The 57671-nt window shown below is 68.3% G+C and carries 46 protein-coding genes and 2 pseudogenes (2 of these 48 cut by a window edge); 31 read left to right on the forward strand and 17 right to left on the reverse strand.

All coding sequences use genetic code 11. The annotated features are described in order from the left end of the window. From hutU to KO481_RS26050, 7 genes are all read left to right on the forward strand, one after another. Positions 1 to 1236, forward strand: partial view of a urocanate hydratase gene (gene hutU, locus KO481_RS26020; protein ID WP_215920670.1) — the 3' portion only. Its footprint begins 444 nt before the window's first position; the window shows 1236 of its 1680 coding nt (coding positions 445-1680); the start codon falls outside the window, past its left edge; the stop codon is at positions 1234 to 1236. Positions 1237 to 1245: 9 nt separating this feature from the next. Then, positions 1246 to 2346, forward strand: coding sequence for an S-methyl thiohydantoin desulfurase domain-containing protein (locus tag KO481_RS26025; RefSeq protein WP_215920672.1), 1101 nt, complete (start codon positions 1246 to 1248; stop codon positions 2344 to 2346). Continuing rightward, entirely contained in the window at positions 2343 to 3611 is a 1269-nt protein-coding gene (locus KO481_RS26030; RefSeq protein ID WP_215920674.1) for a M20 family metallo-hydrolase, read from the forward strand. The genes KO481_RS26025 and KO481_RS26030 overlap by 4 nt, the downstream gene beginning before the upstream one ends. Positions 3612 to 3773: 162 nt before the next feature. Beyond that, positions 3774 to 5645 carry an HAL/PAL/TAL family ammonia-lyase gene (locus KO481_RS26035; RefSeq protein ID WP_215920676.1) on the forward strand — a complete coding sequence of 624 codons (1872 nt, stop codon included), beginning with the start codon at positions 3774 to 3776 and terminating at the stop codon, positions 5643 to 5645. A 146-nt stretch (positions 5646 to 5791) separates the two neighbouring features. Next, positions 5792 to 6217, forward strand: a complete 426-nt coding sequence (locus tag KO481_RS26040; protein ID WP_215920678.1) for a hypothetical protein — start codon at positions 5792 to 5794, stop codon at positions 6215 to 6217. A gap of 80 nt (positions 6218 to 6297) precedes the next feature. After that, positions 6298 to 6972 (forward strand): class II aldolase/adducin family protein, encoded by a 675-nt coding sequence (locus KO481_RS26045; RefSeq protein ID WP_215920680.1) that lies wholly within the window; start codon positions 6298 to 6300, stop codon positions 6970 to 6972. 120 nt (positions 6973 to 7092) lie between these two features. Then, positions 7093 to 8673, forward strand: a complete 1581-nt coding sequence (locus KO481_RS26050; RefSeq protein WP_215920681.1) for an acyl-CoA synthetase — start codon at positions 7093 to 7095, stop codon at positions 8671 to 8673. A 36-nt stretch (positions 8674 to 8709) separates the two neighbouring features. On the opposite strand, the gene KO481_RS26055 is transcribed toward KO481_RS26050, so the two are convergent. Next, complete coding sequence (locus tag KO481_RS26055) at positions 8710 to 10806, reverse strand: leucine-rich repeat domain-containing protein (RefSeq protein WP_215920682.1); 2097 nt, start codon at positions 10804 to 10806, stop codon at positions 8710 to 8712. Positions 10807 to 10904: 98 nt separating this feature from the next. After that, on the reverse strand, positions 10905 to 11417 hold the full coding sequence (locus KO481_RS26060; RefSeq protein ID WP_215920683.1) for a DMP19 family protein: 513 nt from the start codon (positions 11415 to 11417) through the stop codon (positions 10905 to 10907). A 166-nt stretch (positions 11418 to 11583) separates the two neighbouring features. Between KO481_RS26060 and KO481_RS26065 the strand changes: the two genes are divergently transcribed. Next, positions 11584 to 12066, forward strand: a complete 483-nt coding sequence (locus KO481_RS26065; protein WP_215920684.1) for a DUF6508 domain-containing protein — start codon at positions 11584 to 11586, stop codon at positions 12064 to 12066. A gap of 27 nt (positions 12067 to 12093) precedes the next feature. On the opposite strand, the gene KO481_RS26070 is transcribed toward KO481_RS26065, so the two are convergent. Further along, positions 12094 to 13623 (reverse strand): acyl-CoA synthetase, encoded by a 1530-nt coding sequence (locus KO481_RS26070; protein ID WP_215920685.1) that lies wholly within the window; start codon positions 13621 to 13623, stop codon positions 12094 to 12096. A gap of 240 nt (positions 13624 to 13863) precedes the next feature. On the opposite strand from KO481_RS26070, the gene KO481_RS26075 reads away from it, so the two are divergent. Both KO481_RS26075 and KO481_RS26080 read left to right on the forward strand, forming a co-directional pair. After that, positions 13864 to 14349, forward strand: coding sequence for a MarR family winged helix-turn-helix transcriptional regulator (locus tag KO481_RS26075; protein WP_215920692.1), 486 nt, complete (start codon positions 13864 to 13866; stop codon positions 14347 to 14349). Beyond that, positions 14346 to 16154: a chloride channel protein gene (locus KO481_RS26080; protein ID WP_215920694.1), complete on the forward strand. Its 1809-nt coding sequence runs from the start codon at positions 14346 to 14348 to the stop codon at positions 16152 to 16154. Before KO481_RS26075 ends, KO481_RS26080 begins: the two co-directional genes overlap by 4 nt. Positions 16155 to 16511: 357 nt before the next feature. Here KO481_RS26080 and KO481_RS26085 read toward each other — a convergent pair whose 3' ends face one another. Further along, positions 16512 to 17636: a 3-ketosteroid-9-alpha-monooxygenase, oxygenase component gene (locus KO481_RS26085; protein WP_215920696.1), complete on the reverse strand. Its 1125-nt coding sequence runs from the start codon at positions 17634 to 17636 to the stop codon at positions 16512 to 16514. A gap of 134 nt (positions 17637 to 17770) precedes the next feature. Beyond that, on the reverse strand, positions 17771 to 19060 hold the full coding sequence (locus KO481_RS26090; protein ID WP_215920698.1) for an MFS transporter: 1290 nt from the start codon (positions 19058 to 19060) through the stop codon (positions 17771 to 17773). 356 nt (positions 19061 to 19416) lie between these two features. Between KO481_RS26090 and KO481_RS26095 the strand changes: the two genes are divergently transcribed. Next, a complete protein-coding gene (locus KO481_RS26095) occupies positions 19417 to 20406 on the forward strand; it encodes a LysR family transcriptional regulator (protein WP_215920700.1) in 990 nt (329 codons plus the stop codon). 424 nt (positions 20407 to 20830) lie between these two features. Here the strand turns inward: KO481_RS26095 and KO481_RS26100 are convergent, their stop codons facing one another. After that, positions 20831 to 22015 carry an MFS transporter gene (locus tag KO481_RS26100; RefSeq protein WP_215920702.1) on the reverse strand — a complete coding sequence of 395 codons (1185 nt, stop codon included), beginning with the start codon at positions 22013 to 22015 and terminating at the stop codon, positions 20831 to 20833. Between the two features lie 51 nt (positions 22016 to 22066). On the opposite strand from KO481_RS26100, the gene KO481_RS26105 reads away from it, so the two are divergent. After that, positions 22067 to 22396, forward strand: coding sequence for an ArsR/SmtB family transcription factor (locus KO481_RS26105; RefSeq protein WP_215920704.1), 330 nt, complete (start codon positions 22067 to 22069; stop codon positions 22394 to 22396). A gap of 166 nt (positions 22397 to 22562) precedes the next feature. Here the strand turns inward: KO481_RS26105 and KO481_RS44430 are convergent, their stop codons facing one another. After that, on the reverse strand, positions 22563 to 22835 hold the full coding sequence (locus tag KO481_RS44430; protein ID WP_308166801.1) for a hypothetical protein: 273 nt from the start codon (positions 22833 to 22835) through the stop codon (positions 22563 to 22565). Between KO481_RS44430 and KO481_RS26110 the strand changes: the two genes are divergently transcribed. Further along, complete coding sequence (locus tag KO481_RS26110; protein ID WP_308166800.1) at positions 22725 to 23045, forward strand: ImmA/IrrE family metallo-endopeptidase; 321 nt, start codon at positions 22725 to 22727, stop codon at positions 23043 to 23045. The two genes, KO481_RS44430 and KO481_RS26110, sit on opposite strands and share 111 nt — an antisense overlap. Then, positions 23039 to 24142: a hypothetical protein gene (locus tag KO481_RS26115; RefSeq protein WP_215920708.1), complete on the forward strand. Its 1104-nt coding sequence runs from the start codon at positions 23039 to 23041 to the stop codon at positions 24140 to 24142. The genes KO481_RS26110 and KO481_RS26115 overlap by 7 nt, the downstream gene beginning before the upstream one ends. Position 24143: 1 nt before the next feature. Here the strand turns inward: KO481_RS26115 and KO481_RS26120 are convergent, their stop codons facing one another. The 7 genes from KO481_RS26120 to KO481_RS26150 form a co-directional block, all read right to left on the reverse strand. Further along, positions 24144 to 24578 carry a helix-turn-helix domain-containing protein gene (locus tag KO481_RS26120; RefSeq protein WP_308166787.1) on the reverse strand — a complete coding sequence of 145 codons (435 nt, stop codon included), beginning with the start codon at positions 24576 to 24578 and terminating at the stop codon, positions 24144 to 24146. 94 nt (positions 24579 to 24672) lie between these two features. Beyond that, on the reverse strand, positions 24673 to 25365 hold the full coding sequence (locus tag KO481_RS26125; RefSeq protein ID WP_215920712.1) for a hypothetical protein: 693 nt from the start codon (positions 25363 to 25365) through the stop codon (positions 24673 to 24675). Continuing rightward, entirely contained in the window at positions 25362 to 26693 is a 1332-nt protein-coding gene (locus KO481_RS26130) for an acyltransferase (protein ID WP_215920714.1), read from the reverse strand. The genes KO481_RS26125 and KO481_RS26130 overlap by 4 nt, the downstream gene beginning before the upstream one ends. 229 nt (positions 26694 to 26922) lie before the next feature. After that, the gene (gene narI / locus KO481_RS26135) at positions 26923 to 27666 is read right to left on the reverse strand and encodes a respiratory nitrate reductase subunit gamma (protein WP_215920715.1); all 744 of its coding nucleotides are present in this window, start codon (positions 27664 to 27666) and stop codon (positions 26923 to 26925) included. After that, positions 27663 to 28343 carry a nitrate reductase molybdenum cofactor assembly chaperone gene (narJ, locus tag KO481_RS26140; protein ID WP_215920716.1) on the reverse strand — a complete coding sequence of 227 codons (681 nt, stop codon included), beginning with the start codon at positions 28341 to 28343 and terminating at the stop codon, positions 27663 to 27665. The genes narI and narJ overlap by 4 nt, the downstream gene beginning before the upstream one ends. A gap of 94 nt (positions 28344 to 28437) precedes the next feature. Continuing rightward, a complete protein-coding gene (gene narH / locus KO481_RS26145) occupies positions 28438 to 30138 on the reverse strand; it encodes a nitrate reductase subunit beta (RefSeq protein ID WP_215920717.1) in 1701 nt (566 codons plus the stop codon). A 61-nt stretch (positions 30139 to 30199) separates the two neighbouring features. After that, complete coding sequence (locus KO481_RS26150; protein ID WP_215920719.1) at positions 30200 to 34006, reverse strand: nitrate reductase subunit alpha; 3807 nt, start codon at positions 34004 to 34006, stop codon at positions 30200 to 30202. A gap of 353 nt (positions 34007 to 34359) precedes the next feature. Here KO481_RS26150 and KO481_RS26155 point away from each other — a divergent pair, with 353 nt between their 5' ends. The 17 genes and pseudogenes from KO481_RS26155 to KO481_RS26235 all read left to right on the forward strand — a co-directional run. After that, positions 34360 to 36072: a DUF3556 domain-containing protein gene (locus tag KO481_RS26155; RefSeq protein WP_215920721.1), complete on the forward strand. Its 1713-nt coding sequence runs from the start codon at positions 34360 to 34362 to the stop codon at positions 36070 to 36072. 56 nt (positions 36073 to 36128) lie between these two features. Next, positions 36129 to 37028: an alpha/beta fold hydrolase gene (locus KO481_RS26160; RefSeq protein WP_215920723.1), complete on the forward strand. Its 900-nt coding sequence runs from the start codon at positions 36129 to 36131 to the stop codon at positions 37026 to 37028. A 7-nt stretch (positions 37029 to 37035) separates the two neighbouring features. Further along, on the forward strand, positions 37036 to 37791 hold the full coding sequence (locus tag KO481_RS26165; RefSeq protein WP_308166788.1) for a MerR family transcriptional regulator: 756 nt from the start codon (positions 37036 to 37038) through the stop codon (positions 37789 to 37791). 127 nt (positions 37792 to 37918) lie between these two features. After that, entirely contained in the window at positions 37919 to 39133 is a 1215-nt protein-coding gene (locus KO481_RS26170) for a M20 metallopeptidase family protein (RefSeq protein ID WP_215920725.1), read from the forward strand. Further along, positions 39120 to 39392, forward strand: coding sequence for a hypothetical protein (locus KO481_RS26175; protein WP_215920727.1), 273 nt, complete (start codon positions 39120 to 39122; stop codon positions 39390 to 39392). Before KO481_RS26170 ends, KO481_RS26175 begins: the two co-directional genes overlap by 14 nt. Next, complete coding sequence (locus tag KO481_RS26180) at positions 39389 to 40840, forward strand: sodium:solute symporter family protein (RefSeq protein ID WP_215920729.1); 1452 nt, start codon at positions 39389 to 39391, stop codon at positions 40838 to 40840. Before KO481_RS26175 ends, KO481_RS26180 begins: the two co-directional genes overlap by 4 nt. 333 nt (positions 40841 to 41173) lie before the next feature. Continuing rightward, positions 41174 to 43426, forward strand: a complete 2253-nt coding sequence (locus KO481_RS26185; protein ID WP_215920731.1) for a SulP family inorganic anion transporter — start codon at positions 41174 to 41176, stop codon at positions 43424 to 43426. Positions 43427 to 43704: 278 nt separating this feature from the next. After that, the gene (locus KO481_RS26190; RefSeq protein WP_215920733.1) at positions 43705 to 44031 is read left to right on the forward strand and encodes an antibiotic biosynthesis monooxygenase family protein; all 327 of its coding nucleotides are present in this window, start codon (positions 43705 to 43707) and stop codon (positions 44029 to 44031) included. 282 nt (positions 44032 to 44313) lie between these two features. Beyond that, positions 44314 to 44961, forward strand: a complete 648-nt coding sequence (locus KO481_RS26195) for a (2Fe-2S)-binding protein (RefSeq protein WP_308166789.1) — start codon at positions 44314 to 44316, stop codon at positions 44959 to 44961. A gap of 141 nt (positions 44962 to 45102) precedes the next feature. Further along, positions 45103 to 47181: a threonine--tRNA ligase gene (gene thrS / locus KO481_RS26200; RefSeq protein ID WP_215920737.1), complete on the forward strand. Its 2079-nt coding sequence runs from the start codon at positions 45103 to 45105 to the stop codon at positions 47179 to 47181. Next, the gene (locus KO481_RS26205; protein ID WP_215920739.1) at positions 47178 to 47774 is read left to right on the forward strand and encodes an ATP adenylyltransferase; all 597 of its coding nucleotides are present in this window, start codon (positions 47178 to 47180) and stop codon (positions 47772 to 47774) included. The genes thrS and KO481_RS26205 overlap by 4 nt, the downstream gene beginning before the upstream one ends. 1 nt (position 47775) lies before the next feature. Continuing rightward, positions 47776 to 48501: a phosphatidylinositol phosphate synthase gene (gene pgsA, locus KO481_RS26210; RefSeq protein WP_215920741.1), complete on the forward strand. Its 726-nt coding sequence runs from the start codon at positions 47776 to 47778 to the stop codon at positions 48499 to 48501. Positions 48502 to 48763: 262 nt separating this feature from the next. After that, positions 48764 to 49702 (forward strand): annotated as a pseudogene (locus KO481_RS26215) (phosphatidylinositol mannoside acyltransferase); the annotation flags it as partial. 176 nt (positions 49703 to 49878) lie between these two features. After that, positions 49879 to 51003: a glycosyltransferase family 4 protein gene (locus KO481_RS26220; RefSeq protein WP_215920745.1), complete on the forward strand. Its 1125-nt coding sequence runs from the start codon at positions 49879 to 49881 to the stop codon at positions 51001 to 51003. Beyond that, positions 51003 to 52046, forward strand: coding sequence for an NUDIX hydrolase (locus KO481_RS26225; RefSeq protein WP_215921071.1), 1044 nt, complete (start codon positions 51003 to 51005; stop codon positions 52044 to 52046). The genes KO481_RS26220 and KO481_RS26225 overlap by 1 nt, the downstream gene beginning before the upstream one ends. A gap of 205 nt (positions 52047 to 52251) precedes the next feature. Next, positions 52252 to 53445, forward strand: coding sequence for a tryptophan synthase subunit beta (gene trpB, locus KO481_RS26230; RefSeq protein ID WP_308166790.1), 1194 nt, complete (start codon positions 52252 to 52254; stop codon positions 53443 to 53445). Between the two features lie 166 nt (positions 53446 to 53611). After that, positions 53612 to 53869 (forward strand): annotated as a pseudogene (locus tag KO481_RS26235) (deoxyguanosinetriphosphate triphosphohydrolase); the annotation flags it as partial. Positions 53870 to 53963: 94 nt separating this feature from the next. Here KO481_RS26235 and KO481_RS26240 read toward each other — a convergent pair. The 3 genes in view from KO481_RS26240 to KO481_RS26250 are tightly spaced (at most 34 nt apart) and all read right to left on the reverse strand, a layout consistent with a single transcriptional unit that may run on beyond the window. Next, a complete protein-coding gene (locus KO481_RS26240; protein ID WP_215920747.1) occupies positions 53964 to 55601 on the reverse strand; it encodes a long-chain fatty acid--CoA ligase in 1638 nt (545 codons plus the stop codon). Positions 55602 to 55635: 34 nt separating this feature from the next. Continuing rightward, positions 55636 to 57150, reverse strand: coding sequence for an aldehyde dehydrogenase family protein (locus KO481_RS26245; protein ID WP_215920748.1), 1515 nt, complete (start codon positions 57148 to 57150; stop codon positions 55636 to 55638). Continuing rightward, on the reverse strand, positions 57147 to 57671 hold the 3' portion of the coding sequence (locus KO481_RS26250; protein ID WP_215920749.1) for a GMC family oxidoreductase. The gene runs 1071 nt beyond the window's last position; 525 of the gene's 1596 nt are visible here — the last part of the coding sequence; the start codon falls outside the window, past its right edge; its stop codon occupies positions 57147 to 57149. The genes KO481_RS26245 and KO481_RS26250 overlap by 4 nt, the downstream gene beginning before the upstream one ends.

Genomic DNA, 57671 nt, shown 5'->3' on the forward strand with positions numbered 1-57671 from the left:
TTTCCCGAGGCCGATGGGCGCCACCGCTGGCTGCTCACCGCGGGCCTGGGCGGGATGGGGTCCGCACAGCCGATCAGCGCGAAGATGGCGGGATTGTCCTCGCTGACAGTCGAAGTCGACCCTGCCAAGATCGACAGGCTGGTCGTGGCGGGCGGGCTGGACCTGGTCGCCGCCGACCTCGAGGAGGCCCTGGCGGCGATCGGCAAGGCCGTCGCGGCGGGCAGTCCGACCGCGGTTGCGCTGCAGGGCAATTCGGCCACGGTATTCGAGCGAATCGCGGCGCGGGGGGTCGTGCCCGATCTGGTCACCGATCAGACCGCGGCCCACGATGCCCGCTTCGGCTACGTCCCCGAGGGGCTGGACCTGGCCGACTGGATACGGCTGCGTGAATCGGCGCCGCGCGAGATCGAGCTGCGCGCAAGGGAATCCATGGCCACCCAGGTACGGGCGATGCTGGCGCTGCGCGACGCGGGCGCGGTGGTCTTCGAGAACGGGAACAACCTGCGGGTGCAGGCCGCCGAGGCGCTGTCGCCGCCGGAATCGGAGCGGGCCTTTGCGGGCATACCCGGATTCATGCAGGCGTACCTGCGCCCGCTGTTCTGCCGGGGGATCGGCCCGTTCCGATGGGTGCTGCTGTCCGGATCGGAGGCCGATCGGGACGTCGTCGACGAGCTCGCCTCGCGACTGTTTCCCGAGCGGCCCGAGGTCGCCGAGTGGATCGCCCTTGCCCGGCAGCATATTCCGCCGCAGGGGCTGCCCGCGCGGTCCTGCTGGCTCGGCTACGGCGAACGCGCCGCGCTGGCGGTGGCGGTCAACGATGCGGTGCGTGACGGCCGGATCTCCGCGCCGGTGGCGTTCACCAGGGACCATCTCGATTCCGCGGGCATGACCCACCCGAGAATAGGCACCGAGGGCATGGCCGACGACTCCGACGGGGTGTCCGACTGGCCGATCCTGGACGCGATGCTGCTGGCCACCGCAGGTGCGGATCTGGTGGCCGTGCACTCCGGCGGCGGCGGTTATTCGGGCTGGATGCAGTCGTCCGGGGTCACCGTGGTCGCGGACGGCACCCCCGAGGCGAGGGAGCGGCTGCGGCTGGCACTGGACCTCGACTCGGGCCTGGGCGTGCTGCGCCACGCGACGGCTGGATATCCGGAGGCGCAACAGGCTGTACGCGATTCGGCCCGGCCGGAGTCGCATGGTCCCGAATTGCACTGGATCAACCCGAACACGTAAGGACGGATCATGCGTGAACTGACTTCCGACGACGCCCGGCGGGCGGTCCTGGGCGGCGGCGTCTTCGCCTGCGGTGGCGGCGGCTGGCAGCATCACGGCGAGCTGATGGGTCGCCTGGCCACCGAGGTGAACCGCCCGGTGCTGGCCGCGATCGACGAACTGCCGCAGGATAGTTGGGTCGCCACGGTGACCGCGATCGGCGCCCCCGCCGCCAAGGACTGGGAGATCCGCCCGGTCGACTACGTGCACGCCCTGCAGGAGCTCATGCGCGTGTCCGATGTGCCGATTTCCGCGGTCATCACCGGGCAGAACGGCTACTCGACCACTCTCAACGGCTGGATCCAGTCCGCGGTGCTCGGGGTGAAGGTGCTGGACGCCGCGGGTGACGTGCGCGCCCACCCCACCGGCAAACTGGGTTCGCTCGGCCTGACCAGCCGCGAGGGGTATGTGTCCACCCAGGTGGTGTGCGGCGGAAACCGGTCCCTGCACGGGCATTTCACCAGCATCAACACCGGGCGGGTGGACACCTGCGACGACGTGCTGCGCGATATCTCCGTGCGCACCGGCGGATTCATCGCCGCGGCGCGGAACCCGGTCGAATTGTCCTGGGTGCGTGATCATGCGGCGCTGGGCGTCATTTCGCTGGCGCTGCAGCTGGGCGCGGAGATGGAGGAGGCGGGCGAGGGCGCCGCGGCGGGCATGCGCGGAGCGGCGGTCGCCGCGGCAGTGTGCAAGCGCATCGGTGGCACGGTGATCGACCGTGGGGCATTGTTTTTCGAGGTCCCCCTGACGACCCGCGGTGGCTTCGACCACGGGACATTCCGCATCGGCGCGCACACCGTTCCCTACCTGAACGAGTACATGGCCATCGAGGGGCCGCAGGGGCGGGTGTCGACGTACCCGGACACCATTGTGATCCTGCGCGCCGAGGACGGATTTCCGCTGGCGGTCAAGGACGCTCATGAGGGTCTGGATGCCGTGCTGATCAGGGCCGAGGCCAGTGCGCTGCCGCTGTCCTCCTCCGCGGTCGACCCGGTCGCGGTCGGGGAATGCGAGCGGATCATGGGCATCGATTTTCTAGAGTACCTGCCGCAGCGGGCGGGCCGATGACCACCCTCGCGCCCGAATCCGGCAGGCTCGCAACGGATCTGGAGGCCCTGGCCGAATTTCACGATCCGGAGCTGTCCGGATGGAGCCGAGAGGCGTTCTCGAGTCCCTACCGTGCCGCCCGGGAATGGGTGCGCGCCACCATGTCCGGCGCCGGGCTCGAGGTGCACATCGATGCGGCCGGCAACGTCATCGGCAGGCTCGCGGGGCGCGATCCGGCCAAGCCGCCGTTGGTGACCGGCTCGCACACCGACACCGTCTCCCAGGGTGGGCGCTACGACGGAGTCGTTGGGGTCCTGTCGGGCATCGAAGTAGCGCGGCGGCTGCGCGAGACCGGAACCCGGCTGGAGCGGGACCTGCTGGTGGTCGACTTCCTCGGCGAGGAGGCCAACGAATTCGGGGTGTCCTGCCTGGGTTCGCGGGCAATCACCGGGCAGCTGATACCGGAACATCTCGACCGCACCGACGGGACCGGCCTGGCCCTCGGCCGGGCCTTCGAATCCTTTGGCCTCGATGGTGGTGCGGCGACCCGAATCGCCTGGGCTGCAAAGGGAATCCACGCCTACCTGGAACTGCACATCGAACAGGGGCCGCTGCTGGAACGTTCGGGCGAGCAGATCGGCGTCGTCACCGCCATCGCCGGAATCGACCGCGTGCTGGCGAGTTTCAGCGGCCTGGCGGGGCACGCCGGTACCATGCCGATGGCCGAGCGGCACGACGCGCTGGTCGCCGCGGCGGAGGCGGTGCTGATCGTGGAACGGGTCGGTTGCGGCGCACCGGGTCACGGCGTCGCCACCAGCGGCCGGATCGAGTCCAGCCCAGGATCGATGGGCGTGATCACCGACCGCGCCCGGCTCTGGGCCGAGCTGCGCAGCGTCGATCCGTCCTGGTTGCACGGGGCGCGGCGGCAGATCGTGGACGAGATCACCGCCGCCGCAAGGGCACGCGGGGTGGAGGTGGAGACCGAATACCTCACCGATCAGGACCCGGTCCCGGCCGCGGCACCGGTCCAGGATCTGATCGCGACCACGGCGTCGGATCTGGGCTACACCTGGAAGGCGGTGCCGTCGGGCGCCGGGCACGACGCCGCGCACCTGGCGCGGCTCGGACCCATGGGCATGATCTTCGTGCCGTCCGTCGGCGGGTTGTCGCACTGTCCGCAGGAGTTCACCGCGGCCGCGGACATCGCCCGCGGCGCGCATGTGCTCGCCGAGGCACTGGTTGCCCTCGATCGCGAGCCATTGCCGCGATCGGCGTTCTCGCGGTAGCTGGGCGCCTGGCGCGTGCGTCGTCGCACGACAACGCCGATCGATGGTCGGCGCTGCCGTGAGAACGATCATCGGGCGTACTTCTCGCTGTGGGCGAGGCCGCACACGGATCGATAGCTTTGCGGCAGTTGAGGATAGCTCGTCAGATCGGAAGGTGCCTTGATGCTGGAACAGAATTCGCCCGGTCACACCGAGCCCATGGCCCTGCCCGGTTATGCGGAGCCGGCGGAGTCGGTGGCCGTGCCTGGACATGTCGAGTCGATGGCGTTGCCCGATTGCGCGGAGCCGATTGCCCTGTCCGGCAGGGCCGAGGTGGTGGTCCTGCCCGACCAGGCCACGCCGATGGCCTTGCCCAGCGACACAGATCCGCTGCCCGAGGCGCTGTCCGAGCCGGTGGCCCTGTCCGGCGGGCTCGACTCGCTGACCATGCAGGACGACGGTCCGCCGCTGCTTCCGTTGCCCAGCAGGGGAAGTCGGCACGTCGAGCTGATTCTGGACGGCGATTCGCTCCGTTGGCGGGACATTGTCGCTGTGCTGGAGGCGGATTCGGTGGAGGCCCGGCTCGCGGAGTCGGCGCGGGAGGTGATGGCGCGGGCGCGGGCGGGCGCGGTCGGCGAGTTGCTGCGGGCGGACGGGCCCCGGGTGTACGGCTGGAATCAGGCGCTGGGGCCATTGAAGGATCGGGCGCTGGCGGACTCGGAGCAGCGGCAGTTCCAGATCAACATCTTGCGCTCGCATGCCGCCGGGGTCGGTGAGCATCTGTCCGCGCCGATCGCCCGGCTCGCATTGATCCTGCGCGCCAACGCTCTTGCCCGCGGCACGGCCGGCGTGCGGCCGGAGGTGGTGGACCGGATGCTGGCGGTGCTCAATGCCGGAATCGTGCCGTTGATGCCGGAGGTCGGATCGCTGGGGACCGGCGACCTGCAGCCGATGGCGGCGGCCGGACTGTTGTTGATCGGCGACCGGGTGCCCGCCGCCGATCCGACCGGGGTCACCACGGCGCCGGAGGCGTTGCGGCGCGCGAAACTCGCCGTGCGGTTCGATCTCGAAGCGGGAGAGGCGTTGTCGTTGATCAGTGGCAGTGCGGTGCTGTGCGCCTGCTACGCGGCGGCGGTGCGCAGGTCCGGGTACCAGTTCGACACCTTCATGGCCGCGTTCGCGATGTTCTGCGAGGCGACCCGGGCCGAGCGGCAGGCCTTCGATCCGCGCATGCACGCCGAACGGCGCATACCGCAGGAGGCCGTGGCCAATGCGCGTATCCTGGCGCTGGTCTCGGGCAGCGAGTGGATGACCCGGCAGGGCAGGGCCCGCCTCGGCGAAATATGCCCGCGCATACAGGATTCCACCTCGGTGCGCTCGACGCCGCACAAGGCCGCGAGCATGTTGCGCACCATCGAGGAGGCCAAGCGGCAGCTGGTCTGGGAGGCGAATGCGTCGACCTCGAACCCGCTGGTGCTCGAGAATGCCGACGGCTGTTTCGAATTCGTGACCGGCGGCAATTGGGACTGCAGCCTGCTGGGCCATTCGGCGCACATGCTCAACGTCCATGTCACCGATATCGCGGTGCTGGCCAAGGATTTATCGGGCCGTCTCGGCAACGACCTGTGGAGCTACGGGCTGCCCACGAGCCTGTCCGGCGGCAAGGTCGGCCTGAATTCGGGCATGACGCTGGTGCATGCGGTGGGCGCGTCGCTGATCCCGGAGATGCATGCGCGCTCGACACCGGTAAGCTCACTGTCCTTTCCGATCAAGGGCGGGCAGGAGGATCACAACACCATGGCGATGGCCTCGGTCCGGAATCTGGTCTCGAACCTGGACCGGTTCGACGTGGTGCTGGGTGTGCTGGTGCTGATGGCCGCGCAGGGTATCGATCTCATCGCCGACCGAATGCGCGGCCTGCGGCTGGGGCGTGGCACCGCGCGGGCGCACGCGGTGGTTCGCGGTGTCGTCGAACCTCTTGCGGACGACCGCTATATGACGGACGACATGGAGAAGGTGACTGCCTTGGTGCGGTCCGGGCTCGTCACCGGGTGACCTCTGTAACCGCGGCGAGGTAGCGATCGTGTAATCAGCTTCATGGCGGATGTTTTCGTGCTCTCCGGCGCCGGCATCTGTCCGAAAGGACTGTTAGGTTCGGGTTTCGGCGCCACTACGGCGTCTCGTCGATCGTGAGAGAGAGCATGCGACTCCGTCTGAAGTACGCACCCGAACCCGCCAACGCCGCCCGCTTCGCGGCAGATATCGCCGCGGCCGCCGCGAACGTCAGCGGCGTCGAACTCGATTACACCCCCGACAGCCTCGGCCACGTCGACGAGATCATCGAGGGCTTCCGATCGGACGGACTGAGCAGCGACCAGGTTGCGGAGACCCTCTTCGGCTTCGGCTGCTATGTCGGTGAGGTCCTGAGACACAACGCCGACGGCGTCTGGCGGCCGACCACGGAGCAGGAAGAGGATATCTTCGGCTTCCCGATGGTGATGGAGCTACCCACCGGCATGGTCTGCAACCCGATCGGCAAGGCATTCAAACGCCTGGACCACGGCCCCGAGGAAAGCGTGCCGTACTTCTACCACGTCTTCACCAGCGAGCGGCCGGGCGAAGTGTAGGGCCGAGCCTGTCGGATGATTGCCCGCGGCGCACCGTCGGTCGCGAATGTGCGGCTGGGTGTGTCGGGGTAGCGTGAGCCGTGCCGGAATTCGAGGAAGAACGCGCGGCGGTGGCTGCGGCTGCACGGAGGCTTGCGGAGGCCGGGCTGTTGATCAGGACCGCGGGGAATGTGAGCCTGCGGGTGTCCGGCGGTTGTGTGGCGGTGACCGCTACGGGGATTCGGCTTGCCGAGGCGCGGGCCGAGCATGTGACGATCGTCGATGGGGACGGGCGGGTGGTTGCGGGGGAGTTCGCGCCGACGTCCGAGTTGGAACTGCACCTGGGCGTTTACGCGAACCATGAAGCCGCCGCCGTGGTGCACACCCATTCGGTGCAGGCGACCGCGTTGGGGCTGGTGGTCGACGAGGTTCCGGTGGTGCATTATCAGCAGTTGCCGTTGGGCGGCGCGATACCGGTGGCTCCGTTCGCCGCCTTCGGTACCGCCGAGCTCGCGCGGAATGTGCTTACCGCGCTGAGGGCCAAGCGTGCGGCGCTCATGGCCAATCATGGCGCTGTTGCGCTCGGTTCGGATCTGGACGATGCGGTGGAGAACATTCTGCTGGTCGAGTGGATCTGTGAAATCTATCGGACCGCAGCAAGTCTCGGGCCGGTCCGCGCATTGGATCCTGACCAACAACGGGCCGCGCTGGAGGCGGCGGCGCGGCGCGACTACGGGACGCCGAAGCGGCTCGACGGGCGGCCGGTCGAGCGCTGAGATGCTGTGCGCATCCGCATATGGTCGCTGGATCCGATGAGCGGTGAAAATGCGGACAGGGTGTGGGTGGGTGGCGAATACTCGGGCCAGGATGATCAACGCGGGAAGTGGGATTGGGCGATGAACGACGGTGACGCGGCGCTGGATGCGGTGATCGGTCGAGCTAGGGGGCAGGCGCTGAGCGATATTCCGCGGCGCACCGCACGGCGGTTCCCGGACAAGCTCGCGCTCGTCGACGGCGACACCCGGCTCAGCTTTGCCGAATTCGACGCGATCGTCGATCGCGTCGCCACCGCGTTGGCCGAGGCCGGGCTCGAGCGCGGGGAGCGGCTCGCGATTCTGGCGCACAACTGCTGGCAGTATCCGGTGCTGGTCTTCGCGGCGGCGCGGCTGGGCGTGGTGGTTGTGCCGATCAACTTCATGCTGGGGGCGTCCGAGATTGCCTACATTCTCGACCACGGCCGGGTGGCGGCATTGGTGGCCGAGGATGCGCTCGCTGCGACGGGGGAGGAGGCGCAGCGGCTGTCGCAGGCGAAGATTCGGGTTCGCGCGGTGATCGGTGCGGCGCGGACGGGATGGGAAGAGATTCGGACCTGGCTGAAGCAGGTGCCGAAGCCGTTGCCGGACATCGTGATAGAGGATGACGAGGTGCTGCGCCTGATGTACACCAGCGGCACGGAATCGCGGCCCAAGGGTGCGATGCTCTCCAGCCGCAGCCTGATGTGGCAGTACGTGAGCATCCTGGCGGACGGTGGTATGGACGGGCACGACATCGAGGTGCACGCGCTGCCGCTGTATCACTGTGCGCAGCTGGACTGCTTCCTGATTCCGGACATCTATCTGGGCTCGACCAGCATCATCCTGCAGCGGCCCGATCCGGGGGAGATCCTGGCGGCCATCGAACGCGAGCGCGCCACCAAACTCTTCGCGCCCCCGACGGTCTGGATCGCCCTGCTGCGCTCTCCGCACTTCGCCACCACCGATCTGTCCAGCCTGCGCAAGGGCTACTACGGCGCCTCCGCGATGCCACGCGAGGTGCTACTCGAACTGCAGGAACGACTTCCACAGGTCCGCCTGTGGAACTTCTACGGCCAGACCGAGATGGCGCCCATGGCCACTGTGCTGCAGCCGGAAGACCAGCTGACACATGCGGGTTCGGCCGGGCGGGCCGCGCTCAATGCCGAGACGCTGGTGGTCGACGACGAGGATCGTCCGTTGGACGCCGGCGTGATCGGCGAGATCGTCCATCGCAGCCCGCACGCGATGTCCGGCTATCTCAACGATCCGGACCGGACGGCGGCCGCGTTCCGCAACAGCTGGTTCCACTCCGGCGACCTCGGATATCTCGACGACGACGGCTACCTGTACGTGGTGGACCGCAAGAAGGACATGATCAAGACTGGTGGCGAGAACGTCGCCAGCCGCGAGGTCGAGGAGACCCTCTACGAACACGAGGGCATCGCCGAAACCGCGGTTTTCGGTGTGCCGCACCCGACCTGGATCGAGGCCGTCGTCGCCGCGGTGGTGCCCAAGGACGGCGTCGACCTGGCACCCGACGCGGTCATCGCCTTCTGCCGCGAGCGGCTGGCCGGATACAAGACACCGAAGTACGTCGTCATCGTGGGGGAGCTGCCCAAGAACCCGAGCGGGAAGCTGCTCAAACGAGAACTGCGCGAACGGTTCTCGAATCTCGGGGCGTGAGGTTGTCCCGGTTGGCCGCGCGTCTCGGTTGGCGGGTCAGGAGCCGGGAGGGGCGACGAGGCTGCGCATGAGTTCCTCGGCCTCACGGATTCTCTCCGCGTGAGTCTCCTTGCGACGTGCTCGGAAGTCGCTGCTGCCGCCCGCGATCGACGATGCCGAATTCTGCTGCGTCGGCTCGCCTTCCGTCTCATCGAGCTCGACCAGCTCGATGTTGGTGAGGAAGGTGACGATCTCCGGGCGGGTATCGGGCGCTGACACGATGCCGCGCAGCAGTCGGGTCGGAAATCCGCAGAAGTACCGCACCCCGTGGTATTCGTCGACGGTGCCGAGATAAATCGAGTCGAGGCTGGGAAAGGACTCCGCATCGAGCACTTCGGGCGGCAGCACGCTGCGCAAGCTTCTTCGGCGGGCGTTCCAGCAGTCCTGCTCGAGGTCGAGCTCGAGAAGCCGGATGGCCGCATCGGAGGTAGCCAGCTCGATCAGTCCATCGTCCCCGATGATGTTGTCGTACAGGTCGAGATTCCACAGCTGCGGCAATGCCGGCCAGGAGGCCAGGGCCGCCGCGCCGCGCGACCCGACGCTGTTGTAGGCCAGCGACACGCTGCTCAGCTCGGGAGCCGTTGTGCCCGTCAGGATTTCGATATCGTCGTCGTCGACTCCGCATTCGGCGAGGTGCAAGGTTCGCAGTGTGCGCCACACGGCGGAGGTGCGGATGGTGCCGGGCCAGCGCCCCAGGGGATTCCGGGACAGGTCCAGGGTCTCGAGGTGCTGGAGGAGTTCCGAGCACAGCAGTGCGGTGAGCCCGTCCACGCTCAGTCCCGTGGCCGCCACGTTGAGGTACCTCAGATTCGCGGCATTGTCCGACCCTGCCCAGGCCGCGACTCCTCGATCGCCGATCGGCTGCACCGTGTGGTGACTGTAATACGGCGAACCGCCGCTGCTTCCGCTGAGGTCGAGGTGCTCCAGTGCCGGCATCGCGACCTGGGTCGCCAGGTGTCGTGCGCCCCTTTCGCCGAGCAGGTTACGGTGCAGATCGAGGTGGCGCAGCCGCGGAAGTTCGCCCGCCCCGGACAATGTCGTCGCGATCGCGTCGGTGGCGGCAAGATCGACGAGCACCAGCTTCTCGATGCGGTCGCCGCTGATTCCGCCGAGGACGTGTGCGATTTCTGTGTCGCCGAGCGGCAGATGCGCGAGGTGGAACTCGGTGAGCCGCTGTAGTACGCCGCTCGCGACGAGGGAGTTCGACCCGCGAGCGCCCAATCCTTTCCGGAATCCGTGATCGTTGGTTCCGAGTACCGTCAGGCTACGAAGATTCGTCAGGTCGGCGTGCGCGAAAAAGGTCTCGCAGGCCTCGTCGTCTTCGGCGACGATAGTGTCGGCCTGTGGTATCGGCCACGGCCCCTCCCCGTTCTGACTGCTGCAGAATCGGATCCCCAGCCGCTCCAGCCGGGCGGGGCCGGCGCAGTCGGCGAGTTCTCGCGCCTCACCGGGAGTGGTGACAATTGCGTCGGCCGAGCGCAGGTCCGGCACCAGGCCCGCACGGAGCAGGTGAATCAGATGCCGTGCCCGCATTTCGGCGTGCCGGACGAGCAAGGGCCGCCCTTCGGGCGGACGGAACAACGAGTCGCGCGACCACCCGGCGTGGGATCGGAGGTCTTTCAGGCTCAGCGACTCGATTCGGGCGAGCGCATCGAGGTTCGCGATGTCGTCCAGTGAATCCTGGTCGTTGATGTTGAGCCGGAGTGCCCGCAGATTCTCCCAGAGGTCGAATCCGTCGACCAGCCTCTCGAGATCGTCGGACCCGAACCACCCGAGATCGATATGTGTCACGCCACGCACCTCCGGGTAGGAGCGTGGATCGGGCAGGACCAGATCGAGCATGCCGAGGCGGCCCGACGACACGGTCAACGACCGGACCAGCGACCACGTCGGCCTCGTGAAGTCGCCCTCGAGCTCGCGGAGCCACGACTCCGGCGCCTCCCGGACGGTATCCGGCCACGAGACGAGCCGCTCCTCGCACCAAGCGAGGAGATCCTCGGGATAGTCCGCCATGGCCAGCGTCGCACACAGCGATCGGAAGGCCAGCTTGCTGGGCGGGCCGTCCAGCAGCCGCTCGATCTCGGAATCGATCATAATCGAAAGCTACCAACAACTTTCAATGCCGGTACCGATGCTCCTCGGGAATTGCCTTGATGCACTGTGGATGTCGTGGTCGGTGCCACTCCGGGGATTCACCGAGAGCGCCACTCGGCCGGGCGGGCTTGTCCCAACGATGCGTCGGCTCCGGTGCCGATCGGTGAGGCACGAAGACCTGCTCGCATGTGCTCACCCACGGAGTCGATGAATTCGGCGACCTCGGCGTCGAAGCTGTTGGCGCCTTGGAGGTACTCGACGGTGAGACTGATCAGGTTTTGGCCGAGTCTGGTCGGTACGGAGAAGTCGGCCATAAGCTGATCGAAGTCCGCCTTGTTCTCCACGCAGAGCGTGATGGCACGTACGTAGAAGGACAGGGCGACCGGCGCGTTCACCGTGGTCAGCATGACGTGGCAATGTTCGAGCCGGTCCCGGCCCAGGTTGAAGATCAACTGCGCGAAGCCACCGTTCTTCACCTGGTAGTCGAAGTCCGCGGCCAGGACGATGGTATAGAGCAGGTTGTGGTTCTCTTCGTCGAGATCCGGGTCGGTGTTGAGGAATTGGGCCGCGCTCTGGCCCATGTGCTGGAGCCGATCGTTGTACACACCCACGCCGCACAGCCTAGTGAGGGCAACGGTTGCCTATGCCCCTTGTTGGGAAGTGGTATGGCTGTACCGGTATTCGCCGAACCGTTGTCCTCCGTACGTCTCGCGGATATCTACTGGTCAGTATGTATGCGCCGGAATCGCCTGCGGCGGTGCGGGGTACGGTGCTCGGGTGGAGGATCCGAATGATCGGGCTATCGAGTCCCGGCTGCGGGAGGCGGCGCCGGAGTGCTGGAAGTCGCTGTGGGCGGCCGCCGACGAATTACTCGCGGCCGAGTCCGGTCCCCATTCGGAATGGATTTTCATCGCCGGCCAGACGCCGTACCTGCGCTACAGCGACGAGATGAACGCCCTGCTGCGGGCCCTGGCCGAAGCCGGTGTGCTGGTTGACTTCCCGTGGCGGCGGTGGGAGGGGCTGCGCCGGTACGAATGCGGCCACGGGCTGGCCGAGGCCCCGGTCGCGGAATCGGTCCGGGTGCTGAGCGTCATGGCGAACTCGGAGCGCTTCGTCACCGGTACCATCGCGCACCTGTTCGAGGACGGCACGCTGGAGATCGCGCTGCAGCGCCTGCGAACCTGGCAGGACGAGCAGGCCGCCCCGCCGGGGGCGGCCGGCCGCAGGCGGAGCTGGCGCAGGTTCCTCGGCCGGTCGTAGCCGCGCCCGCCGAACGGGTCGGCGGTGTCAGGTATGCCGTTGCAGGAGTTTGCCTTTCGCGAGCTTGCCCGTGGGCGTCCGAGGTAGTTCGCGCACGAACTCGAACTCGCGTGGGACCTTGAAATGCGCGATGCGCTCGCGCAGGAAACCGGTGAGCTCGGCGGCCAGCTCCGAACCGGGCGCGGCATCCGCGGCGGCCTGGACGTAGGCGCGCACGGACTGCCCCATCTCCGGGTCGGGCACGCCCACCACGGCCACATCGTCCACCTTCGGATGCAGCGCCAGTGCGTCCTCGATCTCCTGCGGGTAGATGTTGACCCCGCCGGAGATGATCATGAAGGCCTTGCGGTCGGTCAGGAACAGGTAGCCGTCCGCGTCGACGTGCCCGATGTCGCCGACGGTCGCCCACGACGGGAATCGCGGATGCCGGCCGTCGCGGGTTTTTCCCGGATCGTTGTGGTACTCGAAGGTGGGCTCGTCGCGTTCGTAATACACGGTGCCGGTCTCTCCGGTGGCCAGCTCCGCGCCGTCGTCGCCGCAAATGTGCACGATGCCGATCATGGCCCGGCCGACCGATCCCGGGCGTTCGAGCCACTGTTGGGAGTCGATGAACGTCAGCCCGCTGCCCTCGGTGCTGGCGTAGTACTCCACGAGAATCGGCCCCCACCAGTCGATCATCGCCCGCTTCACCTCGACCGGGCACGGCGCCGCGGCATGGATCGCGCGGCGATGGCTGGACAGGTCGTACTTGGTGCGCAGCTGCTCGGGCATCTTCAGCATGCGCACGAACATCGTTGGCACCCACTGACTGTGAGTGATCCGGTACCGCTCGATCGTGGCCAGCGCGGTCTCGGGATCGAAGCGCGGCAGCAGCACGACGGTGCCGCCCCAGGCCTGCACCCACCCGCAGAAACGCAGGGGCGCAGCGTGATAGAGCGGCGCGGGGGACAGGTAGATCGTGTCGAGTCCGAAACCGAACAGCTGGCCGAGCGCGAACATGGTCGGCTCGGGCTGCGCGTCGATCTCGTAGTCCGGCAGCGTGGGCTTGATTCCCTTGGGGCGCCCCGTGGTACCCGACGAGTAGAGCATGTCCGCGCCGCGCGGCTGCGCGGGCAACGGCTCGCACGACGCCTGTGCCAGTATCGGTTCCAGCGGTTCGTGGCCGGGCACTTCGCCGCCGAACGAGACCCGGATCCGGACCCGCGGGGTCGCGTCCGCGAAATCCGCGGCCAGACCGCCCAGAGCCGCCGCGGTGATCAAAACCCGAGCCTCGCAGTCGTTGACGATGTACGCGGCCTCGGCCGCACCCAGATGCCAGTTGATCGCGGTGATGTAGAGCCCGGAACGCAGGGCGGCCCAGTAGGCGATGAACGCGGTGGGATCGTTGTCGGTCAGCAGCGCGACGTGATCGCCGCGGCGCAGCCCGGCGTCGAACAGCATGCGGGCCAGCCGCAGCGAGCCCTCGTCGAGCTCGCGATAGGTCACCACGCGATCGGTCCCGGCGAGCATGACTGCGGGTTTGTCCGGCTGATCACCGGCGTGCGTTCCCGGGTACATGGCGGGGTCTCCTTCCGCGCGACAAGCATTTTCATTGTGGTACGGAGGACCGCCCGCGGTCAGGAAGATCGCGAATCGCGTCCCCGCCGACCGGTTGCCCGAGATTGTGATGTAGGCAATTAAACCGTGTTATCTCGACGTAATCGGATTGCCGTGTGATAGCAACCACAATCCCTCCGGTAGGGGTTGACGAAATCCATTGCAGTTAGCAAGTGTTGTTAAGTGCAAGATGATGAGGGTGTGGCCGAACCGTGCGCCGCGCAGGTCGAGGCTCTGGAGGAATTGACGCGCGCGCTGGTCGGCATCGCCTGGAGTGGCGCGCACGCCGCGCCGCCGGGTGTCACCTTCCCGCAGATGCGACTGCTGCTGGTGCTGCAGAGTCTCGGCCGAGTCCCCTCGTCGCGGCTGGCCGCGGCGCTGGGCGTGAACGCGTCCTCGGTCACGCGGCTGGCGGACAAACTGGAGGCCCGCGGATACCTGGCCCGCGGTGCGGACCCGAGCAACCGCAGCGTGGTGACCGTGGTGGTCACCGAATCCGGTGAGCGGGTCGTGGATCAGATTCTGCAGCGGCGCCGGGCTGCCTTTCTCGCGGTGCTGAATCGACTGCCGGACACGGATCGGGAATCGACCGTGGCCGCGGCGCGGGCGCTGGCAGGGGCCGTCTCGGCAGCCTCGAACACGACGGTCTCCGCGAAGTCCTTTGAGTGGGAAGGGAGTTCGTCGTGAAACTCAAGCGCAGGCGGCCGGTTCGGTCCTATGGCACGCATCTGGGAGACTTCCGGCTCGAGCCGCGGGTATTGGGGATCGCGGCGATGGCCATCCCCGTGGGCGCCGCGGCGGCCCTGGCCGCGGACGGGCTGTTGAAGCTCATCGGAATCATCACGAATCTCGTTTTCTATCAGCGTTTCTCGACCGCGATCGTGGCGCCCGGGGCGCAGCACCACCCGTGGTGGCTCATCCTGCTCGCGCCGATCGCCGGCGGCCTGATCGTCGGGGTCATGGCCCGGTACGGATCGGAGAAGATTCGCGGGCACGGCATGCCCGAGGCGATCGAGGCGATCCTGACCGGCGGCAGCCGGGTCGCCCCGCGGGTGGCGGTGCTCAAACCCGTCTCCTCGGCGGTCAGCATCGGCACCGGCGGCCCGTTCGGCGCCGAGGGGCCGATCATCATGACCGGCGGCGCGGTCGGATCGATCCTGGCCCAGCTGCTGAAGCTGACCGCCGACGAGCGAAAAGCGTTGCTGGTGGCCGGATCCGCGGCCGGCATGGCGGCGACGTTCAACGCGCCGCTGGCCTCGATCCTGCTCGCGGTCGAACTGCTGCTGTTCGAATGGCGCCCGCGCAGTTTCATTCCCGTGTGTGCGGCGGTCGTTGTCAGCACGCTGTGCCGGTGGTTCCTGCTCGGGGGCGGGGCGGTATTCCCCGTCCCCGCAATCGGATCCGCGCCGGGACCGCTCGCGGACAGCCTGGCTGTCGTGCCGGGCGTCACCGGCGGCATCCTGGCCATCGCGGCCACCGCGCTGGTGTACAAGTCGGAGGACGCGTTCTCGCGCTTGCCGATCCACTGGATGTGGTGGCCCGCGATCGGCGGCCTGATCATCGGCGTCGGTGGTCTGATCGAGCCGCGCGCGCTCGGCGTCGGCTACGACGTCATCGACCAATTGCTCACCGGCCGTGCGACGATCGGGCTCATCGTCGGAATTCTGGTTGTGAAGACCATCATCTGGTCGATGTCGCTGGGATCGGGGACCTCCGGCGGCGTGCTCGCCCCCGTTTTCATGATCGGTGCGGCGCTGGGCGCCCTCGAGGGCGGGATGCTACCGCACGTCACCGCGGGTTTCTGGGCGATGTGCGGGCTGGCGGCGGTGGTCGGCGGGGTGATGCGCTCACCGCTGACCGGGATCGTGTTCACCTGTGAGCTCACCCGCGCCTGGAACGACATGCTGCCGCTGGTGGCGGCCTCGGTCGCGGCGTATACGGTCTCGGTGCTACTGCTCAAGCGCTCGGTGCTGACCGAGAAGATCGCCCGCCGCCGCCTGCACCTGACCCGCGAATACTCCACGGACCCGCTCGAGGCGTTCTTCACCCACGAGGTGATGGAGACCGAGCCGGCGGTGCTGGACGAGGCCGACATGATCGGCGCCGCCCGCGCCGGCGCCCGCTGGGGCACCCTGTATCCGGTCCTCGACTCCGCCGAGCGGCTGATCGGCGTCACCACTCGCCAACGGCTGCAATCGAATCCGGATCAGCCGGTGGCGACGGTGGCCGAACCCGCGCGCGCGATCGTGCATCCCGACGACACCCTGCGGGAGGTGGCCACCCGGCTGGCCGGGGGTGGGGTGACCAGTGCGCTGGTCGTCGACCGGACGCGGCCCACCCGGCTGCTCGGCATCGTCACCCTCGAGCACCTGCTGCACGCGCGCCGTCGCGATCTGCACGAGGAACACCACCGCGAAAGGCTACTGCCCGTACGCATTACCCCGAGCGTGTTCGCGGGCGGCTCGTCGAAGCCGGCGCGTGAGGCGGGGTGATCTGCGCTGCGGTTGGCCCAGCATGTGCTGCGTCAACTTCTCGGCGTCCTTGATGGCGAGCTGTACCGCATCCGGCGCCTTCGAGGAGGTAATTATTTTGCATTCGCCCGGGGCGGGTCTGATTGCCGAGGTGGCAGGATAAACCGCCAGGGGGTCACTTGTGCCCGCGCTGGGCGTCAGCAGGGCGGACGGTCGCGCAGCCGACTGACGTCACCCGACGGTGTGGTCGTCGACTTGACGCGGTCCTCGGATGATCTATCACCGCCCGGCGCCGATTCGCGGTATTGCCCAACAGTGGGAACACGTCCCGGCGGCAGCGCCGCGTCGGCGGGCGGCAGCCGCCCGCCGACGCTCGACCTAGACCGTCTCCGCCTCTCGGGCAGCGATATTCGCCTGTACCTGCTGGTTCCAGGCCTCGAGCGGGCGTGTTGTGTCCAGCTCGAATTCGAAGCGGTCGGTCATCTGCGGGGTGACATCGGCGGCATCCACGTAGAACTGCTCGTACCAGCGGCGCAGCTGGTAGACCGGGCCGTCCTCCTCGCACAGCAGCGGATTGTCGATGCGCGCCTTGCGCTTCCAGATCGCCACGTCCTGCTCGAAGCCGAGCTTGACCCAGTCCCCGAGCGCGATCGCGGTGGCCATCGCCTCGTCCTCGGGCAGGTGCTCGGACTTGCGGACCATGATCCCGTATTGCAGCACAAAGGAATTCGCGTCGACCGGGTAGTGGCAGTTGATCAGGACGGTCTGCTGGTCTCCGTCCTCGTAGTGGTAGGTCAGGTCGTCGATCATGAACGAGGGGCCGTAATACGATGCGACGGAGGTGCTTCCGAGCATCTTCGAACCGGGCGGGGCCAGGTCCTCGCGCGAGCCGCCATCGAAGTACTGGGTGGCGACATGGCCCTCGAAGACGTTCCGGAAGTAGGTGGGCAACGCGCCGTGGATGTAGAAGAAGTGCGCCATGTCCACGATGTTGTCGATGATCTCGCGGCAGTTGGTGTGCACCAGCGTGGTGTACCAGTGCCAATCGGTCCATTCGTCGCTGCCCGCGCCCTCGATGCGGGGGATGTCGACCGAGGGCTTGGACCCCTCGGGATCGTGCCAGACGAACAGCATGCCGTCCTGTTCCAGCGTCGTCCAGCCGCGCGTGCGGGCCAGCGGCGGCACCCGCCGGGCGTAGGGGATCTGCTTGCAGCGGCCGTCGCCGCCCCAGCGCCAGTCGTGGAACGGGCACGCGACCTCGTTGCCCTTGATCTCGCCGTCGGACAGGTCCCCGCCCATGTGGCGGCAGTACGCGTCCAGCACGTTGAGCTTGCCGTCGCCGCCCCGGAACACCACGAGCTTGGTGCCGAACGCCTCGATGGAGTGCGGCTTGCCGCCTCCGAAGTCCCGGACGAGCCCGAGGCAGTGCCAGCCCCGCGCGAACCGGGTCGGCGCCGCCTGCGCTTCGATCTGGCGGATTTCGTCGTCCTGTTGCGCTGTCATATCGCCCCTCCTCGGAGTGAGTGCGTGCGGACGTGGCGTCTCGCGGCCCGTGTGATCCGGGGCCGGGTCCGCATCAATCCGGTTCTACCACCGCCAAGAGCGGTGCCAGGCAATCTTTTTCACTCACCGGACAGTCAGTCCCGGCTGGGCGCGGGTTCCGGTTCGGGCAACGATTCCAGCTCGGGCGCGGGCGTGGCCCGCACCGGGATCAGCAGCAGCGGGGTGAACAGCATGGCGATCCCGGCTACCGCGATCGTGGTGCGCACGCCGACGATCGAGGCCAGCAGTCCGAAGCCGACCGTCAGGGCGGCGATGGTGAGGTTGCTGGACACCGACCAGGACGACAGGGTCCGTGCCACGAGTTCCTTCGGGGTCTGCTCCAGCCGGTAGGCCGCGAACACCGGAATCATGACCCCGCACGAGGTGACCAGGCCGAACTGCACGGCGATCGCGAGGACCAGGCCGGGGATGCCGGGCTGCACGAAGGCCCAGCCCAGGATCCAGCACGAGCGCAACACGCCGGAGACCATCAGCACCCGGTGCCGCCCGAATCGCTCCACCAGCGGGGCTGCGGCGCGGGCGCCGATGATCCCGCCGACGCACGGCGCGGCGAAGGCCAGGCTGTACTGCCAGGGCGGGAAGCCGAGCTGACGGAGCATGAGCAGGGCGATCAGCGGCTCGGTGGCCATGATGAACCCGTTGCACAGATTCGAATTGAACAGCAGCGGGCGCAGCGACCGATGCGACAGGATGTGCCGCCAGCCGTCGAGCAAATCCGACGCGCGCATCCGGCCGGTCGGGGCTGCGGGCCGGGGTTCGCCGCCGCCGATCGCCGAGATGCCGAGCGCGGACAGCAGATAGCTGATCGCGTCGCCCGCGATCGTGACGACCGGGCCGAAGACGCCGATCGCCGCGCCGCCCAGCGGGGGCGCGAGGGTGACCGAGGTCCAGTTGGTCGCCTCGAAGCGCCCGGTGGCCACGATCAGATCCTCCCGGCGCACCAGCGATTTCAGGTAGGCGCCGCTCGCGGCGTTGAACGCGATCTTGGCGGCGGCGACCACGATCGTCACCGTCAGCACCTGGACATAGGTCAGGACGCCCAGGGCGTACGCGGCCGGGATGCTCGCCATCGCCGCGAACCGGGTCAGATCCATCGCGATCATCACCGGACGCTTGCGGTGCGCCTCCACCCACGGGCCCAGCGGCACCGCGAGCACCGCGCCCACGGCCAGGCCCGCCGCCGACAGCGCGGACACCGCCGTCGGGCCCGCGTGCAGGGCCAGGACCGCGATGATCGAGAACGCGCCGAGTCCGAAGCCGGATCCGTAGGCGCTGGCGGCGTACGCGGCCCAGAGCCAGCGGAATTCCCTGCCGAGTGACCGTCGTTGCGCGCCGCGTCGCGGGACTGTGCTGCCGAATGTCATGGGAGATGATCAAAGTCGGGTGGGGCGGGGCGCGCAAACAACCGACTTGTCGTGTCGCACAACCGGTGGTTGTGTTGGTCGTTCGCTGGGCGGGTGATGAGCCCCCGAATCAGCGCCGCCCGGGTGCTCGAGGCCGACCGGTGGAGGCGCCCGATATCTGCGCGGTGCGAACCCGCTTGCCGAACCGCGTCCGGACCGGTCGACGTGTGTCTTCGTCGGTCGCGCGGATGCGGGAACGGTCGGTGTTCGGGCCGGCGGCCGGGTGACTTCGTTGGTCGTGCGAGTGCGCAGTGGCCGGTGCGGCGAGGGGATTCGGGCGCGCTAAGCTGCACAACTCATCGGCGTGAGGAGGCAGTGTGGCGGAGCTCGATCTGGCGGCGGTGCGCGCGTTCGTCACCGCGGCCGACGAGGGGCAGTTCGGTTACGCCGCCGACCTCCTGGGCATCAGCCAGCAGGCGGTGTCGAAGCGTATCGCGAAGCTCGAGGGCCAGCTCGGGGTGCGCCTGTTCGACCGCGCGCCCTCGGGGAGCGTGGTGAGCGCGGCGGGCGCGAAGGTGCTGCCATACGCGCGCTCGCTGCTCGCGGTGGCGGGGGAGACCCTGGCCGCCGCGCGGCCTGCGGGGCGGGCGCTGCGGGTGGCCGTGCAGGATCCGCGGCAGGCGGATTCGGTGCGGTACTACCTGGATCGCCGGCCCGACGCCGATATCGAGCTGGTGATCGGCACGGCGTTCCGGTCCAGCCGCGACGCCCTGCTGAACGGGCGGGTGGACGCCGCGTTCGCCCGCCCGCACGGGGGACCGCGCCCGCTGCCCGCCGGAATCGGCATAGCCCCGGCCTTCGTGGACCCGTTTCACCTGCTGGTCGGCAAGGATCATCCCCTCGCGGGCCGCCCGTCGATCACCCTGGCGGATATCGTGCCGTACCCGTCGTGGGCGCCCGGCGCGTCGATCCCCTCGGAATGGGCCGACTTCTACCGGGAGCTGACCGCCTGGACCGCGATCACGATCCTGACCGGCCGCACCCCCGGCGGCGCGCCCGAGCGGGAGGACGACCGGCCCGCCGCGCGTGGTTTGGCCGGAAAGATCGCCGTCCTGGACCGCATCGCCGCCTCGGACACCCTCTCGATGTTCTGCGCCGACAGCGTCAACTTTCCCTGGCACCCCCACATCCGCCGCCTCCCGGTCCTGAACCCCACCCCCGCCTATCCGCACGCACTCCTGTGGTCCACGACCGATCCGCACCCCGCCCTACCCGACCTGATCGACCACGTCCGGGAGAACTACAACGGAGACATCCTCGCCGACTGCTGGATCCCGGAACCGGACCGCGCGATCTTCCTGCCCTGACGGAGGCTGGCCGGATACCTTGTGCGGCAGGGCATCCGGATGGCACGTCGGGGAGGAGCGGTGGCGAGCCATCCCGGAACCGGACCGCGCGATCTTTCTGCCCTGACGGAGGCGGGCCGGATACCTTGTGCGGCAAGGCATCCGGATGGCACGTCGGGGATGAGCGGTGGCGAGCAGCGGATCCCGCACGGCGCGATCAGCCGTGCGGGATGTTTTGTGCAAGCAAGGTATCCGGATGTCGGGTCGGAGAGGGGAAGCGGCGGGTACCGGATCCCGCGCGGCGCGAGCGGCTGTGCTGGATGCCGTGTGCGGCAGGGCATCCGGGTGCCGCGTCAGGGATGTGCGGCCACGGGCGCGGGATCCTGCATGCGTGGGCGGCCGTGCCGGATGCCTTGTGTAGCAGGGCATCCGGATGGCGCGATCATCATGGTTGAGTGGTGACGGACGCGGGGAGTGGGACCGGCACCATGGGGACGGTGAGCCGGACGGACACCAGGGACACCAGCGCGATGACGGCGGAGACCACGGGCACCGCGACCGGCCCGCCCGCGGACAGGGCCGCGCCGCCGAGCGCGCCGCCCACCGCGACGCCGAGGAACTGGGCCGAGAAGTGCAGGCCCAGTGCCTGGGAGCGCTGCAGCGGGGCGTGTGCGGCGATGCGGGTCTGTTGCGAGATGCCGCCGGACCACCACGACATGCCCAGCAGGAACAGCAACGGGAAGAACACGACCTCGGCCAGGCCCGGGACGTGCGCGCCGGTGAGGACGGCGATCAGGGCGAGCAGAATCGTCATGATCACCAGGACTGTGCGCAAGACCGTGGCGATCGGGGTGCGGACCAGGACGCGTCCGATGGTGCGCCCGCCCAGGAATCCGCCCGCGCCGAACACGACCATCAGCACTGCCACCCCGGTGCTGCCCATGCCGGTGGCCCGGGCGACGATCGGCGACAGGTAGGTGTAGGTGCAGTAGGCGGCGAGGAAGATGCCGAACGTGGTGACCAGGCCCCAGCGAATTGCCGGGCTGCGCAACAGATTCAGCCGTCCGGTCTGCGCGGGCGGCGTCGGCACCTCCGGTAGCCACGCCGCGACGCCCACGGCGGTGAGCAGCGCCAGCGCGGTCACGAACCAGAACGCTCCGCGCCAGCCGAGCCCGGCGCCGATGACCGTGCCGATGGGGGCTCCGAGGGTGAGCGCCAAGGCATTTCCGCTCGCGGTGATAGCGATAGCGTGCGGAAGATCCTCGGGGCGGCTCAGCGCGGCCGCGGTGGCGGCGGCGGGCGCGGCGAACAGGGCGGCGCTGAGCGCGGCCAGCACCCGCGCGAGGGTCAGCAGCGCGAAATCCGTTGCGACGGCGGCGATCGCGTTGGAGACCGCGAAGGCCAGCGCGGCGCCGACGAGCAGCCACTTGGGCGGCACGCGGTGGAAGGTGCCGATCAGCACGGGCCCCGCCAGCGCGTACACCAGGGCGAACACCGTCACGAGCTGCCCGCAGACCGAGACGGATGTGTGCATGTCGTGTGCGACGGCCGGGAGGACCCCCGCGATGACGTAGCCCTCGGTACCCACCGTGAAGGTGCCGAAGGCAAGGAGGTAGATCCGTGGATTCATGGGTCAAACGGTACAACAGTCATTGAACTATTGGAAGGTATGATGGCGACCATGCGCGATGTCCTGCACGCCGACCTGGCCGCCGTGAGCCTGGCCGATGCCATGAACGGGCTGAGCGATCCGCTGCGCCTGCGGATCGTCGCCCTACTCGCCCGCAACGGCGAGATGGAGTGCAACCGGATCTACGACGCCGTGGGCATCAGCAAGTCGAACGCGTCCCATCACTTCCGGGTACTGCGGGAGTGCGGACTGATCCGGCGGTCGCACCAGGGGCAGCAACAGACCGCTCGGTTACGTCGAGATGAATTCGACGATCGTTTCCCGGGTTTGCTGGGTGTAGTTCTGGACAATGTCGAGGCCGGATCTCCGTCGCCCGAGTGAGGCGAATTGTCAGGCACGGGCCGATGCCCGGCCGGTAGCCATGAGATTGCAGTAATCAACCCCGATCGACTTTTCCCGGATGCGACGGTAGTCGTCGGCTGCTAATCTGCAGGAAAGGGGAACGGGCCCGGGGAGGAGACGGTTGATATCGTGGAATCGCAGGCGATCACGGCGCGATAATGCCGATGTCAGGGCGGCATGCGCGGTATTGTTCGCCGGTGTCGAGGGTGCAGTCACGCTGGCCGAATGTATCGAGGCTGCGGCGGTCGGGCGCGGTCGCGAGATCGTCGTCGCGCCGAGCGATCTGGCGGAGACCGAAATATTCGGAATATGGTTCGAACTCGACGATCGCGACTTGATTCTCGTTGACCGGCAAGCCTCCCCGGCGCATCGCAATCATATCGTCTGTCATGAATTGGGTCACATTGTTCTCGGACACGGCATGGCCCCTGCTCTGGCGGCGATGGTGCCTACCGTCCGGGTGCGGTGCCGAACATCGGGGCAGGCGGCCCTGGAACAGGATGCCGAACTGTTTGCCCGCATGCTGCAGAGCGAACTGCTGACCCGGCAGGCGGGCGGTTATCAGCGGGTGCCATCGGCCGCGGCGCGGCGGATCGCGGCGAGCCTGGATCGGTCGCGCCGATGCTGAGCGCCTCGAACGGCGTCCATTTCGCCTGGTACGAGGCGGCCGCGGCGTTTTTCGCGGCGGGCGGGCTGTACACGGCCGTGCACGCGCGGCGCGGGGGCGACACGACGCTGCTGCTGGCCACGGTGTTGCTCGGCTTGCCGTTCTATCAGCTGGCGGCCGGCATGTATCTGGCCTCGACGGACGACCTGCTGGGGGTGCGGCATCTGACCTGCCTGTGCGCGCATCTGACCTGCCTGGCCTGGAATTTCAGCACGGTTGTCGTGGTGCGGACCTGGTGGGCCGGATCGCTTCGCCGAATACACCGGATCGTGCTGGCGCTGCCTTTCGTGGCGAGCGTGGCGGTGCTGCTGGGCGCCTTCGCGTATCTGTATCCAGGCCCGCCCGAGCAGAATTACCTGCTGTGGATTCGAGGTTCCGTGCCGGGCGATTTATATATTATCGCCTACGCGTTTCCGATGCTGGTCGCGAAGGGGTATGTCATCGCCACCGGAATATCTATGATCCGCCAGTTGCGGCGAACCGATGCGATGCCGGCGCTGCTCGTGATGGTCGCAGGGTCGGCCGGAATCGGCAGCTACGCGGTCTGCCGATTGCTGCTCGCGCTGGGGCTGATCCTGCCCATCGGAAATCCGGAGAGCTGGGAATTGCTGCCCACGATGGCGCACGCGGCGGGCGCGATTTGCTATGTGGCGGCCGTGGTATTCGCCGCGCCATTGTCGACCGCGCATCGTTACGTCCGTGGCGCGCTGACCTGCCTGCGCCTGAATCGCATCACGCTCGCCGGTCGCCGTTGTTTTCCCGGGCTCGGATCGTGTCCGTGCCTGCGGCCCGCCGACCTGCTGACGCCGAGCCGGGTAAATCAGCAGCTCGTGCGGCAGGTCGCCTATCTGTCCGACGTCTGGATTCTCCTGCGCCGCCGCAGGAACCGTCCGCCGGTGGGGCCGGAGGGGGTCGAGGCGCCGGTGCTTTCGGATTCCTACGAGGATTTCCACGCCGATTGCGCCAGATATCTGGTCGCGGCCGGGCATTATCGGCGCTCGGGGCGGGCCGGGCGCTCGGCGCAGGAGCGGTTGTACGGGGCGCTGGCCGCGGCGTGAGTCAGGAATCGGTGTCGCCCGGATGGGGCGGCAGGCCCTCGAGCGCCCGGATGTTGTCCACGATGCCGATCAGGTGCCGCAACGACTCGTCGCTCAAACCCGCTGCGCGCAAACCGATCTGGCGGATCCCCGAGCGCCGCATCGCGGCCGCCAGATCGGACGGGATCTCCTCGGGCAGATCGGGGGTGCCGTCGAGGAAATAGGCCGGTTTGACGCCGAAATATCGTGCGAGCCCGCGCACGACATCCAGGCGCGGTTCCGGGGCCTGCCCCTTGCGAAGCGCGGCGACGTACGCCTTGCTCAGGATGACCCCGGTCCTGGCCTGCAGGTCGGCGGCGAACTGGGACAGGGACATTGCCACGCCGGTGCGGGCCGCCCGCTCGTCGAGCAGCTGATTGAGCCGATCGGCGAAGGACACGGGCGGTGAACTCGTCACAGGTTCCATTGTCGGTCTCGGGCTCCCGGAATTCGCAACGGCGCGATGTGCTGGCCGCCCCTAGTGTCGCATGCCCGGCGCCACGCGCGGGAACTCAGAGTGTGGAGAAGGTATTCGACAGGGACAACCCGCTGGCCTCGTCCGCCATGACGATGCGGTCGCCGGACTCCAGGACCACGCCGTCCCGATAGGAGCTGATGCACGACCCGAGCAGCAGGTACACCACCATGCCGGGTTCGAAGATCCCGTCCCGGCCGAACAGGAGCCGCTCGAGCGTGCGCCGCGAATAGAGCATCGCCCCCGAGCCCAGCATCCCCTCGCGGGACCAGACCACCGCGCCGCCGCGCTCGATCCGGGCGCGGACCCGGCTGTGTACCGGAATATCGCCCGGCACGATCTCCGCGGAGATCGCCGTCGGCTGTAGCTTGGACAGGCCCGCCAGATTCGCGTACCGCCTGCGCAGTCCGACATCGGAGAAATCGTCGGCCAGACCGTAGCCCCGATAGACGGGAATGCCGTCCTCGTCGATGGTGTAGATCGCGCAGTATTCGACCTCGATGCCGCCGGCGACCATTGCGTCTGCGGCCCAGAGCTGTTCGCCGTCGCAGACCAGCAGGCCGCCGGGGCCCTTGTAGTAGAAATCGATGCGGCCCCGATCGATCGGCGCGTCGTTCACGGTTCGGTGGGTGTACCCGAAGCAGTAGACCTGGGCCGTGCCCGTCGCGTCCGGCAGGAACGGCGGACGCGAGGCGCGGTCGTAATATTCGTGCAGAGCCAGGGCGGTCATTTCTTCTCGAATACCTTGAGCGATTTCCCTCCGAACGCGATCTCCTTGATCTCGACCAGGCGATCCGGCACGCCGGATTCCGCCGCACCGGCCTCGTCGGTGATCAGCAGCCCGCCCGAGGCGAGCGGGCGCTGGATTTCCGTGAGCGGCAACGCCGTTGCCGATTCGTCGTATTCATACACGATGACGTCGTACCCGACATTCTTGAGATAGTGCTGATTTCCGGAGGTCTCCAGCGGCAGCGAGGCGCCGTCCAGATCGGTGCGCACGCGAATGCGCCGATTGCGGTGGTCCATCGCCCACTGCAGGATGTACGGCGTGAGTGCGGTACCGCTCGAGGCGATATCGACCCGGGCGCCGTCGAGCAGCTCCAGGAACGACAGCGACCGCGGCTCGACCACCAGGGCGCGGTAGCTCGCGCCAACCGAATCCCGCAGCCAGGACGCGAGATCCGGGTCGAACGCCGGGCCCCGCAGGGAGGTGCGCGTCCGGTCGTAGACCACGCGCCAGTCCTCGTCGATCCGGTGCCAATCGGTAATGCGCAGGGTCTCCTCGACCGTCGGATGGTAGCGGTCGGCCAGGAATGCCTTGAATGGCTGATACTGCAGAATCCGGTCGTGATCGCCGACGATAGCGTGGTCACCGACCCAGCTGTTCACGAAGGAGCGGGTGCCGACAATGCCGCCCGCCCCGATGTAATCGCAATTCCAGCCGACCATCGCATCGCGCCCGACCCACGAGAATTCGCCCATCCGAATGCCCGGCTGACGGGTCATCGCCACCGTGCGCGAACCCACCGACGGGCGGCCGTACGCGGTGTGGTCCTGGCGCAGCAGCAGGCTGCCGGGGGAGAGCCAGGAGCCGTCGCCGATGATGATGTCGCCGCCGGCGTTCACCCCCGCGCCCTTGCCGAATTTGACGTATCTGCCGATATGGATCCGTGGCAGCTGGGTGGCGGTCAGGCCGTACTGGTGATCGGCGTGCGGGGTGGAGAAGTACGCGCCGTTCTCGAAATTGGTCGGCATCACCCAGTGCGAACCGGTGCCCTCGGTGACCAGCAGGGGCTCCCCGGACGTATCCACCGAGAAATGCCCCTCGGGCAGTTGCAGTTCCGTCTGGACGCCGGTGAGCGTTTCGGCGACGAGCCGGCCGAATTCCAGCTGGTCGAGCTCGTCGCCGATGTTCTTGGATTTGCCGCGCAGCCCGCGCAGGGCCCGGGCGTAGACCGCGACCGGCGTCGATGCCTGTGCGTCGATCGCGTCCGGTACCGACGACGCCGGTACGGAATCGACGCGGACGGATTGGTCGAAGTATTGCGATACCAACATGGGACACCCCTGGTTCCACGTGAGGTTTGGTGAAGATGCAGCGACCACAGTGTCGTATGCGTTGGAAGACGTATCGTCTTCACTAGAAGACGATACGGATCCCCCGGGGCGCGCTCAAGCGGTGCGAGAGCGGGGGTTGTGTGATTGGCGGCACACTGGACCGGCGATGGGTCTGCGCACCAAGGGATTCGGGGCCTTACGACCTATGCGGGCCGGATGTCGTTGCGGCTCAGTGGCGTCCGGCCGGGGGGACGACCGGGGAGTCCCAGGCGCTGGCGTAACGACGCTTGTCGGCGGCGTCGATCTGCTTGGCGCGGTAGACGATATAGGGCCGGAACAGATAGCCGATCGGTGCGCTGAACATGTGCACCAGGCGGGTGTAGGGCCACAGCGCGATCAGGGTGAGGACGACCAGGCCGTGCAGCTGGAACGTCCAGGGGGTGCCGACCATCAGCTCGGGCTGCGGGTGTGGGGTGAAAAGGCTTCGGAACCAGGGGGATACGGTCTGGCGATAGTTGTAGGTGCCCCAGAGTAGGTTGCTGCCCAGCGTATAGAGCAGGCCGGTGACCAGCGCCGCGGTGAGCAGGACGTACATGAGCTTGTCGGTGCGGGAGGTGGCCTGGCGCACCGCGGGGACGGTGAGGCGGCGGTAGAGCAGGATGCCGATGCCGGCGATCACCGCCACCCCGGCCACGGCACCGGCCGACACCGCGACCACGTGGTACAGCTCCTCGGAGATGCCGACCGCATCGGTCCACGATTGCGGAATCAGCACTCCCAGGACGTGTCCGCCGACGACGCCGAGCATGCCGAAGTGGAACAGCGGGCTGCCCAGTCGCAGCAGCCGCGACTCGTAGATCTGGGACGAGCGTGTGGTCCAGCCGAACTGGTCGGCGCGATACCGCCACAGGTGACCGAGCGCGAACGAGGTAAAGGCGATGTAGGGCAGCGTGAGCCACACGGTGGTGGTCATCGGCGGCCCTCCGTCGCGGCGAATGCGAGCGGGTCCATGGCGAACGGCTCGAGGCCGACCTCCTCCTCCGGCGGGCCCTGGGCGGCGAGCTCGGCAATCCGCCGGCGATCCGGCGTGGTCAGCGGCGGCAGCGTGGCGTTGACCGCGGCCAGGATGTCCGCATGCGGAGATCCGCTGTCGGACAGGGACAGTCGCAGCAACTCGATGACCGGCACATGCTCGCCCAGTAACCGCTCGCCGCCGACCGGATCCACCGTGGCCGCGAATTCCAGCAGCACCGCAAGATGATCGGGCAGTTCGTGATCGCCGAGTTCGACACCGGCCTGGCGGTAGGCCTGCTTGAACCGCAGCAACGCCATGCCGCGCTTGCGGGTGTCGCCGTTGGCGTAGTAGGTCAGGTGCAGGCTGGCCCGGCGGCGCATGTCGAAGGTCTCGACGTAGTTCCGGGCCAGCGCGAGCGGGTCGGTGGTGCGCTGGTAATCCAGGAAGCGGCGCAGTCCGGTCTGGGTAGAATTCGGCAATTCCGCTGCGGCGTTGGCTAATTCGTCGGTCATGGCCAGGATGTCGCGGCTGGGGTAATCCAGGAGCAGGGCTGCGAGTCGCCAGATCAGGCGTCGATCGTGCTCGGTGAGGGCGAGGGCCGGTGGGCAGCGGCGGCCGACGGTCAGCAGGCTCATCGTGCGGGCCTTGCGCTGTCGGGGGCACCGTTGCACGACCGTCTCGGATGGGCGCGAGGATGGCTTGCGCTGGGGCGTGGTCGAGAACGATGCTTCATCGTGAAGCACCCGTCGTCTGCGCGGTGGGCTCGGTGTCCGACACGCCCTCGTGGTCCGCGAATCCGTTGTCGCCGTTGGCTTCGACAGCGCTGCCGCTGCTCTTGCGTTCGGGCAGCAGCCCGCTGGTCGAGCCCCCATCCCAGTTCAACAGATTCACTCGCGACGACTTCTGTTCCGGAGCAGCATCATTGGTATCGGTGAGGTGGAATTTCTCGGCCATCACATCGAACGCGGTCATACCCGGCCCACCGTCGGTGTCCAGGCTGCAGCCGGTGGCCAGCGAATCCAGTTCGTGCGCGCGGGAGGTCGCGCCGGACGGAATCACGTACCGGTGTTCGTATTTGGCGATGGCGAGCAGCCGGTACATGGCCTCGATCTCCTCGGGCTCCAGGCCGATGTCGTCGGTGATCGTGAGGTCCGGTTCCTGGCCCAGGTTGATCGACCGCATGAACGAACGCATTCCCGCGAGCCGCTGCAGCGCGGCGCGCACCGGCGCGATCTCGCCGGCGGTGAACAGCTCGGCCAGATACTCGAGCGGAATGCGCAGCGCGTCGATGGCGCCGAACAGGTTCGCGTGGTTCTCGCCGTCGTGCCCGGTCTCCGACAGCACATCGACCACGGGCGAGAGCGGCGGCACGTACCAGACCATCGGCATGGTCCGGTATTCCGGATGCAGCGGCAGCGCGATCTGGTAGTCCACGATCAGCCGGTAGACGGGCGAATCCTGCGCGGCCGCAATCCAATCCGGCGAGATGCCCGCGCGCTCGGCCTCGGCGATCACGCGCGGATCGTGCGGGTTGAGGAAGACGCCCAGCTGCGAGGGGTACAGCTGCGACTCCTCGGTCACCGAGGCCGCCTCGAGCACCTTGTCCGCGTCGTAGAGCATGACGCCGATATAGCGCAGCCGCCCCACACAGGTCTCGGAGCAGACGGTCGGGATGCCGACCTCCACGCGCGGGTAGCAGAAGGTGCATTTCTCCGCCTTGCCCGTCTTGTGGTTGAAATACACCTTCTTGTACGGGCATCCGGTGACGCACTGCCGCCAGCCGCGGCATCGGTCCTGGTCGACGAGCACGATGCCGTCCTCGGCGCGCTTGTAAATCGCGCCTGACGGGCAGGCGGCCGCGCACGCCGGGTTCAGGCAGTGCTCGCAGATGCGCGGCAGGTGAAACATGAACGTCTGCTCGAACTCCAGCTTCACCTGCTTGGAGAGCTTGGAGAGCAACGGGTCACGGCCGACCTGCTCGGGACCCGAGCCCAGCGAGTCGTCCCAGTTCGCGCCCCAGGTGACCTTGGTGTCCTCGCCCGTGATGAGCGACTTGGGCCGGGCCACCGGCGTGGTGTCCATCTGTGGGGCCGACAGCAGCGTGTCGTAGTCGTAGCTCCACGGCTCGTAATAGTCCTCGATCGTGGGCAGATCCGGATTGGCGAAGATGTTGAGCAGCCGCTTCATCCGCGACCCGGACCTCAGGGTCAGGCGGCCCCGGCGGTCCAGGGCCCAGCCGCCCTTCCATTTCTCCTGGTCCTGGTAGCGGCGCGGATAGCCCTGTCCCGGACGGGTTTCCACGTTGTTGAACCAGACGTACTCGGTGCCGGCCCGGTTGGTCCAAGCCTGTTTACAGGTGACGCTGCAGGTGTGGCAGCCGATGCACTTGTCCAGGTTCATGACCATGGCCAGCTGCGCCATGACTCGCATGATCAGTACTCCATTTCCTGGCTGCGTTTGCCGATGACACGGTGTGACCTCGTCGCGCTCATCAGTACTGCACCTCCTGGCTGCGTTTGCGGATGGTGGTGACCTCGTCGCGCTGATTTCCGGTGGGGCCGTGGTAGTTCAGCGCGAACGACTGCTGCGCATAGCCGCCGATGAGATGCGAGGGCTTGATCATGATCCGGGTCAGCGCGTTGTGGATGCCGCCGCGTTTGCCCTTGGCGCCGTTGACATTCGCGGTGCCCTCGATCCGGGGTACGTTCACCGCGCGGTCCTGGGCGTGGTACATGAACACCGTGCCCTCGGGCATGCGGTGCGCCACGATCGCCCGGGCCACCACCACGCCGTTGCGGTTGATCGCCTCGATCCAATCGTTGTCGGCCACTCCGATCTTCGCGGCATCGGCCGGGGACATCCAGATGGCCTGGCCGCCGCGCGAGAGCGTCAGCATGTGCAGGTTGTCCTGGTAGGCCGAGTGAATCGACCACTTGGAGTGCGGCGTCAGATACCGCACGGTGACGCCGTTCTCGCCGACCGCGCCGATGCCGGGCTCGCTACAGTGTCCAATTTTCGGCTCGCCGAAGAGGGCCGTCATATCCAGCGGCGGCCGGTAGATGGGCAACTGCTCGCCCAGCTCGATCATCCAGTCGTGGTCGAGGTAGAAGTGCTGGCGCCCGGTCAGGGTGTGCCACGGCTTGTTCCGCTCGACGTTGATCGTGAAGGGGGAGTAGCGGCGGCCGCCGGTCTCGCTGCCGGACCATTCCGGGGAGGTGATCACCGGCACGGGCCGGGCCTGGGTGTCCGCGAACGTGATGCGTTTGCCCTCGTGCTCGGCGGCCAGATCCGCCAGCTTGGTGCCGGTGCGGCGCTCCAGCGCCTCGAAGCCCTCCACCGCGAGCCGGCCATTCGTGGTGCCGGACAGCGCGAGGATCGCCTCGGCGGCATGGGTGTCCTTGGCCAGCGACGGACGCCCCTGGGCCACCCCGGAAACCACGGCGCCGTTGACGCCTCGCAGATACTCGACCTCGGCGTCGGGCAGCGTGGTGATCCCCTTGGTGGTGACGCCCAGGGTCTCCACCAGGGGGCCGAGAGCAGACATCTTCTCCGCGATATTCGGGTAGTCCCGTTCCACTACAACGAGTTTCGGCATCGTCTTACCGGGAATGGGCTCGCACTCGCCCTTCTTCCAGTCCCGCACGCGGCCCCCGGCCTGCGCCAGCGCGTCGGCGGTGTCGTGCTGCAGCGGCACCGCGACGATGTCCTTGCGCACGCCGAGATGCTTCTCCGCCAGCCACGAGAATCCGCGCGCGATCCGGTGGAACGCCTCGAAGTCGGTCCGGGCCTCCCACGGCGGGGAGATGGCGGGGGAGAAGGCGTGCACGAACGGATGCATATCGGTGGACGACAGATCGTGCTTCTCGTACCAGGTGGCGGCGGGCAGGACGATATCCGAGAACAGCGTCGTGCTGGTCATCCGGAAGTCCAGCGACAGCAGCAGATCCAGCTTCCCGGTGGCGGCCTCATCGCGCCATTCGAGCTCCTGCGGGCGCACGCCGGTAGCCTCGCCGGTCTGCAGGTTGGAGTCCGCGCCGAGCAGGTGCCTGTGGAAGTACTCGTTGCCCTTGCCGGACGAGCCCAGCAGGTTGGCCCGCCACACGGTCAGGCAGCGCGGGAAGTTCTCCGGGGCATCGGGATCCTCGCATGCGAAGCGCAGCTCGCCCGACTTCAGGCCGTCCACAACGTATTGCGCGGCGGGCTTCCCGGCGGCCTCGGCCTCGTCCGCCAGGTCCAGCGGATTGCGGTTGAGCGTCGGGTACGACGGCATCCAGCCCAGCCGCGAGGCCAGCGCGATGTTGTCCGCGGCCGTGCGCCCGGCGAATGCCCCCGTGCCCAGCGGCGAGGCGAAGGATTCGGAGGTGAAGGGGTCGTAGCGCCACTGGTTGTTGGTGAGGTACCAGAACACGGTGCCCTGCATCTGCCGGGCCGGGCGCTGCCAGTCGGCGGCGAAGGCCAGCGTGGACCAACCGGTCACCGGACGGCACTTCTCCTGGCCCACGTAATGCGCCCAGCCGCCGCCGTTCACGCCCTGGCAGCCGGTCAGCAGCGTCAGGGTGAAGAAGGAACGGTAGATCTGGTCGGAGTGGAACCAGTGGTTGGTGCCCGCGCCCATCAGGATCATGGACCGGCCGCCGGAACGGGCCGCGTTGTCGGCGAATTCGCGACCGAGCCGGGCGGCCTGCGCGGCGGGTACCCCGGTGATGGCCTCCTGCCAGGCGGGCGTATTGGGTTGGCTCGCATCGTCGTAACCGCTCGGCCAGACGCCGGGCAGGCCCGGACGCCCCACGCCGTACTGCGCGAGCAACAGGTCGAAGACCGTGGTCACCGTGCGACCCGCGACGACGGTGGTCGGCACGCCGCGGGTGACGACCCCGTTCTCGGCGCCCTCGAAGCGGGGAAATTGCACGGCCGCAGCGGCATTGGTGCGGCCGTACAAGCTCAGCGGGGGATCGATGTCCCCGAGATCCAGGTTCCAGCGGCCCTTGCCCGCCTCGGTGAAGCGGTGGCCCAGGGATCCGTTGGGCGCCCGCGGATTTCCGTCCGCGTCGAGCAGGACGGTCTGGAATTCCGCGCCCTCGGTATCGAACTCCTCGCGGCCGCTCCGGACCAGATCGGCCGCGGTGAGGAATTTGCCCGGTACGACGGTGGGAGCCTCGTAGTCGCCCTCGGAGTTCCAGCCACCGTCCCGCTCGTCCAGGACGACCAGATACGGCAGGTCGGTGTATCGCTTGACGTAGTCGGTGAAATAGGGAGTCGTGTTGTCCACGAAGAACTCTCGCAGCACCACGTGGCCCATCGCCATGGCCAGGGCGGCGTCGGTGCCCGGGCGGGCGGGCACCCATTCGTCGGCGAACTTGGTGTTGTCGGCGTAGTCCGGCGACACCACGACGACCTTCTGGCCGCGGTAGCGGGCCTCGGTCATGTAGTGCGCGTCCGGGGTTCGCGTCACCGGGACGTTCGAGCCCCACATGATCAGGTATCCCGCGTCGAACCAGTCCGCGGATTCCGGAACGTCGGTCTGATCGCCGAACACCTGCGGCGAGGCCACCGGCAGATCCGCGTACCAGTCGTAGAACGACAGCATCGATCCGCCCAGCAGCGAGATGAACCGCGCCCCCACCGCGTGCGAGACCATCGACATGGCCGGAATCGGCGAGAATCCGGCGACCCGGTCGGGACCGTATCGCTTGATCGTGTAAACGTGTGCGGCGGCGGCGATTTCGGCGGCCTCCCACCATTCCGCACGCACGAATCCGCCCTTGCCGCGCGCGGACTTGTACGCCTTCGCCTGCTCGGCGTCCTCGACGATGGACTCCCACGCCAGCACCGGATCCCGCAGCCGATCCTTGGCCGCGCGGTACAGCTCGAGCAGCGTGCCGCGCACATACGGATAGCGAATGCGCGCGGGCGAATACGTGTACCAGGAGAACGACGCCCCGCGCGGGCAGCCGCGCGGCTCGTACTCGGGCTTGTCCGCGCCCACCGAGGGGTAGTCGGTCTGCTGCGACTCCCAGGTGATGACGCCGTCCTTGACGTAGATCTTCCACGAGCACGAGCCGGTGCAGTTCACCCCGTGCGTGGAGCGCACCACCTTGTCGTGGGCCCAGCGGTCGCGATAGAAGTCGTCGGCCTCGCGCCCGCCCACCCGGTGCACCGAGCGCATATCCTCCGAGACCTCGCCGGGGGTGAAGTAGCGGCCCAGCCGCAGCAGCGCCTCCCCGGCCGGGCCCGGGGCGGCGGATCCCTGTGTTCGCGAAACAACCACACACGCCTCCGGGCAGCTCGAGTCGGACATCTGGTTTCGACTGTAAGGAGGGCCGCTCAGCAGGCAAAACGACACATTCACACCCCGCGCCAGGGCATTGTGAGCTGTGAGGCGGCAGAAACCTCACGGTCATCGTGGCGGCGTTGCGCGGATCCGGCGAGGCGGGTGCGAACTGGGGCGATCGGGGTGCGCGCCGATCGCGGGGAGCCGCGCGGGGACGTTCGGTGATCGTTTCGCAATGGCCGCTTCTCGGGCGCTTTACATTTGTTTACACGCCGATCGAGGGCCCGCTGTGATTGACAGCACACGGGGAGCGTGTCACCGTGACGAGGCCTGTAACCGGTTCTAGTTCGGGTCCGGGCGGTATCGAACGGGAGTGTGCGATGGGGTTTCTGCAACCGGATCTGCCGGTGGTCGACATGGCGGAGTGGAGTAGGGGGACGCGCAGCGAGCGAATCGAGCCGATGGCGCGGCACTGGGCCGAGGTGGGATTCGGCACGCCCGTGGTGATGCATTTGTTCTACGTCGGCAAGATCGCGCTGTACATCCTGGGCGGCTGGCTGATCATGCTGTCCACCACCGGAATCGACGGATTCCTCCGGGTCGGCAGCTGGTGGTCGGAGCCGATCGTCTTCGAGAAGGCGGTGCTGTACACGCTGTTGGTCGAGGTGATCGGGCTCGGCTGCGGATTCGGGCCGCTGAACAACCGCTACCTGCCGCCCTTCGGATCGATCCTGTACTGGTTGCGGCCCAGGACCATTCGGCTGCCACCCTGGCCGCGGATCCCGCTGACCGCCGGAACCGACCGCACGCCCGTGGACGTCGGGCTGTACGCGGCGCTGCTGGTGGCCACGGCGGTGGCGCTGTTCTCCAGTGGCGCCGGACCGCTGCCCGCGCTGCACACCACGGTGGGGCTGCTGCCGGCCTGGGAGATCGTGCTCGTGCTGGCGCTGCTCGCGGTGCTGGGCCTGCGCGACAAGACGATATTCCTGGCCGCGCGCGGCGAGGTGTACGCGCCGCTGGCGCTGAGCTTCCTGTTCGGCGCGGACGCCCTCGTCGCGGCCAAGTTGGTGTTCCTGGTGATCTGGATGGGGGCGGCGGTCTCGAAGCTGAACCGGCACTTCCCGTTCGTGATCTCGACGATGATGTCCAACAATCCCCTGCTGCGGGGAAAGTCGTTGAAGCGCATGTTCTTCGAGCATTTCCCCGACGATCTTCGGCCCGGTCGTCCCTCGCGGATCGTCGCGCACTGTGCCACTGCCGTCGAGTTGTGCGTGCCCGTCGTGCTGTTCTTCTCGCACGGTGGCCTGCCGACGGCCATCGCGGCGACGGTCATGGTGTGCTTCCATCTCGGCATCCTCACCGCGATCCCGATGGGCGTGCCGCTGGAATGGAACGTCTTCATGATCTTCGGCGTGCTGAGTCTCTTTGTCGCGCACGCCGATCGGGGCCTGGGCACGCTGGTGCATCCGGTGCCGGTTGTCCTGCTGTTTCTGGTGGTCGCCGGGACCGTGGTGACGGGAAATCTGTTCCCGCGCAAGGTCTCCTTCCTGCCGGGCATGCGGTACTACGCGGGCAACTGGGACACCACGCTCTGGTGCGTGAAACCCTCCGCCACGGCGAAGATCAACGCCAACATCCTGGCCATCGCCAGCATGCCGCAGGCCCAGCTCGAGCGCGTCTACGGCCAGGACCGCATGCCGATCCTGATGTATCTCGGATATGCCTTTCGCGCCATGAACACTCACGGCCGTGCGCTGTTCACGCTGGCGCACCGGGCCATGGCGGGGGCCGAGGAGACCGAGTACGTCGTCACCGACGGCGAGCGGATCTGCGCCACCGCGGTCGGCTGGAACTTCGGCGACGGCCACCTGCACAACGAACAGCTCATCGCCGCCCTGCACGAGCGCTGCGGCTTCGAGCCCGGCGAGGTGCGCGTGGTACTGCTGGACGCCCAGCCCATCCACCGCCAGACCCAGCGCTACCGCCTGGTGGACGCGGCCACCGGCGAATTCGAGAGCGGTGAGGTGCGCGTCGCCGACATGGTGACCCGGCAGCCGTGGGCCGACGACGTTCCGGTGCGGGTCTTCGGCTGACCCGCGCGGGATGAACGCTTGACCCTGACGCAGCGTCGGGGTTGCAGGCTTGCCGCATGACGAAGAACATCGTTTCCCCAGCCCGCCCCGCCCCGCCGGTCGGCGGGTTCCAGGAGGTCGATGGCCGCCGGGTTTTCGTGCATCGGCTGGGCAGCGGCGGTCCGGCAGTGGTGTTCCTGCCGGGCTCGGGCGCGGTCGGCCTGGACTATTTCGCTGTCCAGCAAGGGGTTTCGCGGTTCAGCACCGCCGTGGTGTACGACCGTGGCGGCACCGGGTACAGCGATCCGGTTCCGCTGCCGCGCACCGCCGCCGCGGTCGCGACGGAGCTGCACGAGTTGCTGCAAGCCCAGGACCTCGCCGCTCCGTACATCCTGGTCGCGCACTCTCTCGGCGGCGCCTATGCGCATCGGTTCACGCACTTGTACCCGCGAGAAGTGGCCGGGCTGGTCTGGGTGGACGGCTTCCACCGCGATTGGGAGAACGTCATGCCCGCGGCGAGCTCGGTCGTCCAGCAGACCGCACCGGATCCCGAGCGGATCCGCCCTGCCCTCCGCGAGATGTTCGCCGAACTGCTGGCGGAATTCCCGGAGCACATGCGGCAGCCGCTGATCGATGCCCATGTCGGTGACGAATGGCTCCGGGTCGCGGCCGTCGAGCGGGGGAGCTTGGCCGCACTCACCGTGGAGCTGCGCGCCGGGGCGGACATTCCCGATGTGCCGGTGGTCGCGCTGACCGTGGAGGGCATCGATCCCGGCCCGCTGGGAGCGATGCCGGAGCCGGCGATGCGCGCGATCAACGCGGGGATGCGCAGGATGGCCGAGGCCGTGGTGAGCGCGGTGTCGTCCGGGGAACATCGCGTCGTCTCGGGCGTCGGCCACCAGCAGTTGTGCTTCACCCGACCCGAGCCGGTCGTCCAGGCGATTCGTGACGTCGTCGACCGGGTGACTCGCGAATAGACTCGGCGTGGCCACGTTTCCCGAAGACCGGAGGCAGACGGTGCTCACGATCGGCCAGCTCGCGTCGGTCGCCGGGGTGACCGTGCGAACCGTTCGCCATTATCACCAGGTCGGCCTGCTGCCCGAGCCCGAGCGTGATGCCTCCGGTTACCGCCGCTACGGCGCGCAGGCGGCGGTGGATCTCGTCCGGATCAGGGCCCTCGCCGACGCGGGGGTGCCGCTGGCCCGTATCGATGCGATGCTGCACGCACAGCCCACCGAATTCGCCACCGCCATTACCGATCTCGACGCCGCGTTGCGGGCCAAGATCGACCAGCTCATCGAGCATCGGCGCCGCATAGCGGAATTGGCGAGCGGTGAAGAGCTCGTGCTGCCCCCCGAGATGGTCGCCATCCTGAACCGGCTGCGCGGCCTCGGAATCAGCGAACGGACGATCCGGCTCGAGCGGGACTGGTCGATCCTGCTGCGGGCAACGGATCCGGAGGCCGTGCCGGGCTGGATACGCGACAGGAACGAGGGTTTCGAGGACCCCGAGCGGATGCGCCTGTATCTCGCGTGTGATCGATCGGTCGACTGGGAACCGGACGATCCACGCGTGGATCGGCTCATCGACGACCTGGAGACCTGGGAGATCGCACACGACGGCAGCAGCAGGCCCGAGCACCCGACGCCGATCTTCTCCTTGATCGTCACCGAATCCCCGGCCTGGGCCCGCATCATGGCCGCCCTCGCCCACCGCGCCGAGCGGCGCCGGACCGGCTGAGCCGGGACGTAACGCCGATGTGAGGACTGGGTTGCGAGATTCGCGATTTCCTTGTGCGAGCCAACGGCGGGGAGAAAGATCACAAGCCCCGGATGTCGTTTGCCGGGGTCTGTTTCAGGAGGCCGCGATGGCGCTGCATGAGGATGCTTCCTCGCTCACCTCCGATCTTGTTGCGCTCCGGCATGATCTGCATCGGCGGCCCGAGATCGGACTCACCCTGCCACACACCCAGGAACGGGTGCTGGCCGCACTCGACCCCCTGCCGCTCGAGATCAGCACCGGCGCGGCGCTGACCTCGGTGACCGCGGTGCTGCGCGGCGCCCGGCCCGGCGGTCCGGCGGTGCTGCTGCGTGGCGATATGGACGCGCTGCCGGTCACCGAGCGCACCGGGGTGTCCTATGCCTCCGAGACCGGCGACACCATGCACGCCTGCGGCCACGACCTGCACGTCGCGATGCTGGTCGGCGCGGCGCAGCTGCTCGCTGATCGGCGCGAAAGCCTCTCCGGGGACGTGGTTTTCATGTTCCAGCCCGGCGAGGAGGGCTGGGACGGCGCCGGCAAGATGGTCGCCGAGGGGGTGCTCGATGCCGCCGGGCAGCGGGTGGTGGCCGCCTACGGGCTGCACGTGTCCGCGGCGTCGGTGCCGCGCGGGGTCTTCGCCTCCCGCAGCGGACCGATGCTGGCGGCCTCGGACCGGTTGATCGTCACCGTGCGCGGTGCGGGCGGGCACGGCTCGGCCCCGCAGCGCGCCAAGGATCCCGTCCCGGCGATGGCCGAGATGATCACCGGCCTGCAGACATTGGTCACCCGCACGTTCGACGTCTTCGACCCCGTGGTCGTGACCGTCGGCATGCTGCACGCGGGCACCCGGCACAACATCATCCCCGACGACGCGCACTTCGAGGCGACCGTGCGCACCTTCTCCCCGGCCAATCGCGAACGGATGGCCGAGGTGTCGACGCGGTACCTGCGGTCGGTCGCCGCCGCACACGGCCTGGACGTCGATGTGGAATACCGCATCGAGTACCCGGTGACCGCGACCGACGCGGCCGAGACCGATTTCCTGGCCGACACCGTCGCGGAGGTCTTCGGCCCGGACCGCTTCGCGCGCATGGCGAATCCGCTCACCGGCGCCGAGGACTTCTCCCGGGTCCTGAACCAGGTCCCCGGCAGCTTCGCCATGCTCGGCGCCGTGCCGCCGGGCATCGATCCGGCCACCGCCGCCTACAACCATTCCCCGCAGGCCACATTCGACGACTCGGTGCTGCCGGACGGGGCGGCGCTGCTGGCGGAGTTGGCGATTCGCCGTCTCGATCAGGAGGTGGCTGATGTCCGCCCGTGAGTGGTCCACGCGTGATCTGTACCTGCTCGGCCCGGTATTGCCCGCCGCGGCACTGGTTCTCACGCCGTGGCTGCCGTTCGTGAACGGCCCGCACCTGTGGTTCGGGCTGCCGTCGATGGTGGTGTGGCCGATGATCTGGCTGCTGCTCCTGGTGCCCGCGCTGGCGGGGATCGAGTGGGGGCGCACGCGATATCTGGAAGACGCCGAGGCGCTGGCGAATGCGGCCGCCGGTTCGGTGGAAGGCGGTGAGTCGCAATGAGTGTGACGCTCACCATCACGATCCTGGGCATGATCGTCATCGCGGCCGTCGGCCTCCTGGGCCGCCGTCGCCCGGCCCTGGATCTTGCCGAATGGTCGGTCGCCGGACGGAGTTTCGGCTCGGTCACGATGTGGTTCCTGCAGGCGGGGGAGGTGTTCACCACCTTCACCTTCCTGGGCATGGCCGGGCTGGCGTTCAGCGGCGGTGCGGCCGCGAGCTATTCGCTGCCGTACATTCCGCTGGCCTGCGTGATCTGGTACTTCGTGGGGCCCCGGGTCTGGAATCTGGGGCGGCAGCACGGGTACCTCACCCAGGCCGACTACTACGAGGAGCGCTACGGCAGCCGGGCTTTGGGCGTGGTGATCGCGGTGTGCGCCGTGGTATTCATGCTGCCCTACCTGCAACTGCAGATCACCGGGCTCGGGCTGATCATCAAGCTGGTCACGCACGATTCCACCTCCAGCACCTGGGGCGAGATCATCGGCACGGTGCTGACCGCGGCGTTCGTGCTGTGGGCGGGGATCCGCGGCACGGCGGCCACCTCGTATCTGAAGGATGCGCTGATGCTGCTGGCGGTGGCGATCGTCGTGGTCGCGGTGCCGATCCACTTCACCGGCGGGATCGGGCACGCGTTCCACACCATCCAGCAGGTACACCCGAGCATGCTGACCGTGCATTCGGGCCCGAATGACAAGGTGTGGTGGACCACCAGCATGCTGGCCAGCATGCTGGGCGCGGGATTCTTCACCTTCCCGCACACCTGGCCCGCCGTGCTCTCGGCCGGTAGTGCGCGCGGGCTGCGCCGCAACTGGGTGATGCTGCCGCTGTATCAGGTCACGCTGCTGTTCCCGATCATCGTCGGCTTCATCGGCATCGTGGCGTTGCCCAAGAAGACCTCGGCCAACGGGGTGCTGCTGACGCTGACCAATGGGGCGCTGCCGAGTTGGGTGGTCGGCCTGATCGCGGTCGGCGGCGCGGCGGCGGCGATGGTGCCCGCCGCGGTCATGGTGCTGGGTATGTCCACGATGGTGGCGCGCAACGTCGTGCGCAGCTCGGTGCCGCGCGTGCAGTTCTACACCAATCACGGTGTGGTCCTGGTGATTCTGGGGCTCGCGCTGGTGCTGGACCTGACCCGGCCCAACGCGCTGGCGAATCTGCTGCTGCTCACCTACAGCGGGCTGGTGCAGTTCGTGCCCGGGTTCATCGCCGGGCTGCGCGATCGTCCGCTGGTCGGCCGGAACGCGGTGCTGTGGGGCATCGTGGCGGGCGAGGCGTTCGTCATCTGGGTGACGTTCTGGAAGATCGGCCTGGCGAACGTGAACGCCGGGATCGTGGCGCTCGGCGTGAATCTGGTGGTCATGGCGCTGGTCGAGGCCGTGCTGCGGCTGCGCAACCGTGCCGAGACGCAGAGCCCGAGCGAGCGGGCGGGAGAGCCGTCCGTGGTGTGATCCGGCGATAGGCGGCGATGCGACGCCCCGGGCTTTCGGCCCGGGGCGTCGTTCGGTCCGGCCCGAGCTCTCAGCCGTGTTTCGCGAGCCACCGGGGCGTACCGAGGGTGGTCCAGGTCACAATTCGGTAGCGAGGGTCGCGAGTTTCGGACAATTGCTTTTCAAATTCTTTGCTGACTCTTTACGATTGGCGCGGCCCCATTTCTCGCGGGGTTCGCACGAGGCCGCCTGCGACACCACGGTGCCCGGGCCGCAACTGCTCTGCCTTCGATGCCAGTAGATGTTCTCGACCCGATGAACCGACCGGATGCACCGGATCGGCGAAGGAGATCAATGTCCACCGACACCGATTCGGCTCGCCGAACGTCGACTCCAGGCCCCTGGGCCCTGCCTCGGCAGGCTGGAATGCTCCGGTACGACCTGCCCGCGTCGATCGTGGTATTCCTTGTCGCCCTGCCCCTTTCGATCGGAATCGCCGTCGCGGCAGGGGCGCCCGTCGCCGCGGGGCTGCTGGCGGCGGTGATCGGCGGCGTCGTCGCCGGGGCGGCCGGCGGTCCCGCGCTGCAGGTCGGTGGCCCGACGGCGAGCCTCACCATCGTCGTCGCGGAGAGTATTCACCAATTCGGCTGGGCGGTAACCTGTTTCATTACCGCGGGGGCGGGTGCGCTGCAAATCCTGTTCGGGCTCAGCCGCCTGGCACGTGGTGCGCTGGCGATCGCGCCCGTCGTGGTGCACGCGATGCTCGCCGGCATCGGCGTCCTGATCGCACTGCAGCAGGTGCATGTGCTGCTGGGCGGGCAGGCGCTGAGCTCGTCGTGGGACAGTATCGTCCAGCTGCCGCACCAGGTGCGCTCGGTGCACGGCGGTGACGCGTTCGTCGGAGTGCTGGTGATCGTCATCATGCTGGGGTGGCGGTACCCGCCGCCCGCGGTGCGGCGGATTCCCGCGCCGCTGGTGGCCGTCGCTGCGGCAACCCTTGCCGCGCTGGTGGTTCCGACCAGTGTGGCCCGAATCTCGATGCGCGGGCCGCTGTTCGACGACATGCGGCTGCCCGCGCTGCCGACCGGCGGCTGGGGTGCGGTGACGCTGACCATGATCACGGTCGCGCTGATCGCCAGCGTCGAGACGCTGCTGTCCGCGGCCGCGGTGACCAGGCTGCGTCCGGGGCAGCGCTGCGATCCGGATCGCGAACTGGTCGGCCAGGGCGTCGGCAACATGGTTTCCGGGCTGGTGGGCGGGCTGCCGATCGCCGCGGTGATCGTGCGCAGCATCACCAATGTCGAGGCGGGCGCGCGGACTCGGGTCTCGTCGATGCTCAGCGGCGTGTGGGTGCTGGTGTTCGCGGTGGCGATGGTCGATGTGGTGCACCGGATTCCGCGGGCGGCACTGGCCGGGCTGCTGATCGTGATCGGCATCGGCCTGGTGCGGCTCGCGCACATCCGGCTGGCCCGGCGCAGCGGCGACCTGCTCGTCTACGCGGTGACCGTGCTGGTGGTGGTGTTCGGAAATCTGTTGCTGGGCATGGCGATCGGGCTGGTGCTGGCGGTCGGGCTGCTGCTGTGGCGGGTGGCGCGGGCCGACGTCACCGCTGAGCCGGTCGCGGACGGGCGCTGGCTGGTCACTGTCGAGGGCGCCTGCACCTTCCTGGCTCTGCCCCGGCTGACCGGCGCGCTGGCCCGAGTGCCCGCGGGCGCGGCGGTGACCGTGGAGATGACGGTCGACTTCCTCGACCACGCCGCGGCCGCTGCGTTGCAGGACTGGGCGGAGACCCACGAAAGCACCGGCGGCGTCGTGGAATTCGTGGAAATGGGCGCGGCCCGCATCGCGGACCTGGCGATCGGTCCGCCCACTCGGGGCCAGGCGCGCCGCGTGATCGACGAGGCGCTGGGCCCGTGGCGGCGCACCGCGCAGGTCGATCCGATCACCGCCGGCATCACCGAGTATCACCGCGGCCACGCCCACGCGCTGCGCACCCACTTGGATCCGTTGCGCCACAGCCAGAATCCCGATTCACTGTTCCTGACGTGCTCCGATTCGCGCCTGGTACCCAACGTCTTCACCGGCAGCGGCCCCGGGGATCTGTTCACCGTCCGCAATATCGGCAATCTGGTGCCCGCCGACGGGCGCGACAGCTCGGTCGAGGCCGCGATCGTTTACGCCCTGGATCGACTGAACGTGCGCTCTGTCGTGGTGTGCGGGCATTCCGGTTGCGGCGCAATGGATGCGCTGTACCACGAGCTGACCACCGGATCGGGCCTCGACGACTGGCTCGCACACGGGCGGGCGAGCCTGGACAGCTTCCGGCGCGGGCATCCGGTGGCCGCCGCCGCGGCCGCCGCGGGCTTCGGGGAGATCGACCAGCTGGGCATGGTGAATGTCGCGGTGCAGCTGGACATCCTGGCCGGGCACCCCGTGGTATCCCGCGGCATCCGCGAGCGCGCGGTGGTGCTCTCGGGCCTGTTCTTCGACATCCCCACCGCCCGCGTCATCGAGATCACCGCCGACGGCATCGCCGAGTTCGGTAAGGCCGCACCGAATGTCACCACCTCGGCACCAGGAGAGCCGGTCACGGTACTGCCGGTATGAGGGGGACCCCGGCCGTGGGCGACGGCCGGGCGGCGGCAGACCGGGCAACGCCCCGGGGTTGAGCGCCCGGGGCGTTGTTGTATCGTGGTGGTGTCGAAAAGGACCTGGGTCGGCATCGGTAAGCCCGCCCCCTCCTCATGAGGCTCCGTGTCGCCACCGCCGGTGGCGAACCCGCGACAAGCACTCGGCGAGACCGCCGGGGCTTGGCGCGCATACCGTTTCGGCGGTCCGGTCGATCCTCGGTTGTCCTCGCCTCCCACGGAGTTGAGGAGAAAATCATGCCAGTCATCCGAATGAGCGACGCACTGACGACGCAGATCAACGTATTCACCGTCGAACCCGGCCGGGACCAACAGCTCATCGAGCACCTCGCCCGGGCTGCCCGCGTCGCGCGCGAGGTGCCCGGCTGGGTGTCGGCCAGCCTGCACCGCAGCCTGGACGGCACCCGCGTGGTCAACTACGCGCAGAGCGAGAACCTCGCCGCGGCGGAGGCCGTGATCGAGCATCTCACCGAGCAGGGGTTCATCCGCGGCAACCGGGCCTTCGGGCAGGCGAATCCGGGTCTGTACGAGGTGGTCTTCACCCTGGACCGGGCTGCTCTGTAGCGGAGTTGGGCGCGGATTCGGTTCGGTGACAACCGGATTCGTGCCCTTCGCCCGTCGCTTGAACGTGGTCGCCGGCGCGCCCCGGGCGGCGGGCGCTACCGTGATCGGGATGGGCGAGCCTGCGGACCCGGGAGTGCCGCGGGGCCTAGGCTTGGCAGGCCCGAGCGCCGCTGGGCCCGCGGCCGCGACGCGGTCCGGTCGGACCCGTATCGACCCGGCACCTCAGGCGTGCCAGGCTGGGGTAAGAGCGCATTCGGCGGATCGAATCGGAGGGAGATGGCGGTGGCATCGGCGGTGTCGGCACAGGTGATCGTTCCGGGCGTGGCGCTCACGCGGCCCGAGTGGCTGGCCGAGCGGATCGCCGATATGGGGATCTCGTGGGGCACGGGCGACTCGCGCGTCTCCGGGACCCTGTGGTGGTGCATGGCCGCATCGTCGCTGGTCGACCCCGTCGCTACCGCCTATGCCGAGGGGCGGCCCGCGGCGGCCCCGGTGCTCGAGGAGCTGCGGTGCGAAGTTCGCCCGGACGGCGGGATCGAGCGGGTCGTCCGCGGGACGGCCGCTGCTGGTCACGCGGAGGCCGACGCGGAGGTGGGTCCGGCGCTGCGCCGCACCCTCGACCGCGTCATCCCCGTCGTCGCGGAGGTGTCCGGCGCGGGCGCGCCCTCGCTCTGGGCGATCGTCGCCGACGCCATCGGCAACCGCGCCCTCGACGCCGGGGATGCCGAGGCCGGCGCCCGGCTCGCACGTGAGGTGGCCGGTCGGTTGCCGGTGCCGCGGTTCATCGATGTCTCCGGACGCGCCTTCGTGCGGCGCACATCCTGCTGCCTGGTGTTCGAGGTGCCCGGCTGCCAGATGTGCACCAGCTGCCCCAAACGCCCCGCCGCCGAGCGTCACGACCTGCTGACCGAGCTGGCGACGGGGAGCTGAACGGGCGCCGACCACCGATTGAACGGCGGGGCCCGGACGTTCGTTCCAGGCCTGCTTGATGGTTCCCTCGCTGCGCTCGGTCACATGCTCCCGATAGCATGGTCGCGCCGGGCATCACAGACGTCCGGTTCGAGTACAACAATGCCTAAGGAGAGCGCAGCCGTGACCATCTCAGCCCGCATAACCCCAGCCGCCCTCATCCGGGTGCCGGCCGGGACGACGGCGGGCTCCGCGGTGCGCGAGGCGGACCTGCCGACGAAGGGCCCCGACACCGTCGTCGTCGTGCGCGACGCCGAGGGCAACCTCAGGGATCTGTCCTGGGCCCCGGAGCAGGACGCCGAGGTCGAGCCCGTCGCGGCGAACACCGAGGCCGGGCGCAGCGTGATCCGCCACTCGGCCGCGCACGTGCTGGCCCAGGCCGTGCAGCAGGAGTTCCCCGAGGCCAAGCTCGGCATCGGCCCGCCGATCAAGGACGGCTTCTACTACGACTTCCGGGTCGATCGCCCGTTCACCCCCGAGGATCTGGCCAAGCTGGAATCGCGGATGAAGAAGATCGTCAAGGGCGCACAGCGGTTTTCGCGCCGGGTGGTCGAGGTCGAGGAGGCCCGAGTCGAGCTGGCCAAGGAGCCGTTCAAGCTCGAGCTGATCTCCGACAAGTCCGGCATCGACGATCCGGAGGTCATGGAGGTCGGCGGCAAAGAGCTGACCATCTACGACAATCTCGATCCGCGCTCGGGCGAGAAGGTCTGGGGCGATCTGTGCCGCGGGCCGCACATCCCGACCACCAAGTTCGTCCCGGCGTTCAAGCTGACCCGCAGCTCGGCGGCGTACTGGCGCGGCGACCAGAGCCGGGAGGACCTGCAGCGCGTCTACGGCACCGCCTGGGAGTCGCAGGAGGCGCTGGACGAGTACCTGGCCCTGCTGGCCGAGGCCGAGAAGCGCGATCATCGCAAGCTCGGGCTGGAGCTGGACCTGTTCTCCTTCCCGGACGAGCTGGGCTCGGGCCTGCCGGTGTTCCACCCCAAGGGCGGCATCATCCGCAAGGAGCTCGAGGAGTACTCGCGTCAGCGGCACATCGACGCGGGCTACGAATTCGTCAACACCCCGCACATCACCAAGGGGCACCTGTTCGAGGTCTCGGGCCACCTGGACTGGTATCGCGAGGGCATGTTCCCCGCGATGCACCTGGACGCGGAGTACAACGAGGACGGCACGGTTCGCAAGCCCGGCCAGGACTACTACGTCAAGCCGATGAACTGCCCGATGCACAACCTGATCTTCCGCGCCCGCGGGCGGTCCTACCGCGAGCTGCCGCTGCGGTTGTTCGAATTCGGGTCGGTCTACCGGTACGAGAAGTCCGGCGTCGTGCACGGCCTGACCCGGGTGCGCGGCATGACCCAGGACGACGCGCACATCTACTGCACCAAGGAGCAGATGCACGCGGAGCTCACCTCCACGCTGCAGTTCGTGCTGTCGCTGCTGAAGGACTACGGCCTCGACGATTTCTACCTGGAGCTCTCGACCAAGGATCCGAACAAGTTCGTCGGCTCCGACGAGATCTGGGAGGAGGCCACCGAAACCCTCGAGAAGGTCGCCGGGGCCTCCGGGCTCGAGCTGGTGCCCGATCCGGGCGGCGCCGCCTTCTATGGGCCGAAGATCTCGGTGCAGGCCAAGGACGCGCTGGGGCGCACCTGGCAGATGTCGACCATCCAGCTCGATTTCAACCTGCCCGAGCGGTTCAACCTGGAGTACACCTCCTCCGACGGCACCAAGCAGCGTCCGGTGATGATCCACCGCGCCCTGTTCGGCTCCATCGAGCGGTTCTTCGGCGTGCTGACCGAGCACTACGCGGGCGCCTTCCCGGCCTGGCTCTCGCCGGTGCAGGTCGTCGGCATCCCGGTCGCGGAAGCCTTTGTCCCGCACCTGGATCGGGTGATCGAGCTGCTGCACGACGCGGGCGTGCGCGCCCAGGTCGACCGCAGCGACGACCGGATGCAGAAGAAGATCTTCAACAACACCGCACAGAAGGTGCCGTTCATGCTGCTGGCCGGTGAGCGCGACGTCGCCGCGGGCGCGGTGAGCTTCCGCTTCCGCGACGGCACCCAGGTCAACGGGGTGCCCGTCGCCGATGCGGTCGCGACCGTCGTCGACTGGATCGGCCGCCGCGAGAACGCCTCACCGACCGCGGAGGGATTCTCGATCGTGAGCGGTGGGGAATGACAGTGTCGCAGGAGAATTCGGTGTCACCGGCGGGCTCGGGCGAGATCCGCGACGCCGGGGTCGGGGATCCCGACCGGCTGCAGCGGCTGTGGACGCCGTACCGGATGTCGTACATCACCGGGGCGGTGGGCGAGCGCGAGGACCGCGACGGCGGTGAGCGCACGGCGTCCGGGCATCCGTTCATCGAGATCCCGAAGATGTCCGATGAGGACGGCCTGGTCATCGCCCGCGGCGAGTGGGTGTACGCGGTGCTGAACCTGTACCCGTACAACCCGGGGCACATGATGGTGGTGCCGTACCGGCGGGTGGCGAACCTCGAGGATCTCACGGTCGAGGAGAGCACCGAACTGATGGCGTTCACCCAGCGCGCGATCCGGGTGATGAAGAAGGTGTCGCGGCCCGAGGGCTTCAATGTCGGGCTGAATCTCGGTGGCGTGGCGGGCGGTTCGCTCGCCGACCACCTGCACCAGCACATCGTGCCGCGCTGGGGCGGTGACGCGAATTTCATCACCGTCGTGGGCGGGGTGAAGGTTATGCCGCAGCTGCTACGGGAGACTCGCGCCCTACTGGCCGGAGCATGGGAGGAAGCTTAGCGTGCTCAGTTTCTTCGGTCGTGAGACATTCGCCAAAGCGACTGCGCCCCTGGGCAAAGCGCTGGTGAGTACCGGGCTCACGCCCGATGCGATGACGCTGATCGGCACCACGGCCTCGATCGTGGCCGCGGTGACGCTCTTCCCGTCCGATCACCTGTTCTGGGGCACGATCGTGATCTGGCTGTTCGTCATGTTCGACATGCTCGACGGCGCGATGGCCCGCGCGCGCGGCGGCGGCACGAAATACGGTGCGGTGCTGGACGCCTCGTGCGACCGGGTGGCCGACGGGGCGATCTTCGGCGCGCTGGCGTGGTGGTCGGTGTACCACGAACACTCCAAGCACCTGTTTGCGGCGACGCTCGTGGTGCTGGTGACCTCGCAGGTCATCTCGTACGTGAAGGCACGCGCCGAGGCCAGCGGCCTGAGCGCCGACGGCGGCCTCATCGAGCGGCCCGATCGTCTGGTCATCGTGCTCGTGGGCGCGGGACTCACCGGTATCGGCGAATACTGGGGTATCGGCTGGCTGGTCTATGCGGTGTATGTCGCGATGTACATCCTGGCCGTGCTCAGTATCGTCACCGTCTTCCAGCGCGTGCTCGCGGTGCGCAATTCGGCGGGTGCGCGAGATGTGCTGCCGCCCAAGCCCGGCGCGAACTCGTCGCACAAGCCGGCCGAGGCACAGCAGGACAACACCGAGCCCGGCACGGCGACGTCGGGCAGCGCGTGATGTCCTCACCGCCGTCATCCCCGCACGCCCCTATCGTGTCGTTCGCGCCTGCCACTATCTCGTCAGTACCGCATGCCTTCGGCGGGAAGTTCGGTAGCGCAGGATCCTGCCGAGCGCATGCAGTGACAACGCGACGGTGCGCCCGGATGACGAGGCGGTGCGCGGAGACAAGGCGGTGCGCCGGGACGGCGATGTGGTGCGCCGCGATGACCACTGGGTGCGTCGGGATGACGATGCGGAATGGTGACGGAGGGGACGCGCGATGACGGATCTGAAATCGGCAGTGACGGACAAGGCGTTCGCCGCGGGGTGGCGGCTGCTGCGCGCGCTGCCGGAGCGGGGCGTGCGCAGGATGTTCGACGCCGGGGGCGACTGGGCCGGGCGGCGCGCCAATCGGGCCACCCACCGCACCGGTGAGCCGAATCAGCTGCGCCGCAACCTGGCCCGGGTGCTGGGCGTGGCGCCCGAGGCGGTGCCCGACGACCTGATCCGAGCTGGCATGCGCTCGTACGCGCGGTATTGGCGCGAGGCGTTCCGCCTGCCGACCATGGACCATGCCGAACTGGGCCGTTCGCCGCTGCTGCCGGTGGGCGGGCTCGAGCACCTGGACGCCGGACTGGCGCGGGGCCGCGGTGTGCTGCTGGTGCTGCCGCATTCGGGCAACTGGGACATGGCCGGGGTGTGGCTGGTACAGAACTACGACACGTTCTCCACGGTCACCGAGCGCCTGAAGCCCGAGGCGCTGTTCAAGCGGTTCGTCGCCTACCGCGAGAGCCTCGGATTCGAGGTGTTCCCGCTCACCGGCGGCGATGAGCCACCGTTCCCGCAGCTCGCCGATCGCCTGCGGCGCAACAAGATTGTGTGCCTGATGGGGGAGCGCGACCTCACGGGAAAGGGCGTTCCGGTGACCTTCTTCGGCGAGCGCACCTGGATGCCCGCCGGGGCCGCCAAGCTGGCCATCGAGACCGGCGCCGCCCTGCTGCCGGTGCACAGCTGGTTCACCGTCGACGCCACCGGCCGCGAGGCCTGGGGGCTGAAGGTCGATCCGGAAATCGACACCTCGGGCGGAGTGGCGGCCGCCACCCAGGCCCTCGCCGACCAATTCGCCGCCAATATCGCCGCGCACCCCGCGGATTGGCACATGCTGCAACCCATGTGGGAAACGGACCTGTCCCCGGCCCGCCTCGCCCGAATCGCCGCCGCGCAGGACCGGGTGCCTCGGGGCGGCACGGCGTCAGCGGGTGGTGTTGCGCGGCAGGACAGCGCGGTGCAGCCGAACGGTTCGGCGTCGGCGAATGGCGCCGCATCGCAGGACGACGCCGCGGCTGCGGTCGGAGCGGTCTCCCCGGACGGCGGAGCAGCACAGGACAGCGCACCATGAGAATCGGCATGGTGTGCCCGTATTCGTTCGATGTGCCGGGCGGAGTGCAGTCGCACGTCGTGGAGCTGGCGCAGGTGCTGATCGAGCGGGGGCATCGGGTGAGCGTGCTGGCCCCGGCGTCCGACGACACGCCGCTGCCGGAGTTCGTGGTCTCGGCGGGCAAGGCCGTGGCGATCCCGTACAACGGGTCGGTGGCGCGGCTGTCGTTCGGTCCCACCGCCTACTCCCGGCTGCGGCGCTGGATCGCCGAGGGCGATTTCGACGTGCTGCACATCCACGAGCCGAACGCGCCGAGCCTGTCGATGCTGGCGCTGAAGGTGGCCGAGGGGCCGATCGTGGCGACCTTCCACACCTCGACCACGAAGTCGCTGGTGCTCAGCACCTTTCAGGGTGTGCTGCGGCCGTACCACGAGAAGATCAGCGGGCGGATCGCGGTCTCGGAGCTGGCACGGCGCTGGCAGGTCGAGGCCCTGGGCGGGGACGCGGTGGAGATCCCGAACGGCGTCGACGTGCCCGCGTTCGCGCACGCGCCGCTGCTGCCGGGCTATCCGCGCCAGGGCGGAACCGTGCTGTTCCTGGGCCGCTACGACGAGCCCCGCAAGGGGATGGACGTGCTGCTCGGCGCGCTGCCGCAGCTGGTGCGCCGCCACCCCGGCGTGCAGATCCTGATCGTCGGGCGGGGCGACGAGGAGCGACTACGGCGCGAGGCCGGTGAGAACGCCTCACACCTGCGGTTTCTCGGCCAGGTCACGGACGCGGAGAAGGCCTCGGCGATGCGCAGCGCCGAGGTCTACTGCGCACCCAACCTCGGCGGGGAGAGCTTCGGCATCGTGCTGGTGGAGGCGATGGCCGCTGGAACCGCCGTCGTGGCAAGCGAATTGGATGCCTTCCGCCGGGTGCTGCGCGACGGCACGGCGGGCCGGCTGGTGCCGGTGGAGGATTCGGCCGCCCTGGCCGGTGCGCTGATCGAACTGCTCGGTGACCCGGCGGGCCGCGAGGAGCTGGTTCGCGCCGCGAATCAGGTGGTGGGCGAATACGATTGGCCGGTCGTGGCCGAACAGATTCTGCGGGTGTACGAGACGGTCACGGTCGGTGACACCCGGGTGAGGACCGCCGGATGATCTCCTTCTCCGCGACCACGATCCTGGTCCTGGCGCTCATCGTGGCGCTGCTCGTCGCCGCGGGCGTCTGGGCGTATTCCACGGCGAACCGGCTGGACCGGCTGCATGTGCGCAGTGATCAGGCTCGCCACGCCCTCGAGGCGGCGCTGTCGCGGCGGGCGGTCGTCGCGCGCACCGTGGCGATTTCGATGGCCGGTCCCGCGGCGGACGCGGCGACGGCCGAACGGTCCAGACAGCTTGTCACCCTGGCCGATCGGGCCGAGCGCGCCGACTGGCACAGCCGCGAGACCGCGGAGAATCAGCTGGCCGCGGCGCTCTCGGCGCTGGACATCACGCAGCTGCGCCCGCAGCTGGTGGCGGAGCTGGCCGATGCGGAGGCTCGGGTGCTGATTGCGCGCCGCTTCCACAACGATGCCGTCCGTGACACCCTCGCGCTGCGTACCCGCCGCCTGGTCCAGCTCCTGCACCTGGGCGGCACGGCGCCGCTGCCAACGTATTTCGAGATCGCCGAGCGTGTCACCCCCGCCGCGACTACCGGGCTGGACGTCGACACCGTGCGCACGTCCGCGCGCGTGGTCCTGCTCGACGACCAGGACCGCGTGCTGCTGATGCGCGGCCACGATCCCAAGACCCCGGACATGCCCTTCTGGTTCACCGTCGGCGGCGGCGTGGAACCGGGGGAGACCCTGCGCACCGCGGCGGTCCGGGAACTGTGGGAGGAGACGGGGTACGCCCTGGACTCCTCGCTGCTGCGCGGCCCGCTGTGGCGCCGCGTCGCGGTGTTCCCCTTCGACGGCGAGCTGATTCGCTCCGAGGAGCTCTTCTTCGTCGCCCGCACAAAGAGTTTCACCCCGTCGGCCGCCAATCCGACCGCGTGGGAACGCCATTGCGTCACCGACAACAAGTGGTGCACCCCCGACGACATCGTCGCCCTGGACAAGCTGGGCGAGACGGTCTACCCCTACCATCTCGACCAGTTGCTCCCCGAAGCCGCCACCGCGGCCTCGGCCCTGGCCGACCCCGAGGTCCGCTCCATCCGATAGGCCGGACGCCGGTCTCCCAGCGCTGCCGGAAGATAGCCTCTCACCGAGAATTAACCACTGGTGGGGATAGTGGTCATGCTCGAGGTTCACATGAGGTGAATACTCCAGCCATCGGAGCTGCTCGGGTATGAAGGTTGTCACATATATGGTTCTCCACCACGGTGTTGCGCAAAGTTGTCGCTCCCTGTCCGGGACAGCTCCGAACGTGCGCGGGAGGTTCGGGCGGTACGGGGGCCGCTACGTCCCCGAGGGCCTGATGGGCGCCCTGCTCGAGCTGGAAGACACGTATCAGGATGCGATGGACAGCCCGGGGTTCCGGAACGAGTTGAACGAGCTGCTGCGGGAGCGGGTGGGGAGACCGACTCTGCTGCACTCGATTCCACGATTCACCGGGCTGCTGGGGACGCCGGGCGTGCGGGTCTGGCTCAAGCGTGAGGACATGGCGCACACGGGAGCACACAAGATCAACAACGCCCTGGGGCAGGCCCTGCTCGCCCGCCGGATGGGTAAGCGTCGCATCATCGCCGAGACCGGGGCCGGTCAGCACGGGGTGGCGGTGGCGACCGTCTGCGCGATGTTCGATATGAGCTGCGTGATCTACATGGGCGCCGACGATATGGCGCGGCAGTCCATGAATGTCCTGCGGATGAAGGTGCTTGGGGCCGAGGTACGCCCGGTGTACAGCGGTGGTCGTCGACTCAAGGACGCGATCACCGAGTCGGTCCGCGACTGGGTGGCGCACCTGGACGACAGCTACTACCTGCTCGGCTCCGTGGCCGGACCCGCGCCGTACCCCACGATCGTGCGCGACTTCCAGACCGTGATCGGCCTCGAGGCGCGGGAACAGGTCCTGCGGTCCGAGGGCCGGCTGCCGGATAACGTGGTGGCGTGCGTCGGCGGCGGTAGCAACGCGATCGGGATGTTTCATCCGTTCATAGACGATCCGGGCGTGCGGTTGATCGGGGTGGAGGCCGCCGGACGTGGCGTGGCGACCGGCGATCACGCCGCCACCCTGAGCGCCGGAACCCCGGGCGAGGTGGACGGCGCCTACAGCTACCTGCTGCAGGACGAGGACGGTCAGATCGCCCGGACACACAGCATCGCCGCCGGTCTGGACTATCCGGGGGTCGGTCCCGAGCTCAGCCATCTCAAGGACACCGGGCGCGCCGAGTTCCGCGCGGTGACCGATGCCGTCGCGCTGCGGGGCATGCACGCGCTGTCCCGCAGCGAGGGAATCGTCGCCGGGCTGGAGTCCGCGCATGCGCTCGGGCATGTGCTCGGGATGGGCGAACGCGGCGAACTGGCTCCGGACTCGGTGCTGCTGGTGTGCCTGTCCGGCCGCGGTGACAAGGATCTGGAGATCGCCACCAACGAACTGTCCGCGCCAGCGGACGCCTAGCCTCGATATTTCGTGACCGTGGCGTGCTGGCCTGATGTGCTCGGGCGGCCCGTCTGGGGTGGGTTCGGCCGTGGAACGGTGTGAGGGGTTGGTACACCGACAAGCTCACGCACTTCCCCGCAGATTTTCAAATAGACTGCGGAGCAGTGATCTTCGAGGAGACGTGATGACCGGCGGCCTGCCCGGCGGTGCGACCGACGCCTACACCGCCCGAGACCGTGCGCGCATGGTGCCCGAGACGGCGAAGACCGCTGGCCTGAGCTGGTCCGAGGCTCCCGAGCGCCGCAGCGATTTCGCCCGTGATCGCGCCCGGGTGCTGCATTCTGCGGCGCTGCGCCGCCTGGCCGACAAGACGCAGGTGATGGGCCCGCGCGACGGCGACACCCCACGCACCCGGCTCACTCATTCGCTGGAGGTCGCCCGATCGGCCGACTGTCGAGGGCCATAACGCCATGATCGACGTCGCCGTGAATGAGCCCGTGCACCAACGGTCCACGGGCTCATTCGCTGGGAATACTTCAGCTCAGCTTGGTGACCGCCAGGACACCGTCGGCGTACTGGCCGCGCAGGCGTTTCTTATCGTATTTTCCGACCGAGGTCTTGGGCACCTCATCGATGAAGGTCCAGTACTCAGGCAGCTGCCACTTGGCGAAATCGTCGGCCAGGAACGCCCGCAATTCTTCGGGTTCGGCCGTCGCGCCGGCCGCGAGCACCACCGCGACCAGCGGGCGCTCGTCCCACTTCTCGTCCGGAATCCCGATGACGGCGGCCTCGGCCACAGCCGGATGCCCGACGACGACGTTCTCCAGGTCGACTGAGGAGATCCACTCCCCGCCGGACTTGATGACATCCTTGGAACGGTCGACCAGGGTCAGATACCCGTTGGGGCTGATCTTGCCGACATCACCGGTGCGCAGCCAGCCGTCGTGGAACTTGTCCGGATCGACCTCACTGCCCTGCGGGGAGTAGTAGGCGCCGGTGATCCACGGCCCGCGAACCTCCAACTCGCCCAACGATTCTCCGTCATTGGGCACCACGGTTCCGTCGTCGGTGACCAGGCGCGTCTGTACACCGGCGGGGAACCGGCCCTGGGTGTAGCGGTAGGCCCAGCGCTGCTCGCCCTCGGAACCGGTCGGCGGATGCGACACCGAACCCAGCGGCGAGGTCTCGGTCATGCCCCAGGCGTGCAGCAGTTCGACGCCGAATCGTTCTTCGAAGGCGTGCATCATCGACGGCGGCACCGCCGCTCCGCCGACCACGCAGGTGCGCAGATGCGAGATGTCCTGCGGCTGCGCGTCCAGCGCGGCCAGGACACCGCCCCAGATGGTCGGAACGGCCGCCGCGAAGGTGGGCCGGACCGCAGCCATCATCTCGAGCAGCGGTCCGGGCTGCAGGAATCGGTCGGGCATGAGCATATTCGCGCCCGACATAAGCGCGGCGTACGGCATGCCCCAGGCATTGGCGTGGAACAGCGGCACGATGGTCAGCACGGTGTCCGCGGTGGTGAAGCCCATGCCGCTGGGCGCGCACACCTGCGAGGCGTGCAGCCAGTTGGAGCGATGCGAGTACACGACGCCCTTGGGCGCGCCGGTAGTGCCGGATGTGTAGCACATGCCTGCGGCCGAACGCTCGTCGATGACCGGGAAGTCGTAGCTATCCGACTGCGCCGCAAGTAGTTCGGCGTAGTCATGCACCGTGACTCCCTCGGGCGCGGTCACCGTCGCGGCGTCGCCGTTGACCAAGATGACGTGGCGGACCGTCTCCAGATCGGGCAGGTGCCGGTTGAACATCGGCACCAGCGAGCCGTCCACGATGACAACCTGGTCCTCGGCGTGGTTGGCCACATACACCAGCTGCTCGGGGAACAACCGGATATTGAGCGCGTGCAGCACGGCTCCCATCGCGGGCACTGCCACGTAGGCGACCATGTGCTCGTTGTTGTTCCACATGAACGTGCCGACTCGGTCGCCCTCGCCGATGCCGAGTCCGCGTAGCGCGTTGGCCAGGCGGGCGGCGTCCGCGCCGATCTCGCGGAAAGTCTGCGTACGGATGCCGTCTCCGGTCCAGGTCGACACGGTACTGTCGCCCTGGAAGGTGGAGGCGTAGCGCAGCAGCGTCGCCAGCGACAGCTGCTCGTCCTGCATCGTGCTCAACATCGAATACTCGTTCCTCTCATCGTGCTTCGAGTTCTCAGCCGTGCCGCAGGACGGTGAGGGTGGCCAACAGCTTGTCCAGCTTGGCGGTACGCGCGAAGGTGGTGAGCGCCAGCGCGGCCGGGAAACGGCGGCGGGCAACCGATTTCGCGTATGTGAATTCCTTGAGCCCGTCGGGACCGTGAATCCGGCCGAAGCCGGAGTCGCCGACCCCGCCGAACGGCAGTTCGGGTAGCGCCGCGAACAGGTAGACCAGGTTGACCCCGGTCATGCCGGTGCGCAGCCGCCGGGCCAGTTCCTCGCCCCGCCGCTTGCTGAAGACGGCGGAGCCGAGGCCGTAGCGCGAGTTGTTGGCGCGTTCGACGGCCTCGTCCATGTCGCGAACCTTGTTGATCGCCAGGGTGGGCCCGAAGGTTTCCTCGGTCATGGCGAGCGCGTCCTCAGGGACCTCGGTCAGGATGGTCGGCTGCACGACCCGGTCGCCGACCACATCCAGTCCGCCGATCAGCGTCCGCGCACCGCGATGCAGCGCGTCGGCGATGTGCTCGGCCACCACGTGCGGCTGCGTGGGCATGGTCATGGGGCCCAGTTGCGCCTCCGGGTCGTCGCCCGCGCGCACGCCGCGCACCAGATTCCTCAGCTTGGTGAGGAATTCGTCGTAGACGGCCTCGTGAACATAGACGCGTTCGGTGCCGATGCACGCCTGCCCGGCATTGGACAGGCCGCCCCACGCCGCCGCGGTGACCGCCGCGGTGAGGTCGGCATCGGCGTCGACCAGGAGCGCGTCCTTGCCGCCCGCCTCGATCAGCACGGGGGTCAGAGTGTCGGCGCAGGCACGCATGACCTTCTTCGCGGTGGCGGTCGAGCCGGTGAAGGCGATCTTGTCCACACCCGAACGGCACAGCGCCGCACCGGTTTCACCGAGACCGGTCACCAGTTGCAGCACCGGATGTTCGGGCACCACCTGGGCGAACGCATCCACCAGCCAGGCTCCGACGCCCGGGGTGAACTCGCTCGGCTTGAACACCACCGCGTTTCCCGCCGCCAGCGCATAGGCGATGGATCCCATCGGGGTGAACACGGGGAAGTTCCACGGCCCGATCACGCCGATCACACCCAGGGGCAGGTATTCCACCGTCGCGCCGAGATCAGCGGCCATGAGCCCGGTGGATACCTTCTTGCGCCCCAGCACTTTCGGGGCGTTGGACGCGGCCCATGCCAGATGGTCGAGCATCATGACGATCTCGAGTTGGGCTTCGGAGGTCGGTTTACCGGTCTCGGCGTGCGAGATCTCCGCCAGCTGGGCCATGCGGCGGGCGATGACCCCGCGCCACTTCTTCAGCCGGTCGGCCCGTTCGCCGAACCCCAGTTGCGCCCACCAACGTGCGGCTTCCCTTGCGCGAGCGACGGTTTCGTTCACTTCGTCGATGGTGAACACTGGGTGCGTGCCGACCGAGTCGCCGGTGGCAGGGTCGAGCGAATCAAAGGTGGCGGCGACAGCGGAACTCACGGACTCTCCTCGTATTTCCTGGGACTGGAGCGGCGGAGTCATGCGAGACCGCCGCGAATCAGATCGGATGCCTTCTCGCCCACCATGATCGTGGCGGCGTTGGTATTGCCCCGGGGCACGACCGGCATCACCGACGCGTCGGCCACCCGCAGATTCTCGATGCCACGAACCCGCAACTCCGGGTCCACGACGGACTGTTCGCCGGTGCCCATCGCACAGGTGGCAACCGGGTGATACAGCGTCTGGGTCCAGGCGCGGATGTGGTCGGCCAGCGCGTCGTCGCTCACCGCATCGACGCGTTCCGGCAGGTAGGGCTGTCCCAGGAACCGTGCGATGGGGCGCTCCCGAGCGATCTCGAAGATCCGGCGCGCGCCGGATATCATCGCCGCCATATCGACCGGATCCTCGAAATAGGCGGGATTCATTTCCGGCTTCCACGTCGGGTCGGCCGAACGCAGCCGCAGCCGACCGCGGCTGGCGACATTGACCAATGTCACACCTGCCGTGACCATCTGGGCGACCGGCTCACGGAACCCGTTGTCGTAGAAGCCCGTCGGCGCGCA

The organism is Nocardia albiluteola (assembly GCF_018860155.1).
GTDB lineage: Bacteria > Actinomycetota > Actinomycetes > Mycobacteriales > Mycobacteriaceae > Nocardia > Nocardia albiluteola.

Bases quoted from the DNA above. Each gene is read 5' to 3' on its own strand.
- narH (WP_215920717.1), bottom strand. From the start codon at position 30,138: ATGCGAGTCATGGCGCAGCTGGCCATGGTCATGAACCTGGACAAGTGC.
- narJ (WP_215920716.1), bottom strand. From the start codon at position 28,343: ATGAGCCTGCTGACCGTCGGCCGCCGCTGCCCACCGGCCCTCGCCCTC.
- KO481_RS26050 (WP_215920681.1), top strand. From the start codon at position 7,093: ATGAACGACGGTGACGCGGCGCTGGATGCGGTGATCGGTCGAGCTAGG.
- KO481_RS26070 (WP_215920685.1), bottom strand. From the start codon at position 13,623: ATGTACCCGGGAACGCACGCCGGTGATCAGCCGGACAAACCCGCAGTC.
- KO481_RS26130 (WP_215920714.1), bottom strand. From the start codon at position 26,693: ATGTTGGTATCGCAATACTTCGACCAATCCGTCCGCGTCGATTCCGTA.
- KO481_RS26125 (WP_215920712.1), bottom strand. From the start codon at position 25,365: ATGACCGCCCTGGCTCTGCACGAATATTACGACCGCGCCTCGCGTCCG.
- narI (WP_215920715.1), bottom strand. From the start codon at position 27,666: ATGACCACCACCGTGTGGCTCACGCTGCCCTACATCGCCTTTACCTCG.
- KO481_RS26040 (WP_215920678.1), top strand. From the start codon at position 5,792: ATGCGACTCCGTCTGAAGTACGCACCCGAACCCGCCAACGCCGCCCGC.
- KO481_RS26105 (WP_215920704.1), top strand. From the start codon at position 22,067: ATGCGCGATGTCCTGCACGCCGACCTGGCCGCCGTGAGCCTGGCCGAT.
- KO481_RS26150 (WP_215920719.1), bottom strand. From the start codon at position 34,006: ATGTCCGACTCGAGCTGCCCGGAGGCGTGTGTGGTTGTTTCGCGAACA.
- KO481_RS26055 (WP_215920682.1), bottom strand. From the start codon at position 10,806: ATGATCGATTCCGAGATCGAGCGGCTGCTGGACGGCCCGCCCAGCAAG.
- KO481_RS26160 (WP_215920723.1), top strand. From the start codon at position 36,129: ATGACGAAGAACATCGTTTCCCCAGCCCGCCCCGCCCCGCCGGTCGGC.
- KO481_RS26180 (WP_215920729.1), top strand. From the start codon at position 39,389: ATGAGTGTGACGCTCACCATCACGATCCTGGGCATGATCGTCATCGCG.
- KO481_RS26220 (WP_215920745.1), top strand. From the start codon at position 49,879: ATGAGAATCGGCATGGTGTGCCCGTATTCGTTCGATGTGCCGGGCGGA.
- KO481_RS26240 (WP_215920747.1), bottom strand. From the start codon at position 55,601: ATGTTGAGCACGATGCAGGACGAGCAGCTGTCGCTGGCGACGCTGCTG.
- KO481_RS26155 (WP_215920721.1), top strand. From the start codon at position 34,360: ATGGGGTTTCTGCAACCGGATCTGCCGGTGGTCGACATGGCGGAGTGG.
- KO481_RS26035 (WP_215920676.1), top strand. From the start codon at position 3,774: ATGCTGGAACAGAATTCGCCCGGTCACACCGAGCCCATGGCCCTGCCC.
- KO481_RS26090 (WP_215920698.1), bottom strand. From the start codon at position 19,060: ATGACATTCGGCAGCACAGTCCCGCGACGCGGCGCGCAACGACGGTCA.
- KO481_RS26115 (WP_215920708.1), top strand. From the start codon at position 23,039: ATGCTGAGCGCCTCGAACGGCGTCCATTTCGCCTGGTACGAGGCGGCC.
- KO481_RS26185 (WP_215920731.1), top strand. From the start codon at position 41,174: ATGTCCACCGACACCGATTCGGCTCGCCGAACGTCGACTCCAGGCCCC.
- KO481_RS26170 (WP_215920725.1), top strand. From the start codon at position 37,919: ATGGCGCTGCATGAGGATGCTTCCTCGCTCACCTCCGATCTTGTTGCG.
- thrS (WP_215920737.1), top strand. From the start codon at position 45,103: ATGCCTAAGGAGAGCGCAGCCGTGACCATCTCAGCCCGCATAACCCCA.
- KO481_RS26175 (WP_215920727.1), top strand. From the start codon at position 39,120: ATGTCCGCCCGTGAGTGGTCCACGCGTGATCTGTACCTGCTCGGCCCG.
- KO481_RS26205 (WP_215920739.1), top strand. From the start codon at position 47,178: ATGACAGTGTCGCAGGAGAATTCGGTGTCACCGGCGGGCTCGGGCGAG.
- KO481_RS26100 (WP_215920702.1), bottom strand. From the start codon at position 22,015: ATGAATCCACGGATCTACCTCCTTGCCTTCGGCACCTTCACGGTGGGT.
- KO481_RS26085 (WP_215920696.1), bottom strand. From the start codon at position 17,636: ATGACAGCGCAACAGGACGACGAAATCCGCCAGATCGAAGCGCAGGCG.
- KO481_RS26190 (WP_215920733.1), top strand. From the start codon at position 43,705: ATGCCAGTCATCCGAATGAGCGACGCACTGACGACGCAGATCAACGTA.
- KO481_RS26030 (WP_215920674.1), top strand. From the start codon at position 2,343: ATGACCACCCTCGCGCCCGAATCCGGCAGGCTCGCAACGGATCTGGAG.
- KO481_RS26245 (WP_215920748.1), bottom strand. From the start codon at position 57,150: ATGACTCCGCCGCTCCAGTCCCAGGAAATACGAGGAGAGTCCGTGAGT.
- KO481_RS26025 (WP_215920672.1), top strand. From the start codon at position 1,246: ATGCGTGAACTGACTTCCGACGACGCCCGGCGGGCGGTCCTGGGCGGC.